The organism is Bosea vaviloviae (assembly GCF_001741865.1).
GTDB lineage: Bacteria > Pseudomonadota > Alphaproteobacteria > Rhizobiales > Beijerinckiaceae > Allobosea > Allobosea vaviloviae.
This window is the reverse complement of sequence record NZ_CP017147.1, coordinates 1,004,648-1,060,128: the sequence shown is the minus strand read 5'-3', so window position 1 is coordinate 1,060,128 and position 55,481 is coordinate 1,004,648. Positions and strand designations below refer to the sequence as shown.

The window sequence follows — 55,481 nt, the reverse complement described above, 5'->3', positions numbered from 1 at the left end:
ACGGCCTATGCCACCTTCGCCAATGGCGGGCAATCGGTGCTGCCCTATGTCATCCGCGAGGTGAAATCGGCCGCCGGCAAGGTGATCTATGCCCGCAAGGGCTCAGGTTTCGGCGCCGTGGTGCAGCCGCAGACGCTCTCGATGATGAACACCATGTTCCATGAGGTCATGATCAGCGGCAGCGGCACCAAGGCCAACATTCCCGGCTGGGAGGTCGGCGGCAAATCGGGCACGACGCAGGATTTCCGCGACGCCTGGTTCGTCGGCTTCACCGCCCGCCTCGTCACCGCCGTCTGGCTCGGCAATGACGACAACAGCCAGATGAAGCGGGTCGCCGGCGGCGGGCTGCCGGCCGAGATCTGGGGCAAGTACATGAAGGCCGCCCATGCCGGACTGCAGCCTGCGCCGCTGCCGGGCGGGCTCTGGCGCAGCGGGCCGAAATCGATCTTCGACAATGGCGCGCCGGTCGCGGCCGCCCGCCCGCCGGCCAATACGCAGACGGCCGACAGCGAACGCAGCTGGGTGCCGCCGGCGCCGCAGGAGAAGAACCTGCTGCAGAAGCTGTTCGGCGGCTAAGCCGGCTCGGTTGTTCGCTGGAACCTCCCCGTCATTCCGGGGCAGGCCGCAGGCCTGAGCCCGGAACCCAGAACCGCTGATGTCAAAGGGTTAAGGCGCTTCTGTCGCCGTGCCTTGTTCTGCTGAACCTGGGGTTATGGGTTCCGGGCTCGCTGCTGCGCAGCACCCCGGAATGACGGCGTGGGTCCGAGCAAAAGCGGCGGCCCCTCAGCCCTTGCTGGCGCGGATCGCCGTGCTCGCCTTGAACAGGACCAGCGCGGCGACACCCAGCGCCGACATCACCAGCGGCAGCGGCAGCGCCGTGCCTTGCAGGGCATGGCCGACGAGAAGCCCGACGCAGGCCGAAAGCAGCATCTGGCAGAGCCCGTTGAAGGACGAGGCGGCGCCGGCCCTGTCGGGGAACGGCATCATCGCCGAGGCTTGCGATTGCGGCATGGTCAGCCCGACGCCGCAGGCATAGAGCGCCATCGGCACGACCACGCCGAACGGCCCGCCGATACCGGCCGCGACACAGATCAGCATCACCACGCCACCACCGGCGAGACAGGCCACGCCGATCGCGATGACGCCGTCCAGCCCGCGCGAGCCGACGAGGCGCTGGGCGATGATGGTGCCACCGATGAAGCCGAGGACGCCGAAGCCGAAGGACAGGCCGTACTGCACCGGCGACAGGCCGTAGACGCCGATCAGCACGAAGGACGAGCCCGAAATGAAGGCGAAGAGCCCGGCATAGGCCAGCGCGGTCAAGCCGACATAGACGCGAAAGGCGCGGTTCTGCAGCAGCACGCCGAAGCCGCGGAAGATCGCGGGGATGGAGAGCGCGCCGGGCGTGCGCGCCCTGAGCGTCTCAGGCATGACGAGGATGATCGTCGCGGCGAGGCCGAGCGCGAAGACGAGCGAGGCGACGAAGGTCGAGCGCCAGCCGAAGGCGTCCTGCAGGACGCCGCCGAAGACCGGCGCGATGGCCGGCACCAGCCCCATGATCATGCCCATGCGCGCCATTTCGCGGCCGGCGCGCGGCCCCTCATAGAGATCGCGCACCATGGCGCGGCCGAGCACGATCGGGCCGGAGGCGCCGAAGGCCTGGACGGCACGTGCCGCCGTCAACGCTCCGATCGAAGGCGCGAGCGCACAGGCGAGCGTCGCCAGCAGGAACAGGGCCAGCCCCGCGAGCAGGATGGGCTTGCGACCGAGCCGGTCGGAAAGCGGACCCCAGATGATCTGACCGCCGGCATAGCCGAAGAGGAAGGAGGATAAGGTCGCCTGCGCGCCCGCGACATCCGTCTCCATCACCCGCACGATCTCGGGCAGCGACGGCAGGTAGAAATCGGTCGAGAGCGGCCCAAGCGCCGTCAGCATGGCGAGGACGGCGGTCATCGCCAGCGTATCGGGACGGAGTTTCATGGCAGCCGAGATGCTCGTGGAGGATCGCTGTTGTGGAGCGCGACGCTGGCGGGATCAAGCGGTTCGGCACGAACATAGCTGGAAACGTAATGCGAAATGCGCTACATCTGTCGCGCCTTGAACAGGATTTCGCCGATGCCCCGCGCCGCCCGCAAGGATCATCCGCTTTCGATGCGGCTGCCCGAAGCCGATATCTCGATCATCGACCGGGCGGCCAAACTGCGCGGGCGGTCGCGAACGCAGTTCGTACGCGACGCGGCGGTTCGCGCGGCGGAAGAGGCGATCATGGAGGATCGCCCGATCCGGATGAGTGCGGAGGGGTTTGCCGAGTTCGTCGCGATGTTGGACCGTCCCCCCGAGGTCGTACCTGCGATTGCCGAGCTGTTTCGACGGCGTGCGCCATGGGAACATGATGAATCCGGCGAAAGTCGCTGACATTGGTTTCCGCTCCGGAGCCTCTTTCAGAGCAGCACGATCTGTCGACATTCGACTGCGGCAAGCCGGCGCTCGACCAATGGCTGAGGCAGCGTGCCTTGTCGAACCATCACAAGGGCTTCACCGCAGTCATGGTGATTCAATCCGAGCGGCGCGTGATCGGCTATTACGGCCTGGCTCCCACGGCCATTACACCGACCGCATTGTCGCGCTCACTGCGGACCGGTCAACCGCCGGACCCGGTTCCATGCCTGCTGTTGGGCCAATTGGCGACCGACCGTCGCTGGAGTGGTCAAGGCATCGGAACAGGACTGCTCAAGCATGCATTCGGGCGCTGTGTTCAGGTTGCCGGACTGATCGGCGGCCGGGCTCTTCTGGTTCGAGCCATCGACGATGAGGCTCGGAGCTTCTGGCTTCGACGCGGCTTTGTGCCCTCGAACAGCGACCCGATGATGCTGGCTAGGTCGTTGCAGGATATCGCTGTGTCCGTGAGATCAGGCGCGCGCGCATGACGGCGAGCCTCAGCCAAAGCCGTGCAGCCCCGCGCCATGGCGCTTGAGCCAGATCTCCGCCTCTTCCGTGCGCGGGCAGAGCTTGTGGGTCAGGGCCCAGAAGCGGTGCGAATGGTTCATCTCCTTGAGATGGGCGACCTCATGGGCGGCGAGATAGTCGAGCACCAGCGGCGGCGCCAGGATCAGGCGCCAGGAGAAGTTCAGATGGCCCTTGGACGAGCACGAGCCCCAGCGGCTGGTGGTGTCGCGGATGGTGATCTTGCGCGCCGGGATGCCGAGCGTGGCCGTGTGCGTTCTGACGGCGCGCTCGAGATCATCGAGCGCGGCGCGGCGCAGGAAATCCTTGACGCGGCGAGGCACATGCACCGCCTCCCCCGCCACCGCGATGATCGCCGTGCCGTCCTTGTCGGTCGTGGCGTGGGTGACGCCGCGTACCTTCGACCAATGCACGATGCGGTGCGGCACGCCGCGATAGGGGATGCTCTGACCGGGCTCGAAAGGAACCGATAGCGGCCGCTTGGCGAGACGCGCCGCGATCCAGCCGCCATGCTTCTCGGCGAAAAGCCGCCCCGTCGCGAAATCGGCGCGTTCGGGCAAGGTCAGCGTGATCTCGCCTGTCGCCTGCGAGACACGCAAGGTCATGCGGCGCGCGCTCGCCCGCCGCTTGACCACGACCGGATAGGTCGTGCCGGCATGGGGAACCTCGACCTTGTCGGGATCGGGCTGCCGCTTGAACAGAGAGAGCCGCATCGCGCGCAATGGTGCCGGATTCGCAAGCTTTGCGGAAGAGGCGAAAACACTCTAAGGGCGGACGGTCGGTGAACAGGGTCACGCCGCCCGGCTTCTTGACGAGAGATTGAGGCTTTCGGCGCGGCGCCTGTGCGGCGCGAAGCGGACGCAGGCGTCGCGACATGAGCCCACCCAATTTGTATGGATGACAATGCCATGGCGTATTGATATGACTGTCCATACAGATTTTGGAAGACACCCGCATGACCCTGCAAATCCGCGACGATCGCGCCCGCGAACTCGCCCAGCAGCTCGCTCGCAAGCGCAAAGTGACGATGACCGAAGCCGTGATTCAAGCGCTCGAGGGCGAATTGCGCCGCGAGACTGAGAAAGAGCCGCTGGCCACTCGGCTGAAACGGATCGCGGCCGAACTCGCGGCCAAGGGCGAGCCGGGTGGCCGCGCCATGACGAAGGACGAAATCGACGCGATGTGGGGCCATTGATGTTCGTCGATACGTCGGTCATCGTCGCGATCCTGGCCGACGAGCCGGAGGCGGATGGCTTCGCCCTAAAGCTCTCGGCCGCGCCCCATCGCTACACCTCGGGGCTTGTCATTCTTGAAGCGGCGATGCGGCTGTCGAGCTTGCTCAGAGTCGATCCGATCGAGGCGGAAATCCGCATCCAGCAGGTTTTGGAGGAGGCCCGAATTTCAATCGTCCCGATCAATGGCAGCATCGCCAAAAAGGCTGCGGCCGCCTTCGCGGCGTTCGGCAAGGGCCGCGGCCATCCGGCCCAGCTCAATCTTGCCGACTGCATGTCCTATGCCTGCGCCCAAGCCTATCGCGTTCCCCTGCTGTTCAAGGGCAACGACTTCTCCCAGACCGACATTCAGGTGGCCTGAGAGACCGTTTCCGCCAAAAGATCAGCTCGCGATCTTCAGCGCCTTGCGGGCCTCGGCCGCGCTCGCATCGCGCCGAATCTTGGCCGCGTCCATGTCGAGGCTGACCATGAAGTCCGAGATGCGCGGGGCGATCTCGGAACGGAAGCGCGAGCCGTTGAAGACGCCGTAATGGCCGACGCCCTTCTGAAGGTAATGGACGCGCTTGTCGGCCGGGATATTGGCGCAGAGATCATGGGCGGCCTGGGTCTGGCCGACGCCGGAGATGTCGTCCTTCTCACCCTCGACCGTCATCAGCGCGACGCGGCGGATGGCCTTGAGATCGACCGGCTTGTCGCGATGCATCATCGTGCCCTTGGGCAAGGCATGCTCGACGAAGACGGTCTCGACGGTCTGAAGATAGAACTCGGCGGTCAGGTCCATCACCGCCATGTACTCATCGTAGAAGTCACGATGCTTCTCAGCGGAATCGCCATCGCCCCGAACCAGATGCTTGAACATGTCGTAATGGGCAGTGACGTGCCGATCGAGATTCATCGCCATGAAGCCCGAGAGCTGCAGGAAGCCGGGATAGACGGCGCGGAAGAAGCCCTGGTTCGGAAAGGGTACGGTGGTGATGCAGTTGTTGCGGAACCAGTCGATGCCGCGATCCATCGCGAGCTTGTTGACCTCGGTCGGCGAGCGGCGCGTATCGATCGGCCCGCCCATCAGCGTCATCGAACGCGGAGCGCACGGATCGTTCTCCGCTTCCATGCGGGCGATTGCGGCGAGCACCGGCACGGAAGGCTGGCAGACGGCCATGACGTGCGTGTCGTCGCCGAGCATCTGCAACATGGCGATGACGTAGTCGATATAATCATCGAGATCGAAGCGCCCGGCCGAGAGCGGCACATGGCGAGCATCGACCCAATCGGTGATGTAGACCTCATGGCCGGGCAGGAAGGCCTCGACCGTGCCGCGCAGCAGCGTGGCGTAGTGGCCCGACATCGGCGCGACCAGCAGCACCTTGGGCTGCGGCTTGCGGCGGCCCTCGATCTTGCGATCGAAATGGATCAGCTGGCAGAACGGCTTGTCCCAGACGATGCGCTCCTCGACCGCGACCTTGACGCCGTTGATCGTGGTCTCGGCCAGGCCAAAGGCCGGCTTGCCATAGCGACGCGTGCTGCGCTCGAACAATTCGCAGGAGGCGGCGATTGTGCGCCCAAACGGCGTGTAGCTCAGCGGATTGGCCGGGTTCTTGAAAGCGAGCTGCATCGCGTCGGAGAGGCCGCGCGCGGGGCTCACCATCATGTGCACGGCTTCGAAGGCATGGTAGGCAAACGACATGGCGGCCCCGTACATGCGAAATCGGTCTTTCGGTCGCGGCGACGATTCATGATGCGCCGCAACAGGGAACGCACCGTAAGTGGTATTTGTTCTCATACAACCCGGCTAAAGACTAAGATTTCGCTGCGATGCCGATCTGCCACAGGATATTGCTGACGATGCCGCACTGGCCCGCGTCCGGAACAAGGCCGTGACGCCCCCCGATTTCCTGGAGTCGGCGCTCGCCCGGTCGAGCCGGCATTTGCGTCTCGACACGCTGGTCAGGCTGCGCTGGCTCGCGATCTCGGGCCAGAGCCTGGCCGTGGCGGGCGTGCATTTCGGGCTCGGCTTCGTCTTGCCCTTCGGCTGGTGCTTCGCCGTCATCGCCGTCTCGGCCTGGCTCAATATCGCGCTGCGCATCCGCTTCCCGCTCAGCCACCGCCTGACGGCGGGCGCTGCGACCGCGTTGCTGGCCTTCGACATCATCCAGCTCGCCGCGCTGCTCTACCTCACCGGCGGGCTGCAGAACCCCTTCTCGATCCTGTTCCTCGCGCCGGTGATGATCTCGGCGACGGCGTTACCGCCGCAGCGCACCTTGCTGCTCGGCATGCTCGGCGTGGCGCTGGCGACAGGGCTCAGCTTCGCGCATCTGCCGCTGCCCTGGGCCGGCGAGGGCCGCCCGGTGCTGCCACCCTATTACCAGGCCGGAAACTGGATCGCGCTCGTGCTGGGCCTGGGGTTTACCGGCATCTATGCCTGGCGCGTCGCCAAGGAGGCGCGCGACCTCTCCGACGCGCTCACCGCCACCGAGCTCGTGCTAGCGCGCGAGCAGCATCTCTCGCAGCTCGACGGGCTCGCCGCCGCCGCCGCCCATGAGCTCGGCACGCCGCTCGCCACGATCGCGCTGGTGGCACGCGAGCTTTCGCGCCTGGCGCCGGCGGAAGGCGAAATGGCCGAGGACATCGCGCTGCTGCGCGAGCAGGTCGAGCGCTGCCGCGGCATCCTCGGCAAGCTCACCTCGCTGCAGGACGATGATGGCGGTCCTCTGGACGAGCTGTCGCTTCGCCTGCTGATCGAGGAGGCGGCCGGGCCGCAACGCCCCTTCGGCATGCCCTTCGAGATCGCGATGCAGGGCGAGAAGCCCGAACCCATCTGCCGCCGCAACCCCGGCATGATCTATGGCCTCGGCAACATCGTCGACAATGCGGTCGATTTCGCCCGGGCGGCCGTGACCATCACGGCGCGCTGGGACGACAACCAGGTCACGCTGATCATCGCCGATGACGGGCCGGGCTTTCCAGCGGACGTGCTGATGCGCGCAGGCGAACCTTACCTCACCCATGGGGCGGGCGAGAACCGCGCCGGCGGCGGGCTGGGCCTGGGCCTCTTCATCGCCAAGACGCTGCTCGAGCGCGGGGGGGCCGCGATCGAGTTCTCGAATCTGCCTGCGCCCGCGAGCGGCGCCTCGATCAGGATCAGTTGGCCCAGAGCTGTGTTCGAGGCCGGCCTGCGCCCGCAAGGGGCTACAAACTCGGGCGCTTCGGCCCTACATAGAGCTGGGTGACCGCCCCCTGCCGGATGCGCAGCGGCGGCAACCGCGCTACAATTCCGTCGGGACAGGCCCGGCGGAAGGAGAGTTCCGATGCAAGATGTGCCGAGCGAAGCCGCCCCGACCGAAACCGTGGCGGATATGTCCCTGCTGCTGGTCGACGACGACAAGCCGTTCCTGACCCGGCTGGCGCGCGCCATGGAGGGACGCGGCTATCTGGTGCGGACCGCCGAAAGCGTCTCGGCCGGGCTTGCCGCCGTCGAAGAAGCCGCCCCGGCCTTCGCCGTGATCGATCTGCGCCTCGCCGACGGCAACGGACTCGATGTGATCGCGCGGTTGAAGGAACGCAGGCCCGACGCACGCGGCATCGTGCTGACCGGCTATGGCAATATCGCGACCGCCGTCAGCGCCGTGAAGCTCGGCGCCTTCGACTTCCTCGCCAAGCCCGCCGATGCCGACGAGATCCATTCGGCCTTGGCCGCCTCGCGCAATGCCCGCCCGATGCCGCCGGAAAACCCGATGTCGGCCGACCGGGTGCGTTGGGAGCATATTCAGCGCGTCTATGAATTGTGCAGCCGCAATGTCTCTGAGACGGCGCGCCGTCTCGGCATGCACCGACGCACCTTGCAGCGCATCCTGGCGAAGCGCGCGCCGCGATAGCTTTCAAAGCTATCGCCTTCACGTCATTCCGGGCGGAGCCCCCGGGGCCGATCTTCGATCGGCCCAAGGATAAACTCCGTGGAGACCCGGAATGACGGCGTTTCGTTCTCGATCGTGGCCGGCCAGCAAAATGCCGCGCAGCCTCACACCGGCGGCGGGTTGATCTGCTTGAATCCGCCTTCGCGCCAATAGGGATAATGCGGGTAGGCCGGCGTCACCGCGCTCGCCGCATCGAGCCGCGCGACCTGCTCGCGCGTCAAACTCCAGCCGACGGCGCCGAGATTCTGGCGCAGTTGCTCCTCGTTACGCGCGCCGATGATGACGCTGGAGACGCTCGGGCGGCGCAGCAGCCAGTTCAGCGCGATCTGCGGCACGGTCTTGCCGGTCTCCTCGGCGAGCGCATCCAGCACATCGACGATGGCGTAGAGCCGCTCATCGTCGACCGGCGGGCCGAAATCGGCGCTTTCATGCAGGCGGCTGCCGGCGGGAAGCGGTTGGCCACGGCGGAGCTTGCCGGTCAGGCGACCCCAGCCGAGCGGGCTCCAGACCATCGCGCCGACCTTCTGATCGAGCCCGAGCGGCATCAATTCCCATTCATAGTCGCGCCCGACCAGCGAGTAATAGACCTGGTGGGCGACATAGCGCGGCCAGCCATGGCGGTCGGCGGCGGCGAGCGACTTCATCAATTGCCAGCCGGAGAAGTTGGAGGCGCCGACATAGAGCAGCTTGCCGGCCCGCATGAGCGCGTCGAGCGCGCTCAAGACCTCCTCGACCGGCGTGGCCGCGTCGAAAGCATGGAGCTGCAACAGGTCGATACGGTCGGTGCGCAGGCGCTTCAGCGCCGCCTCGACGCCCGCGACCAGGCGCAGACGCGAGGTGCCGGCCTGCAAGGGGCCATCGCCCAATGGCAGGCCGAGCTTGGTCGAGATCAGCGCCTGATTGCGCCGGCCCTCCAGCGCCTCGCCCAGGATCGTCTCCGACGCGCCGCTGGAATAGACATCGGCCGTGTCGAAGAGCGTGACGCCCGCCTCCAGGCAGATGTCGACGAGGCGCCTGGCCTGCGCGACGTCGGTGTCGCCCCAGGCGCTGAAGAGCGGCCCCTCGCCGCCAAAGGTGCCGCAGCCGAAGCTGAGGGCGGGGACTTTCAGGCCGGATGCGCCGAGCTGTCGATAATCCATGAGATTTCTCCTGTGATTCAGATGGTCGCGACGCGGGCGCTGCGCCGCTCGATGGCGAGGCTCCAGGCGGCGAGGCCAAGCGCCGCCAGCGGCACCAACGCGGCGATCGGCGCGATGCCGGCGAGGCCCGGGCCATGGCTGATGACGAAGCCGCCGAGCCAGGCGCCGAAGGCATTGCCGAGGTTGAAGGCGGCGATATTGAGGCTCGACGCCAGCCCCTGGCCTACGCCGCCGGCCTGCTGCAGCACCCGCATCTGCAGCGGCGCGACCGTGGCGAAGGCGGCCGCTCCCAGCGCAAAGGCCGCAACGACAGCGCCGATCTTGCTGTGGAGGGCGAAGCCGGCTGCGACCATCACCAGCGTCAGCAACAGCAGCGTGCCGATCAGGGCGGGCTGGAGGCTGCGGTCGGCCCAGCGGCCGCCGAGCAGATTGCCGACGACGAGGCCGGCCCCGAAAACCAGCAGGATCGGCGAGACCGCCTCCTGGCTATAGCCCGCGAGCTCGACCAGCAGCGGCTGGATATAGGTGAAGACCGCAAAGACGCCGCCGAAGCCGAGCACAGTGATCAGCAGGCCGAGCTGGACCTGCGGCCGGGCCAGCACCGCAAACTCCTCCGAGAGCGGCGCCAGCGGCGCCGTCTCGCGAGCCTTGGGCACGAAAAGCGCCAGGATGACGAAAGCCAGGATGCCGATCGCGGTCACCGCCCAGAAGGTCGCGCGCCAGCCATAGGCCAGGCCGAGCCAGGAGCCGAAGGGCACGCCGAGCAGCGTCGCCAGCGTCAACCCCGTGAACATCACGGCGATGGCCGAGGCCTTGCGCTCCGGCGCGACAAGCCCGGTCGCGACGACCGAGCCGACACCGAAGAAAGTGCCATGCGCCAGCGCCGTGACGATGCGCGCGGCCATCAGCCAGCCGAAGCTGGGGCTAAGTGCACAGGCGAGATTGCCGAGAGTGAAGATCGCCATCAGGACGAGCAGGGTCGTCTTGCGCGGCAGCCCGCGGGTCGCGACGGTCAGGATCGGCGCGCCGACGAAGACACCGAGCGCATAGCCGGTCATCAGCAGACCGGCTGCCGGGATCGAAATGCCGAGATCACCCGAGACCTGCAGCAGCAGGCCCATGATGACGAATTCGGTGACGCCGATACCGAAGGCGCCAACAGTGAGGGCATAGAGTGCGACGGGCATGACGGCTTTCCCAGGAATGGTCAGGAGGCAGGGATATGGCCGTTCGCACGCCTATGAATTAGATTGCCGTCAGGACATTGATTTGTGAGGTGAAGTCATCATGCCGCGGCCAGACATCAACCGCTCCGGCGAGATGGAGGTGTTCGCGCGGGTGGTTGAGCTCGGCGGCTTCTCGCCGGCGGCGCGCTCCCTGCGGATGACGCCCTCGGCGGTGAGCAAGCTGATGGCGCGGCTCGAGGCGCGGCTCGGCGTGCGCCTGATCATCCGCTCGACCCGCAAGCTCCAGCTCACCGAGGAGGGCGCGACCTTTCATGCCGGGGCGTTGCGCGTGCTGGCCGATCTCGACGAGGCCGAGCGCTCGGTCGCCGCCTGCCAGATTCCGCGCGGACGGTTGCGGGTGAATTCGAACGTGCCCTTCGGCCGGCATTACCTGCTGCCGCTCGCGCCGCGCTTCATGGCCGCCCATCCCGGCGTGCAGCTCGACATCACCATCACCGACCAGGTCATCGACCTGATGGACGAGCGCGCCGATGTCGCGATCCGGGTCGGGCCGATGCGCCCCTCGCAGCTCGTGGCGCGCAAGCTCGGCGCAGCCGCGATGGCGATCGTCGCCTCGCCCGACTATCTCACCCGCCACCCGGCGCCCAGGAGCGTCGCCGATCTCGCACGGCACGACCTGATCACCTTCAACTTCGCTCGCCATTGCGACGAATGGCTGTTCCGTCTCGACGGCAAGCGCCTCTCCTCCCGGCCCATGGCCGCGTCACGGTCGGCGACGGCGAAAGCGCGCGGCAACTCGCCCTGAACGGGCAGGGGCTGGCGCGGCTCTCCCTCTTCCATGTCGGCCACGACATCGCGGCCGGCCGGCTCGTGCCGGTGCTGGAGGATTTCAATCCCGGCGATGTCGAGGAGATCAACGCGGTCTATGTCGGCCATGGCGGCCGCTTGCCAGCCCGCGTGCGCGCCTTCATCGACTTCCTGGTCGAGACGGTGGACCTGACGGCACCGCCCGAGGCCTCAACGCAGGAGCGCGCCGGCGTCGCCGAGGCTGTCGCCACTTAGCCGGGACCGTCGTTGCGAGGAGCGCCAGCGACGAAGCAATCCAGGGGGATGTCGAGCGAGCCCTCCTGGATTGCTTCGCTGCGCTCGCAATGACGGTCTCGGCAGAACAGAAAGCGGCCTAAAGCCCTGGATCCTCCAGCAGTGCCAATCGTCCAGCCGCCAGCTTGGCGAAGGCGATGGTCAGCGCCTTGCGCCTGGCGCCGCTGAGCGGGTGGCGGGGCGCGTCGCGCAGCATCTCGCCGCCATAGGCGTCGGCGACGATCAGCCCGACGTCCTCGGGCAGGATCTCGCGCGGGAATTCCGGCGCGACCGCGAAGAGGAAGCCGTCGCAATAGTCGCGATAATCCGGCCATTTGCCGTCGACGCGGTAATCCTCGACCCCGGATTTGACCTCGACCACGAGCAATTCACCCGACGGCGAGAGCGCGACGATGTCGCCGCGCCGACCATTGGCGAAGGTCATCTCCTTGACGATGGCGTAGCCGCGCTCGCGCAGATGCCGGCCCGCGCCACGGCAGACGGCGCGGGTGATGTCGGGCCGCGTCGGTGGCGGGTTCAGGCGGGCGTCGGTCAGGGACATGGCCCCATGTTCCCTGTTTGTGCCCGGCGCGGCAAGTCGAAATTTCTTTCAGCAGGTGTGTTGGAGCCCGACTGCCACGCTGCCATCCTCGCCGAAGCGCGTCATGGTCGGGCTTGACCCGACCATCTCCTAAACCAGAGCACTCTGGTCATGAGATTCTCGGGGCCAAGTGTTGTCTTGAGAGATATCGCCCGAGAGTGACGCTCTACGATGGATCCGGGACGACCTGCGGTCGCCCAGGATGACGGCGCGCTCTGTCTTGAAACGTGAGGCGCGACGATCATCACCCTCTAGGCATTTGCTTCGACTTGCTTATGGTGCCGCCGCCTTGGACAGCTTTCTCGCCCCCCTCCTGATCCTGATCGCCGCGGCCGCCATGTCGGCCGTGCTTTGCGTCGCCTTGCGGCCGCTGCTCACGCGCTATGCGCTGGCGCGCCCCAATGCACGCTCCAGCCACAGCATCCCAACGCCGCAGGGCGGCGGGATCGCGGTCCTGGCCGGAGCTTTCCTGGCGCTCGGCCCCGGCCTTCTGCTCGGCCCACTCCCGGCCGGGGCGCAAAACGATCTCCTGCTGGTCGGCGCTGCTGCGATTCTGCTCGCCATCGTCGGCGCCTGGGACGATATCCGGCCGTTGCCGGCGAGCCTGCGGCTCGTGCTGCAAGCGGCCTGCGTCGGGCTCGTCGTCGTCTATGCTGCGCCGGGCCTGCGGCTGTTTCCCGGTCTCATGCCGCTTGTGCTGGAGCGAGCACTGGCGCTGCTGGCCGGCATCTGGTTCGTCAATCTCGTCAACTTCATGGACGGGATCGACTGGATCACCATCGCCGGCATCGTGCCCCTGACCGGCGCCCTGGCGCTGGCTGGACAGGCGGGCGCGCTCGATCTGGGCAGCGGCTGGCTGGCGGCGGCGCTCTGCGGCGGGCTGATCGGCTTCGCACCCTTCAACAAGCCCCGCGCCCGGCTCTTCCTCGGCGATGTCGGCTCGCTGCCGATCGGCCTGCTCACGGCCTATCTGCTCTACAGGCTCGCCGGAAGCGGCGCTTTTGCGGCGGCACTGATCCTGCCGCTCTACCATCTCTGCGACGCCACCCTGACACTGCTGCGCCGATTGGCGCGTGGCGAAAAAATCTGGGAGGCGCATCGCTCGCATCTCTACCAGCAGGCGACCACGAACGGCTTCAGCGTGCTCGGCATCGTCACGCGGATCGCCATCCTGAACCTGGTCCTGATCGCGCTGGCCGCGCTCAGCCTGCGTATCCCCGGCCTCTGGGGACAACTCGCCTGCCTTGCAGTGGCACTGCTGCTGACCGCGGCTCTGCTGCGCGCCTTTGCCCGCCCGAAGGCCACCCATGGCTGAGCCGCGTATCCTCGTGACCGGCGCGAGCGGCTTCGTCGGACCACATGTCGTCGCGGCGCTGCGCGATGCCGGCTATCGCCTGCGACTGACGCAGCGCCGCGCCACCGCGGCCCCACCCGGCATCGAAACCGTCGTAACGGGCGACATGAGCGCGCCCATCGACTGGCGAGCCGCGCTGGAAGGCGTCGACCATGTCGTGCATATGGCCGGGCTCGCCCATGCCGGCCCCGGCCTCGATGAGGCGCTCTACCGGCAGATCAACACGCAGGCGACGCTGGATCTCGCTGAAGCCGCCAGGCAAGCGGGCATCGCGCGCCTGATCTATCTCTCCTCGATCAAGGCGCTGAGCGGGGCTTTCGACGGACCGCCCTTACGCGACGACGACAGCCCGGCGCCCGACGACGCCTATGGCCGCTCCAAGCTCGCCGCCGAGCAAGGCCTGGCCGGGCTCGATCTCGACTGGGTGAGCCTGCGCCCGGTTCTGATCTACGGGCCGGGCGTGAAGGCCAATATGGCGGCGCTGCTCAGGCTCGCACGCCTGCCCTTGCCCCTGCCGCTCGGCGGGCTCAACGCGCCGCGCTCGCTGCTGGCGGTGGAGAACCTGGCTGAAGCGATCCTGTTCGCACTGACGCCGGCCTGCCCGTCCCGCAGGAGCTATATCGTCTCGGATCCCGAGCCGATCAGCGTCGCGGAGATCATCACGGCGATGCGGGCGGGCCTGGAGCGCAAACCCGGACTGATTCCCGTGCCCGCACGATGGCTCGGCCTTGCCGCCCGTCTTGCCGGCAAGCAGGACGCCTTCGCCAAGCTGAGCGGCGGGCTCATCGCCGCGCCGGACGCTCTGCTCAGGGCCGGTTGGCGGCCGCGGGTCGCGATACCGGCAGCTCTGGCCCGGCTTGCGGCTTCGCCCGCAGCCTGAAATCGGGGATCGCCTCGTCGAGGATGGCCTCGGCGGCGGCGCGCTCGTCATTCTTGATGCCGACTTCGAGCCGCGCCAGCCAGCCCTGCATGCGCGAACGCCCGGCGAAGATCGGCTTGGCCGCCATGACGCCGTCGAGCCCCGTCTCGGCCTTGGGCTCGTCGCGCGCGAACAGGATCTCGTTGAGGCGCTCGCCCGGCCTGACGCCGGTGACCGCGATCTCGATATCGATGCCGGGCTCATAGCCGGCCAGCCGGATCATCCGCTCGGCCAGGTCCATGATTTTGACGGGCTGGCCCATCTTGAGGATGTAGACGGCGGCGCGCTCGGCCTCGGGCTCGTCGCCGCGTGCATGCGAGGCGGCGGTCAGGACGAGATCGCAGGCCTCGCGGATCGTCATGAAATAGCGGATCATCTCCGGATCGGTCACCGTCACCGGACCGCCGCGCTCGATCTGCGCCTTGAATTTCGGCACCACCGAACCGACCGAGCCCAGCACATTGCCGAAGCGCACGGCGACCAGCCGCATGCCGGCGGCGGCGGCGACGAACTCGGCATCGCGCGACTGGACATACATCTCGGCGAAACGCTTGGTCGCGCCCAGCATCGAGACGGGCTCGATCGCCTTGTCGGTCGAGATCAGCACGAAGATCTTGGCGCCGGCCGCGATCGCGGCGTCCGTCACATTCACCGAGCCGAAGACGTTGGTCTTGATGCCTTCCGTCCAGTCGGCTTCCAGATAGGGCACATGCTTCAGCGCCGCCGCGTGGATGACGATGTCGGGCGCGAAGGCGGTGAAGAGCGGCGTGATGCGGGCGCGGTCGCGCACATCGGCCAGCGCGCCATTGACCACGGTCTGGTGGCCCTGGGCGATGAGCTCCTCGGTGATCTGGAAGAGCGCAGGCTCCGAGCTCTCGACGATCAGCAGTTCGGCGGCGCCGAAGGCGGCGCAACGCAGGCAGATCTCGGAACCGATCGAGCCGCCGCCGCCGGTGACCAGCACGCGCTTGCCCTTCAGGAAGGAGCCCAGGCGCTCGCGATCGATCGTGACCGTGGGGCGAACCAGCAGATCCTCGATCTCGAGCGGTGCGAGCTCGGTGTCGCGCATGCCCTCGCCCAGGCTGTCGACGCGCGAAATCGGCAAGGCGAGCTTGCGCGTGCGCGCCAGCCATTTATCGGGCTCGGCTTCGGGAACAAGCGCGCTCGCCGTTGCGACGATGCGGCGGAAAGGCTCGCCGCGCTCGGCGGCGTCCAACGCCACCGTCTCGATCTCCGCCAGCAGGCCCAGCACCGGAACACCGCGGATCGACTGGCCGAGATCATCCGCGCGCGGCGACAGGATGCCGGCCGGCCGCAGATTGCGCATGGTGCCGGCCTCCATGGCGCGGATCACCATCTCGACCTCGACGCCGCGCCCGAGCAGCAGCGCCGGCAGGGTCTGGCCGCGCTGCGCCAAGTGCTTGGAGCGGGAGTATTTGAAATAGCGATAGGCGAGCCTGGGGCCGCCGAGCAGCGCGTTCTGCACCAGCCAGTAGAGCGCGATGGTGATCTTGCCGAAGAAGAACGTGCCATAGAGGTTCGGCGCAACCAGGACATAGTCGGCCACGAGCAGGGTCAGGCTCAGGATCGAGACCGCCTTGACGATGTTCGACAGGTCCGGCAGCGAGGCGAAGCGCCATTTCGAGCGGTAGAGCGAGAAGAACCAGTAGACCAGCCCGGCATAGGCGACGAAGAACGGCAGGCCGCGCGGCAGCAGCCTGAGATGCTCGGCGAGCTGCCAGTTCTCGAAACGGATGACGAAGACGAGCCAGATCGCCAGCGCCGTGACCACGAGATCATGGACGATGACGGCGAGCTTCTTGAGATTCTGTTTGGAGAAAGAGGCCATGGCAGGCGGGGTATCCCGCTCCCCGGAGGGCTTGTCAACGCAAGCGGAGGCCGGAGCCGCTCAAGCGGCGCCGACCGGCGGCTCCAGCGCGGCCATGATGAAGTCGATCATCTCGTCGATGCTGGGCCCCGGCATGCGCGAGCATTGCGACATCAGCAGCGGGTGATGAAAGCGGATCATCGCCGTGCGGATGCAGCGGGTGGCCTCACCGGGATCGACCTTCCGGAACGCCCCGCTCTCGACGCCCTCAGTGACGACCTTGCACATCAAGGCGTCGAACCGGGCGATATGGCCCAGGATCGCGTCCCAGCTCTCCTCCATTGCCGCGCAGACCATCTCATGCATGCGCTGCTGGTCGGCATAGCGGGCCTGGTTGATGCGGTAGGAGGTCTGCAGCATGTCGCGCAGGCGGTCAGTCACCGGCCGGTCCTGAGCCGCGATCTCAGCCAGCGCCGCTTCGTGCTCGCCCTTGTAGCGCGCCAGCACCGCCTCGTTGATCGACTTCTTCGAATCGAAAAAGCGATAGACGTTGGCCGGGCTCATGCGCAGCGATTTGGCGATGTCGGCAACCGTCGTCTTCTGGTAGCCGATGTCGCGAAAGAAGCGCTCGGCCGTGTCGACGATGGTTTGCCTGGTATCGCGTTCAGGATGGCTCAACGCGGTTGTCCGATGTGCTGATTGGCAGGCAGTCTTCGGAATTTGTTGGTATGACGAATTTCATCATTCGTCAACTTCATGACAGACAAAGACTTTAGCCGATTTGTGCAAGGTGCCGATTGCACATTCTTGCCGCCGATCGCCCCCGGACAGCGGGCGATTGCACCCGGCTCAGGCGAATCCGGCCCTCTGCCGCGCCAGCGCCAAAAGCGCCTCGACATCGAGATGGGCCGCCAGATGGTCCGCCAGCCGGTCGAGCGTGGCATCGACATCGGCCTCGTAGGAGAATTCAGAGGCAACGCCGCCGACCGCCGCAAGCCAGGCCGTGCGGACCGGATCGGCCGAGAAGACGCCATGCAGATAGGTGCCGACGACGCGGCCATCCGGGCTCGCTGCACCGTCAGAGCGGGTACCGACGCGAAACGGCGCTCTTGCGGTGTCGGCGCCCTGCGTGCTGCCGAGATGGATCTCATAGGCGCGGCCGCTGGCACCGCTCGCCGCATGGGCGATATCGACCTCGCGCACGGTCTTCTCGCGATCGAGCACCGTTTCGACATCGAGCAGGCCCAGCCCCGCAGCTTCGCCGGCCGGCCCCTCCAGGCCGAGCGGATCGCGCACGACACGGCCCAGGATCTGATAGCCGCCGCACAGGCCCAGCACATGCCCACCACGCCGCCGATGCGCCAGGATGTCGATATCCCAGCCCTCGCTGCGCAGAACGGCGAGATCGCGCAGCGTCGTCTTGGAGCCGGCAAGGATAATCAGATCCGCGTCGCCCGGCAGCACCTCGCCACGCCGGACCAGGACGAGATCGACGCCGGGCTCGGACTTCAGCGGATCGAGATCATCGAAATTGGCGATGCCCGGCATCACTGGAACCGCGATCTTCAGGCCGGCGCCGGGCTTGCGCGCGCCCGAGCGCAGGTCGAGCCCGTCCTCCGCCGGCAGCCTCGCGGCTTCCGCGAACCAGGGCACGACACCCAGGCAGGGCCAGCCGGTCGCGGCCTGGATCGTCTCGACGCCGGCGCGAAACAGGCTGGCGTCGCCACGGAAGCGGTTGATGGCGAAGGCCCGGAGCATGGCGCGATCGGCCTCCTCCAGCACCGCATGCGTGCCAACGAGGCTGGCGATGACGCCGCCGCGATCGATGTCGCCGATCAGGATCGCAGGCACGCCGGCCGCACGGGCGAAGCCGAGATTGGCAATGTCGCGCGCGCGCAGATTGGTCTCGGCCGGCGAGCCCGCGCCTTCGACGATGACCAGATCGGCCCCAGCGCATAATCGCTCGAAGCTTTCCAGCACCTGAGGCAGGAAGTCGCCGCGCCTGGCATAGTCGCCAGACGCCAGATGGCCGGCGACACGCCCCTGCAGCACGATCTGGCTGCCGGTCTCGCTTTCGGGCTTGAGCAGCACCGGGTTCATGTCGACATGGGGCGCGATGCGGGCGGCGCGGGCCTGCAGGGCCTGGGCGCGGCCGATCTCGCCGCCCGGCGTCGCCGCCGCATTGTTGGACATGTTCTGCGGCTTGAATGGCGCGACCTTCAGCCCGCGATCGGTGAAGAGGCGGCAAAGCCCCGCGACGATCAGGGATTTCCCGACATTGGAGCCGGTGCCCAGGATCATGATTGCGGGGGTGCGCGCTAAGCTCATGCGCTGTGATTAGAGCATGCCCGCGCAAAGGGGGAGCCGGTTTTCGGCATCATGCCCGCACCGTCGCCGAGAGCTGCAGGCAGTAGCCGCAGCAGTCTCTGAAGACGCGGTGCAAAAAAGGGGGGTCACCGGTTCACGCCAATATCCCGCAACGTCAAAGGGGCGAAGCCGCCGCGGGCGCCCGTCGTGAACCGGCTTGGACAGATAAGCATTGATCGCTGACGAATGTCAACATTCATCACTCCATATTCCGCCGGGCCAATCCACGAATCCTCGCTTGACCATCCGGGATGCGCTGCGGCCCATGGCATGGTAGAGGCCCTGCCTGCTTTCGCCCAGAACAGCTTCGCTCGAGCCGGCCCGATGACGATGAACCCGATCTTCTCCGCCCTGCAGACCAGCGTTTTTGAGGTGATGTCGCGGCTCGCGCGCGAGACCGGCGCCGTCAATCTCGGCCAGGGCTTTCCCGATGACCCCGGCCCCGAGGATGTCCGGCGCAAGGCGGCCGATGCGGTCATCAATGGCTGGAACCAATATCCGCCGATGATGGGCCTGCCCGAGCTGCGCCAATCCGCCGCAACCCATTTCAAGCGCTGGCAGGGGCTCGATCTCGACCCCGACGCCGAGGTGATGGTGACCTCGGGCGCAACCGAGGCGATCGCCGGCGCGCTGATGGCCCTGATCACGCCGGGCGACGAAGTCGTGCTGTTCGAACCGATGTACGACGCCTATGTGCCGCTGGTGCGCCGCGCCGGGGGCATTCCAAAATTCGTGACGCTGACGCCGCCGGCCTTCGGGCTGAGCGAGGAGGCGCTCGCCAAGGCGTTCTCGCCGAAGACCCGCGTCGTGCTGTTCAACAACCCGCTGAACCCGACCGCGACGATCTTCAGCGAGGCCGATCTCGATCTGCTCGCCGCTTTCTGCGTCCGGTTCGATGCGGTCGCGATCTGCGACGAGGTCTGGGAGCATGTCGTCTTCGACGGCCACAGGCACAAGCCGATGCTGTCGCGGCCGGGCATGCGCGAGCGCACGGTGAAGATCTCCTCGGCCGGCAAGGTCTTCTCGCTGACCGGCTGGAAGGTCGGGATGGTGATGGCGGCGCCGAACCTGATGCGGGTGCTGGCCAAGGCGCATCAATACATCACCTTCACCACGCCGCCGAACCTGCAGGCCGCCGTCGCCTACGGACTCGGCAAGGATGATTCCTATTTCGAAGGCATGCGCGCCGATTTCCAGCGCTCGCGCGACCGTTTCGCCGCCGGCCTGACAGGGCTGGGCTTCAACGTCCTGCCCAGCGTCGGCACCTATTTCCTGAATGTCGACATCGGCGCGCTGGGGGAGAGCGACGATGTCGCCTTCTGCCAGCGCCTGGTCATGGAAAACGGTGTCGCGGCGATTCCGGTCAGCGCCTTCTATGCGGAAGGAGCGGTCAAGACCGTGGTGCGCTTCTGCTTCGCCAAGCATGATTCGACCCTGGACGCCGCGCTGGAGCGGCTGGCCGATTGGCGAAAAGCGGCCTGACGGCCACTTGCGGGGGGCGGAAGCCCCGCTCTCAAGCCTTGTTCAGCGCCTCGACCAGCGCGCCGGCCTTGATCAGGCGCGCCTCGAGATGTTTGGCATTGGCGGCGAAGCCGGCCGAGCGCATGGCCTCGATGGCGACGGCGATCTGCGTCAATGCCTGCCTGGCGAGAGCCGCGTCCTTGCGCCGTTCCGCAAGCCGCATCATCGGCAGCGCCTGATTGGCTGAACTCGTCGCCCAGAGCAGCGGCACGCTCTCGCGCCGACGCTCCTCAAGAGCTGCGGCGAAGACGGCGATCGCCTCCTCGAATACGACCGGATCGCGGTAGCGCTCGCCCATGGCGACAAGCACGCCGCCCATCTGGTCCTGCAGTTCGGCCCAGCGCAAAGGCTCCCGGGCGCGGTCAACCGCCTTGGCAACCCGGTTGAAACCGTTGAAGGCGCGCTCGAGCAGAGCGAGGTCGTTGCGGCGTCCGCCGAGCGCGGCGCGGGCGCGCGAGATCATGTGCTCGGCCTCAAGCCAGCGCGCCTCGTCGCGGTTGCGATCCCAGACGGCGAGGACCGTGGCGAGCGCCGTGACCGCTTCCTCCAGCAGCGCATCGTCCTCGCGCGATTCACCGATCGTGACGGCAAGCCGGCCGAAGCGGACCGTCAGCGCGTGCCAGAGGAGCGGCGCTTCGTCGCGGTGGAGGTGCTCCACCCCCGCCCGGCAGCGCGCAAGCGCCTCGACACGGAGATCTTCCATGCCGGCAATCTCGGCGAGAGCTTCAAGTGTGGCGGCGAGCGCGTCCTGCGCGCCAGCGAAAGCAACCGTGTCCTCCAGGCTGTCGAGCCCTTCGAGCAAACGGTGCAGCACGGTCACGGCGGCATCATAGCCGTCGCGCCCACCGAAATCCTCGCTGAGCCGCGCCAGCGCCTTCGCCTGGGCGAGCGCGACAGCACGGCTGCGGTCGACATCGGCGAGGCCGATCAGGGCGGACGCCTCGCCATAGCGGCCAGCGGCCTCGCGATAGGCCTCCGGCGTCGTTCGCAGGAAGCTGATTCCCGCGCGGTCGGCCCGATTCTCGCCGATCCGGAGCCGCTGCGCGACCGGCAGCGTCGAGAGATCGCTCGCGCCTCCAATCGAATGGAGTTCAGCTTGAGCAAGCGCCTTATCTGCGTCGGCGAAGCGTCCGTCTGCAAGCGCAGACGCCGCCTCGCTGCGCAGGCGACGGGTTTCCTTGTCGCCGAGCGGCGCGCCAAGCCGGCCGGCCAGAGCGAGGAAATCCACCGCCCTGCGCTCCAGCAGCGCCTCCCCGGGAGGCGCAGAGCCGGGACGGCGCAGCCAGTCGGCAACCATGGCCGGCAGCACCACCATCGGCAGGCCGTATCGCCCGGCGACGCGCGCCAGGAGCGGCGCGAGCTCCTCGGACTGACTAATGGCTGCCTCCCGTCCCGGCTTGGCGCTGGCGCCTTACTTGGCGACGTCTTACTTGGCCGCGATGACCGCGATCTCGACCGTGAACTGCGGCGCGGCGAGCTTGGCCTCGACCGTGGCGCGGCCCGGTGTCGCGCCCGCAACGATCCACTTGTCCCAGACACCGTTCATCTCGGCAAAGGTCGCCATGTCGGCCAGCCAGATGTTGACCATCAGCAGCTTCGTCTTGTCGGTCCCGGCCTCGGCCAGCAGCGAATCGATGATGCCGAGGATATCGGAGGTCTGTTCGGCGACGCTCTTGCCGGCCGCCTTGTCGGCAACCTGGCCGGCGAGATAGACGGTGTCGCCGTGAACGACGGCCTTGGACATGCGGGGGCCGACGCCGATGCGCTGAATGCTCATGCTCTTGTCTCCTGAAAAAGGGCGTTTGCTGGTAGCCCGAGCCGGAAGCTTTCGCAAACGCTAAGGCAGGCCGTCAGGCCAGCGTCGTCCAGCCGGCCCAGAGCGCGCCATAGCGCGCCGCCTTGCCGAGGAGCACGAGCCCGATGAAACGCCCAAGCGGATAGTTCAGCGTGCCCGCCACGAATGTCAGCGGATCACCCAGGACAGGCAGCCAGGCAAAGAGCAGGGACGGCCAGCCGAAGCGCGCGAACCCGCGCTGCGCCCTGGCGAGTTTGTCCGGGTCGGGCCGCAGCCTTGCCGGCAGGCGCTCGACGCCGCCATGGGCGATCAAGCGGCCGAGCCACCAGTTGGCGACAGAGCCTGCGGTGTTGGCGAGACTCGCGACCAGGAACAAAGCCAGCGGCGCGACGGATTTGGCCGCCAGCAGTCCGACAAAGACAATCTCCGACTGCGCCGGCAGCAGCGTCGCGGCAATGAAGGCCGCGCCCGCCATCAGACCGAGAGCGGAAAGATCGAGCTGCTCCAACACCGCCAAAAGTTCCTATCGCGCCGCGTTTTCTTCACGCGAACCGGTATCCACTTCGCTCGAAAACGCTCTACAGCATCGGATCGAATATCGTATTCGGTCCGATGCTGTAGCTCTTTGATTTTGCATCGGCTTCTTCCGAAAACCGCATTCCACTTTTCGGGCCGATGCTCTCGCTGGCCAGGGCATCAGTCCAGCATCCTGGCAAGCGCATTGACGGTGTTGGCGTTGCGCAGCGTGCCGATGCCGAGTTTTTTGGTCGTCAGATGCGAGAGCAGCTTCGTCTCGCTCGGTTTGCCGCCGAAATCGATCCATAAATCACCGTCCGCGAGGGCGAGCCCAATACCGGGCGTGGCGATCCTGCCGAGCCTGGACAAGGCGTCCGGGCCGAGTGGGCTTCGCATGACGCGGATGCCGATATCGGCGCTATTCCCTTCCGGGAAGGGATTTTGGGCGGCAAGCCGCCGCCAGGCCTGCGCCGTGCGCAGGATGATATCGACATGCTTGCCGAAACGCGTACGGAAAGCCGCTTCCAATCGGCTCTCAATTGCGGGGAGGGGCTCGTCCTCGCCCTCGAAGATCAGATTGCCGGTGGCGACCCAGCTGCGCGTATCGCCAAAGCCGAGCGCCGCCACCATAGCCTTCAGATCCGCCATCACCAGCCGCTTGCCGGGGCCGAGCACGATCGAGTGCAGAAGGGCGACATAGGTCGTCATGCCGGCTCTACAGCCGCCGCAGCGCCACTTGCTGGATGCGGTGGCTCGCGCCCTTGGTCAGGATCAGGCTGGCGCGCTGGCGGGTCGGCAGGATGTTTTCCTGCAGGTTCGGCAGGTTGATGCCGCTCCAGAGCTTCTCCGCGATCGAAAGCGCCTCGTCCTCGTCGATCTCGGCATATTTGCGGAAGAAGGAGCGCGGATCGCGGAAGGCGGTCTGGCGCAAGGTCATGAAGCGGTTGACGTACCAGCGATGCAGATCGTTCTCGTCGGCGTCGAGATAGACCGAGAAGTCGAAATAATCCGAGACGAAGGGGATGACTTTGCCGTCCTTGGGCATGCGGCTCGGCTGCAGGACGTTCAGGCCTTCCAGGATCAGGATGTCGGGCCGCTCGACCGTGACCTCCTCGCCCGGCATCACGTCATAGACCAGATGCGAATAGACCGGGGCGGAGACCGACGGCTTGCCGGCCTTGACGTCGGAGAGGAAGCGCAGGATCGCCGAGCCGTCATAGCTTTCGGGAAAGCCCTTGCGCTGCATCAGCCCGCGCCGCTCCAGCTCGGCATTGGGCAAAAGGAAGCCGTCAGTGGTGACGAGCTCGACCTTGGGCGTGTTGGGCCAGCGCGAGAGCAGCGCCTTCAACACGCGCGCCGTGGTCGACTTGCCGACGGCGACCGAGCCGGCGACGCCGATGATATAGGGAACCTTGACCTCGGCCTCGGCCATCAGGAAGCGCTGCGTCGCCTTGAACAGGCCTTGCGTGGCCGCGACATAAAGCGAGAGCAGGCGCGACAGCGGCAGGTAGATCGCCACGATCTCGTCCAGCGAGATCGGGTCGTTGATCGATTGCAGCTTGGTCAGGTCGTCAACCGACAGCGTCAGCGGCGTGTCGGCGCGCAAGTGCGCCCATTCATCGCGCGTGAAGCTGCGATAGGGCGAGCCCAGCTCGGGATCGGCCGGGGCAGGGATCAGACGCTGGTCCATGAGGCGACCCGCATTCCAGGCTTCGAGGTTCAACGCAGGACTAGCCTCGGCTTCTCAACGGGACCGCGCGGCCTTCTCCGCCAGACCGGAGCGCACCGTGCGGGCCTCAAGCTGGCTCAACACGTCCCGCAATGCAACATCGCGTGACAAAAGCACGACTAACAGATGATAGAGCAGATCGGCGCTTTCGGCGATCAGCTCGTCGCGATCGCCCTTCACGGCGGCGATGACGGCCTCCACCGCCTCCTCTCCGAGCTTTTTTGCAGCGCGTTCAGGCCCCGCCGCGATGAGCTTCGCCGTCCAGGATTCCTCGGGCGAGGCTTTCGCGCGCTCGGCGATGATGCGTTCGAGGTCCGCGAGGGTGAAAGCGCTCATCAGCTCAATCCAGCCGCATCGCCAGGCCCGCCGCCGCCATGTGGTCCTTGGCCTGCTGGATCGTGTAGGTGCCGAAATGGAAGATCGAGGCCGCGAGCACCGCGCTGGCATGGCCATCCCGCACGCCCGCCACGAGATCGTCGAGATCGCCGACGCCGCCCGAGGCGATCACGGGAACCGAGACGGCATCGGCGATGCGCTCGGTCAGGCCGAGGTCATAGCCCGATTTGGTGCCGTCGCGGTCCATCGAGGTGACGAGCAGTTCGCCGGCGCCGAGCGAGACGACCTCGCGGGCGAAGGCGACGGCCTCGAGCCCCGTGGCGTTGCGCCCGCCATGGGTGAAGATCTCCCAGCGGCCGGGCGAAACCTGCTTGGCGTCGATGGCGACGACGACGCATTGGCCGCCGAACTTTTCCGCCGCCTCCTTGACGAAACCGCGATTGGTCACGGCCGCCGTGTTGATCGAGACCTTGTCGGCCCCCGCCAGCAGCAGCGCCCGGATATCCTCGACCTTGCGCACGCCGCCGCCCACCGTCAGCGGCATGAAGCAGGCCTCGGCCGTGCGGGTGACGACATCGAACAGGATGCCGCGATCCTCATGGCTCGCCGTGATGTCGAGAAAACAGAGCTCATCGGCGCCCGCCGCGTCATAGGCCTTGGCGGCTTCGACCGGATCGCCGGCGTCGACGAGATCGAGAAACTTCACGCCCTTGACGACGCGGCCGTCCTTGACGTCGAGGCAGGGGATGATGCGGGTTTTCAGGGTCATCAGTGCTGCTGGGTCAAGGCGAAATCGGATAATCGAGCGCATATAGCGCCGCGGCCGCCCGGCACGCAAACACAGCCCGCAGGGGGCCCGGATTGATCGGTGGCGCGTTCCCTGCTCTCCTGCTCGCCATAAGCAAAAACCGAGGGGTTTCCACGATGATCACGACGGTATTCAAGTGCCTCACTGTCGGGCTTGGCCTCGCTGCCGGGCTCGGCCTGAGCGCAGCTGCGCTCGCCCAGGCCCCGGCGAGCCAGCTCGACGGCATCCAGAGCCGCGGCGCGCTGCAGGTCTGCACCACCGGCGACTACAAGCCGTTCACCCTCGCCAAGGACGGCAGCTATGAGGGCATCGACATCGAGCTGGCGAAATCGCTCGCCAAGGCGCTCGGCGTCGAGGCCAAGTTCGTCCAGACGAAATGGTCCGATCTCCTGACCGATATGGGGGCGGGAAAATGCGACGTCGCCATGGGCGGCATTTCGGTGACGCTCGACCGACAGAAGAAGGTCTTCTTCTCCGCGCCTTACCTCATCAACGGCAAGGCGCCGATCGTGCGCTGCGCCGACAAGGCGAAGTTCCAGACAATCGCCGACATCGACAAGCCGGAGACCCGTGTCGTGGTCAATCCCGGCGGCACCAATGAGCGTTTCGTGCGGGCGAACTTCAAGAAGGCCGACATCCGCGTCTACCCGGACAATGTCACCATCTTCGACGAGATCCTGGCCGGCCGGGCCGATCTGATGATCTCGGAATCGATCGAGACCAAGGTCCAGGAGAAGGCCAAGCCCGGCTTATGCGCTGTCAATCCCGACGAGCCGCTGCAATATGGCGAGATGGGCTACATGCTCCCGCGCGGCGACGCGACCTTCAAGGCCTTCGTCGACCAATGGCTGCATCTGGCCAAGGCGACAGGCGAATTCGCCGGGATCTACAACCAGTTCGTGAAGTGAGGGATCAAACCGGCAGCAGTCGGCGGCTCAGGCCGCCGCCTCGCTTCCGGCCTTCGCCACCCGCGCCAGCGCAGCGCTCGGGTCGATCCGCCCGTCATAGAGCGCCCGGCCCGTAATCGCGCCCTCCAGGATTGCCGCATCGGGCGCACAGAGCCGCTCGATGTCGGCCATGGAGGCAAGCCCGCCCGAGGCGATGACGGGGATCGTCAAGGCCTTCGCCAGCGCGATGGTGCCGTCCCAATTGATGCCCTGGAGCATGCCGTCGCGGGCGATGTCGGTGTAGACGATCGCCGCGACGCCGGCATCCTCGAAGCGGCGGCCGAGATCATCCGCCGCCAGCGCCGAGGTTTCGGCCCAGCCTTCGACTGCGACATAGCCGTCGCGCGCATCGATGCCGACCGCGACCTGGCCCGGAAAGGCCTTTGCCGCCGCTTTGACGAAGCCGGGATCGCGCACCGCGGCCGTGCCGATGATGACACGGCGCACGCCCTTCCTCAGCCAGCCCTCGACAGTCGCCATGTCGCGGATGCCACCGCCGAGCTGCACCGGGAAGGCGACGCGGGCGAGGATCGCCTCGACAGCCGCCGCATTCATCGGCTTGCCCGCGAAGGCGCCGTCGAGATCCACCACATGCAGCCAGTGGAAGCCCTGGGCCTCGAAGGCGGCTGCTTGAGCAGCCGGATCGTCATTGAAGACGGTGGCCTGGCCCATGTCGCCCTGTTTGAGGCGGACGCACTGGCCATCCTTGAGATCGATGGCGGGAAACAGAATCACGGCGTCCACCTGAGGAAATTGGCGATCAGCTTCAAGCCGAGCTTCTGGCTCTTCTCGGGGTGGAACTGCGTGCCGGCGACATTGCCACGCGCCACCATCGCGGTGACGGGGCCGCCATGCTCGGTCAGCGCCAGCACATCCTCAGACCGCGTGGGCGTCAGCGCATAAGAGTGCACGAAATAGGCGTGCAGCCCTTCCGGCCCGGTCTCGATGCCGTCGAGCAGCGCATGCTCGTCCTGCTTGTGCAGGGTGTTCCAGCCCATATGCGGGATCTTGAGGCTGTCATCATCGGGCACGATCAGTGCGACATCGCCTGGAATCCAGCCAAGGCCCTGCGTCACGGTGTATTCGAGCCCGCGCGAGGCCAGAAGCTGCATGCCGACGCAGATGCCCAGGAAAGGCCGCTGCTTCCGGCGGACGACCTCATCGAGGGTCTCGACCATGCCCGGCACGGCATCGAGCCCGCGCCGGCAATCGGCGAAGGCGCCGACACCAGGCAGCACGATGCGATCGGCCCGGCGCACCTCGGCGGTGTCGCTGGTGACGCGGATGGTCGAGGCAATGCCGGCCTCGCTCGCCGCACGCTCGAAAGCCTTGGCGGCCGAGTGCAGATTGCCCGAGCCGTAGTCGATGATGGTGACGAGCTGGCTCATCGGCCCCGCGCCTCCGGGAACAGGCCGATGATCGGCAGCGAGGCTGCGGGCTGCGGGCGTGCGGGTGCAACCGGGGCCGCGCGCGGCGGCACGACCTCGCCGGCCAGGGCACGCTCGAAATAGCGCCGCTCGGCCTCGGGCAGTCCCCGCGCCTCGACGACATCGGCCAGCCGCCAGCCCTGGCGCGCGAGCTTGCGGGCGATCAGGTTCTGGCCCTCGAAACCAAGAAACAGCGCCAGCGCCCAATGCGCCAGGAGCAACGCACCGGTGCTGAGGCCGAAGCGGCTCTGCACATAGAACAGCGCGCCCCAGATAAGCGCGAAAACGACGGTCGCCAGCCAGAGCCGGTTGAACAGCAGCCAGAACCCGCCCAGCACGAAGGCCGACCAGGTAAACGTCTCCGGCAGCAGGCGCGCCTGCTCGATCTCCTCGCGCGGACCGCCGGAGCCCGGCGGCGGGATCATCACGGTATAGAACGCCATCGTCGTCTCCTCAGAGAGCGCCCTTGGTCGAGGGCACGCGGCCGCCCTCGCGCGGATCGACCTCGAGCGCCTGCCGCAAGGCGCGCGCCAGGCCCTTGAAGCAGCTCTCGGCGATATGATGGGCGTTGTCGCCATAGAGCGTCTCGACATGCAGTGTGATGCCGGCATTCATCGCGAAAGCCTGGAAGAACTCGCGCACCAATTCGGTGTCGAAGCTGCCGATCTTCTCCGCCTTGAAAAGCGTGCGGAAGACGAGGAACGGCCGGCCGGAGACGTCGACCGCGACGCGGGTCAGCGTCTCGTCCATCGGCAGATGCACGTCGGCATAGCGGCGGATGCCCTTCTTGTCGCCGAGCGCTTGGCGAAGCGCCTCGCCCAATGCGATGCCGGCATCCTCGACCGAATGGTGATCGTCGATATGGGTGTCGCCCTTCACGGTGATGCTGGTGTCGATCAGCGAATGGCGGGCGAACAGGTCGAGCATATGGTCGAAGAAGCCGACGCCGGTCGCAATCTCGGCCTTGCCGGTGCCGTCGAGCACGAGCTTGACCGCGATGTCGGTCTCATTGGTGCGGCGCTTCACTTCGCCAGAACGCATGCCGGCCTCTGTTGTTTGTGGAATTTCGCGTTTGCGGAATTTCGCCCGCTTTAGCAGGCGGGCACGGCGAAGGCCATCGCGATCGGAGCACCGGCCGTCATGCTCGCCCTTGTGGCGAGCATCCACGTCTTGAACACCGACCTCGACGGGAAAGACGTGGATAGTCGGGACGAGCCCCACCATGACGGAAGGGGCTCATCTGGTCGCTGCCGGTTCAGCGTTTCGCTCGCTTGCTCTTGATACCGGGCTCCAGCCTGAACATGTTGGCGACACCCAATTGTCAAAAGCCGAAGCAAAATCGCAATGTCAGAAACCAGCAACGCCCCCGTGATGCACGCCACCACCATCCTGATGGTCCGCAAGGGCGGCAAGGTCGTGATCGGCGGCGACGGCCAGGTCTCGCTCGGCCAGACCATCATGAAGGGCAATGCAAAAAAAGTGCGCCGCCTCGCCAAGGGCGCGGTGATCGCGGGCTTCGCGGGAGCCACGGCCGACGCCTTCACGCTGTTCGAGCGATTGGAGACAAAGCTCGAGCAATACCCGACCCAATTGCTGCGCGCCTGCGTCGAGCTCGCCAAGGACTGGCGCACCGACCGCTATCTGCGCCGGCTGGAGGCGATGCTGCTCGTCGCCGACAAGGAGGTCTCGCTCCTGATCTCGGGCACCGGCGACGTGCTGGAACCGGAGACGAGCGAGCATGGCTCGGTGATGGCGATCGGCTCCGGCGGCAATTATGCGCTCTCGGCTGCGCGCGCGCTGATCGATATCGAATCGGATGCCGAGACGATCGTGCGCAAGGCGATGAAGATCGCCGGCGACATCTGCGTCTACACCAACCACAGCCTCGTCATCGAGACGCTGGACGCCGTCTGACGGCCTGATTTACGGACAGCAAATGACCTCCTTCTCTCCCCGCGAGATCGTCTCCGAACTCGACCGTTTCATCGTCGGCCAGAATGACGCCAAGCGCGCTGTCGCCATCGCGCTGCGCAATCGCTGGCGCCGGCAGCAGCTCGAAGGACCGCTGCGCGAGGAGGTTTCTCCCAAGAACATCCTGATGATCGGGCCGACCGGCTGCGGCAAGACCGAGATCGCGCGTCGCCTCGCCAAGCTCGCCGGCGCGCCCTTCCTCAAGGTCGAGGCGACCAAGTTCACCGAGGTCGGCTATGTCGGCCGCGATGTCGAATCGATCGTGCGCGATCTCGTCGAGGTCGCGATCGGGCTGGTGCGCGAGAGCCGGCGCAAGGACGTGCAGGCAAAAGCCCATATCGCCGCCGAGGAGCGCGTGCTCGACGCGCTGGTCGGCTCGACCGCGAGCCCCGCGACCCGCGACAGCTTCCGCCGCAAGCTGCGCGCCAACGAGCTCGACGAGAAGGAAATCGAGGTCGAGATCGCATCGGGCGGCAGCTCGGCCGCGCCGATGTTCGAGCTTCCCGGCATGCCCGGCGCCTCGATCGGCGCGATCAATCTCAGCGACATGTTCGGAAAGGCCTTCGGCCAGAAGGGCAAGCCGAGGCGCGTGCTGGTCAAGGACGCCTATGGCCCGCTCCTGACCGAGGAGAGCGACAAGCTGATCGACCAGGAGGCGATCGTCCAGGCCGCGATCCGCGAGGTCGAGAACAACGGCATCGTCTTCCTCGACGAGATCGACAAGATCTGCTCCCGCGAGGGCAAAAGCGGGGCCGACGTTTCGCGCGAGGGCGTGCAGCGCGACCTCCTGCCGCTGATCGAGGGCACGACGGTCGCGACCAAGCACGGTGCGGTGAAGAGCGACCACATCCTGTTCATCGCGTCGGGCGCCTTCCACGTCTCGCGACCCTCCGACCTCTTGCCGGAATTGCAGGGCCGCCTGCCGATCCGAGTCGAACTGCACCCGCTCGACGTCGAGGATTTCAAGCGCATCCTGACCGAGACGGAAGCGAGCCTGATCAAGCAGACGGTGGCGCTGATGGCGACCGAGGAGGTGACGGTGACCTTCACGCCGGACGCGATCGACGCGATCGCGCGCATCGCGGTGGATGTGAATTCGACGGTCGAGAACATCGGCGCGCGGCGGCTGCAGACCGTGATCGAGCGCATTCTCGACGAGATTTCCTTCACCGCGCCCGACCGCTCCGGCGACACGGTCACGATCGACGGAGCCTATGTCGAGGCGCGCATCGGCGATCTCGCGAAGAACGCCGATTTGAGCCGGTTCATCCTCTGATGCAGAAGCCGGCGGAGGACGCGCCGGAATCATCCCGCCTCGCCCGCGATTCCGCGGTCGTCGGCACGGCGACGATCCTGTCGCGCCTGCTCGGCTTCGCCCGCGACGTGCTGATCGCAAGGTTATTGGGCGCAGGCCCGGTGGCTGACGCCTTTCTCGCCGCGCTGCGCCTGCCCAATCTGGTGCGGCGCGTGCTCGGCGAAGGCGGGTTGAACGCGCCCTTCGTGCCGCTCTACCTCGCCATCAAGGCGGAGCGCGGCGGGGCGGCGGCCAGGCGGTTCACCGGTGAGGCGGTCGGACATCTCGGCCTGCTGTTGCTTGGCCTGGTCGTGCTCGGCGAAATCTTTGCGCCCTGGGTCGTGCTGGGCCTGGCCGGCGGCTTCGCGGAGGAGCCGCAGACGCTGGCGCTCGCCGCGCATTACACCAGGCTGATGCTGCCTTTCCTGCTGCTGACGACGCTGGCCGCCATGCTGGCGGCCGTGCTCAACGCGGAGAAGCGCTTCACGCTGGCCGCGCTCGCGCCCGCGCTGATGAACGCGCTTCTGGTCGGCTTCCTCATGGTCTCGCTGGGGCGCGGCCTGGAGGCCGAGCTTGCGGCGCAGTCGCAAGCTGCCTTGGTCAGCCTGACCGGGCTCGCCCATCTCGGCCTGATCCTGTTCGCCCTGCGCAAGATGGGGCTTGCGCGCCCGAGCCTGCGCTGGTCGCCTGAGATGGCACGGCTGGTCGCGACCGGCGGCGCGACCTTGCTGGCGGCCTCGACCGCGCAGCTCGTGCTGCTGGTGGCGACGCAGATCGCCTCCGCCGAGCCGGGCTCGGTCGCCGCGCTATATTATGCCGACCGTGTCTTTCAGCTGCCGCTCGGCTTCGTCGGCGTGGCGATGGGCACCGTCGTCTTGTCCGAAATGGCCGATTCGGCGAAGACGAGCGGGCCGGACGCCCGGCTCGGACAGGCGCTGGCGCTGGGCCTCGCGCTGGCGCTGCCGGCGGCGCTCGCGCTTTTCGTGTTGGCGGAACCGATCGTCTCCGTGCTGTTCGAGCATGGCCGCTTCGGCGCCGAGGATCGCGCCCGCACCGCCGCCGCGCTCGCGGGCTTTGCGCTCGGCCTGCCCTTCGCCGTCATCGCGAAAGTCTTCGGACAGGTCTATTTCGCCCGCCAGACGCCACGCCTGCCCCTGCTGGCGGGGTGTCTCGCCGTCCTCGTCGCGGCGCTGGGCGGCTATGCGTTGGCCGGAGACGGCAACGCCGCCCAGATGGCGGCCTGCGCGGCGAGCCTGGCTTTCCTGACGCAGGCAATGCTGCTTGGCATTGCGCTGCTGCGTGACGGAATCTGGCGCCCCAGCATTGCAAATCTGCGTCCCATCGTCGCCAGCCTCGCGGCCAGCGCCATCATGCTGGGCGTTCTGCTGGTTCTCTCCTCGCTGCTCGCCGCCAGGCTGGCGCCGCCGCAATCGACGCCCTGGCGGGTCGTGGCGCTGCTGGCTCTGTGCACTGGGGGAGCTCTCGCCTATGGCGCTGTCGGCTGGCTGCTGGGCGCCTTTGGCGCCTTCCCCTTGCCGCGCTACTTGCGCAAGCGGCGGGCATGAGCCAGAAGCCCCCCTCCTTTTCCTCGTTCGTGATCACGGAGCGCCCGATGGCGACCTTTCACCAGCGCGTCTTCTCGGGCATGCAGCCGACTTCGACGCTGCATCTCGGCAATTATTTGGGCGCGCTGACCAACTGGGTCGCGATGCAGCAGACGCATGAATGCATCTATTGCGTCGTCGACATGCACGCGATCACCATGTGGCAGGACCCCGCCGATCTGAAGCGGGCGATCCGCGAGGTCACCGCGGCTTATGTCGCGGCCGGCATCGACACCAAGAAAAGCATCATCTTCAACCAGAGCCAGGTCTCCGGCCATGCCGAGCTCGCCTGGATCTGCAATTGCGTCGCGCGGCTGGGCTGGATGAACCGCATGACCCAGTTCAAGGAGAAGGCCGGCAAGGATCGCGAGAACGCCTCGCTCGGTCTTTACGCCTATCCGAGCCTGATGGCGGCCGACATCCTGCTCTACAAGGCCACGCATGTGCCCGTCGGCGAGGACCAGAAGCAGCATCTCGAGCTGACACGCGACATCGCCCAGAAGTTCAACAACGACTTCGCGACTGAGATCGCGGAGCGGAATCTCGGCACTGGCGATCTCGGCTTCTTCCCGCTGCCCGAACCGATGACGCAGGGCCCGGCGCCGCGCGTGATGAGCCTGCGCGACGGCACCAAGAAGATGTCGAAATCCGATCCGTCCGACTATTCGCGGATCAACCTGACCGACGATGCCGAGACCATCGCCCAGAAGGTGCGCAAGGCCAAGACCGATGCGGAAGCGCTGCCCTCCGAGGAAAAGGGGCTGGAAGGCCGGCCCGAGGCCGAGAACCTCGTCGGCATCTATGCCGGGCTCGAAGGCGTCACCAAGGCGCAGGTGCTGAGCCAGTTCGGCGGCGGGCAGTTCTCCGGCTTCAAGGCGGCGCTGGTCGATCTCGCCGTCGCCAAGCTCGCGCCCATCGCCGGCGAAATGCGCCGTCTGCTCGCCGAACCCGCCCATATCGACGCGATTCTCGGCAATGGGGCGGAGCGCGCGCAAGCCATCGCCGCGCCGATCCTGGCCGACGTCAAGGACATAATCGGCTTCGTGCGGCGCTGAGTTTTCCGCTGCAACCTCGGTGGGCTTGCGCTGACGCTGCGGCGCGGTTCACCATGCCGGCTCCTGGCGCGCGATCGGTTCGGGACGACACATCCCGAAGCGTGAATCGTCCGCCTCTGTTTTGAGTGAGAGCCGGTCACACGCCTTGGATCGCAACGATCCGAGGCGTCCCAATTCTCGAAGCGGCGACAGGTCATCCCAATGGTCAAGCGACGACGGTCCTATGAAGCGGGCCATCGCCCGAAATTCCTCGCGGTGGTCGACGACAGCGCGGAATGCGCCAAGGCGGTGCGCTTCGCGGCGCGGCGCTGCGCCCGCGTCGGCGCCTCGATCGTGCTGCTCGGCGTGGTCACGCCGCCCGAGCACGAGACATGGCTCGGCGTCGGCGAGGTGATGCAGGCCGAAGCCGAGGCGCAGGCCGAGGCGCTGATCGACGCGGCGGCGAACGCCGTGCGGACGCTCGCCGGACTCGAGCCCGAAAAGGTCGTGCGCACCGGCGTGAAGGCCGACGAGGTGGTCAAGCTGATCGAAGCGGACGAGGACATCTCCCTGCTCGTGCTCGCCGCCGGCACCGGGCGCGACGGCCCGGGCCCTCTCGTCAGCGCGCTCGCCGGCAAATCCGCCGGCACCTTCCCGATCCCGGTCGCCATCGTGCCGGGCTTTCTGGAGGATGAGGAGATCGACGCGCTGGCGTGACGAGGGAAGGCGTGGATGGCCGGGACGAGCCCGACCATGACGAAGAGCGCGCTTCCTGCTGGAATGATTCCAACGCCGGGCCTATATCGGGAGCAGGAACGGCGGCCTTGACCCGCCGGCGCCGGAGGTTAGCCATGTTCATCCAGACCGAAGCAACACCCAATCCCGCCACGCTGAAATTCCTGCCCGGCCGCACCGTGATGCCGGACGGAACGCTCGAACTGCGTGATTCCGAGCAAGCCGAGCGCTCACCGCTGGCCCAGCGCCTGTTCGGCGTGAACGGCGTCTCCGGCGTCTTCCTCGGCTCCGATTTCATCACCGTGACCAAATCCGACGGCGAATGGCCCCATCTCAAGCCCGCCATCCTAGGTGCGATCATGGAGCATTTCATGTCGGGCGCGCCGGTGCTCGCGAACGGCTCGGAAGCGGATGTGATCGAAGAGGGCGAGTTCTTCGCACCCGAGGACGCCAAGACGGTCGAGACGATCAAGGATCTGCTCGAGACCCGGATTCGCCCGGCCGTGGCCGGCGATGGCGGCGACATCACCTTCCGCGGTTTCAAGGACGGCACGGTCTATCTCGCCATGAAGGGCTCCTGCTCGGGCTGCCCCTCCTCGACCGCGACGCTGAAGCACGGCATCCAGAACCTGCTGCGCCACTTCCTGCCGGATGTGCGCGAGGTCGAGGCGGTTTGACGGTTTCGGCTTGATCCGCACGCCATTTTGGCTTTGTTGGCAAATCAATCCGCGCCGTCATCCCGAGCGTAGCGAAGCGCAGATTCGGGATGGCGGCGCGTTTCGCCACTTTTGAAGACGGGCCTGGCAAGACACCGATGCGCATCCTCGCGATCGACACTGCGCTCGGCGCCTGTTCCGCCTGCGTGCTGGAAGCCGGCCAGGCTGAGCCGCTGGCGATCGAGCAAATCGCGATGGAGCGCGGCCATGCCGAGGCGCTGATGCCGCTGGTCGAGCGCGTCATGAAGGCGGTCGAGGGCGGCTTCGCCTCGCTCGACCGCGTCGCCGTCACCGTCGGTCCGGGCAGCTATACCGGCCTGCGTGTCGGCATCAGCGCAGCCCGCGCCATCGCGCTCGCGGCCGGCATCCCGGCGATTGGCGTCACCACGCTGGCCGCGACCGCAGCCCCCTTGATCGGGCGCGAATCCGGGCGGGTGATCGCAGCCGCACTCGATGCCAAACACGGCCAGGTCTGGTTCCAGGCTCTGAGTTCGCAAGGCAAGCCATTGGTCTCGCTGCGTCAGGTCAACCACCGCGACGCCGCCCGCGCCATCGGGGCGGGGCCCGTCAGCCTGGTCGGCTCGGCCGCGATGGCGGTCGCCAACGAGGCCTGGGCCATCGGGCTCGATGCCTTGGTGCTCGACGAGAGCAGGGCGCCCGACGTGACCTGGGTCGCGCGGCTCGGAATGATCGCCGATCCGCAGGATGCACCGCCGCGCCCGCTCTACCTCAAGGCGCCTGAAACGACGCCGCAGGATCGCGCCCGGCTGCCGCGGCGCTGAATCAGCACTTGCCAGCGGTTCAGTCTGTGCCATCAAGCGCCATGGACTGGCTGCGCAGATTGCTCCACCCCGAATCGGCCCCGGCCCGTACCGGCCGCCTCGACGTGCGCCATGCGCGCCATGTCGCGGCGCTGCACCACCAGGGCGGCTTCGCGCGCGGCTGGGAACCCGGCGAATGCGCCGCGTTGCTCGCCGATCCCGCGATCATCTCCGAAGGCGTCTTCGCGGGGAACGGCCCCCACCCCGCCGGCTTCGTGATCTCGCGCAAGGCGGCCGACGAGGCCGAGATCCTCAGCATCGTGGTGGGGCGCGCGCATCGCCGCGACGGGCTCGGGCGGGCACTGCTCCACGCCCATCTCGGCCAGCTCGCCGCGAGCGGCGTCCAGCATGTCTATCTGGAGGTCGAGGACGGCAATTTGCCGGCCGAACAGCTCTACCGCCATTTCGGTTTTCGTGAGGTTGGCCGGCGCAAGAACTACTACGCCAAGAGCGACGGCAGCCGCACCGGCGCGGTGACGATGCGGCTCGATCTCGCGTGACCGGGGCCGCCCGCGCATGACCGGACTTCGCCCCGGCGCGACCCTGAGGCTTACCGTGCTGGCCGCATGCGCGCTCCTGCTCCTGCCGGCGCAGCTCGTCGCGATGCGGCTCGGGCCCCGCCATGGCGCCACGATTCCGCGCCTGTTCCATCGTCTCACCTGCCGCTGCCTCGGCGTGCATCGCCGCGTCAGGGGCACACCGCCGCCGCCCGGAGCGGCGGGGCTGATCGTCGCCAGCCATGTCTCCTGGCTCGACATCGCGGTGATCGGGGCTTTGCGGCCCTTGTCCTTCGTGGCCAAGAGCGAGGTCGCGGGCTGGCCGGTGATCGGCTTCCTGGCAAGGCTGCAGCGCACCGTCTTCATCGACCGGATGCGCCGCGGCGCCACAGCCGATGTGGCAGCGGAAATGGGCGCGCGGCTCGCGGCCGGCGAATCGATCGTGCTCTTCGCGGAAGGGACGACGGGCGACGGTACGCGCATCCTGCCCTTGCGCTCCTCCCTGCTGGGGGCGGCGCATGAGGCGCTCGGCAAGGGTGGGGACCGCGACATCCCGGTCTATCCGCTGACGATCACCTATACCGGCTTCCACGGCCTGGCCGGCGGCCGGGCGGAGCGTACCGCGCTCGCCTGGTATGGCGATGAGGAACTGGCGCCGCATCTCAAGGCCGTGCTCGATGCGGGTACAATCGATGTCGAACTCGTCTGGGGTGCGCCGATCGCGATGGGCGCCCGGACCTCGCGCAAGGAAGCGACGCGACTGGCCGAGGCCGCGATCCGCCAGGCGCGGCGGGACGCTGTCACCGGGCGGCAGGGCGCCTGACCGGCGCTGGCGACGAGCCATCTGGCTCGGTTGTTGCTTTGCTGATCAGCGGCTCCCGGAGCATGGTCATTTCCTCGCGACGCAATCAGGAGTAAGGAGACGGTTTGGAGACCCGACCCGCCACGATGAAGAAAGTCCACATCAAGTCCTTCGGCTGCCAGATGAACGTCTATGACGGGCAGCGCATGGCCGATATCCTGAGCGAGCAAGGCTATGAGGAGACCGCGACGCCCGAAGGCGCGGACCTGATCCTGCTCAACACCTGCCATATCCGCGATCGCGCCGTGCAGAAGGTCTATACCGAGCTCGGCAAGCTGCGCGATCTGAAGGTCGCGCAGAAGGCCAACGGACAGCACACGAAGATCGTCGTGGCCGGCTGCGTCGCCCAAGCGGAAGGCGCGGAGATCCAGCGCCGCCAGCCGGCAGTCGATCTCGTCGTCGGCCCGCAGGCCTATCACCGCCTGCCAGCCCTGCTGGCGGAGGCCGCGAGCCGGCGCACCGTCGATACCGACCTGCCGATCGACGACAAATTCGGGTATTTGCCGGCGCCCACGCCCAAGGCGATCCGCCAGCGCGGTATCTCGGCCTTCGTCACCGTGCAGGAAGGCTGCGACAAGTTCTGCGCCTTCTGCGTCGTGCCCTATACGCGCGGCGCGGAATTCTCGCGGCCAGTCGCGCAGATCATGACCGAAATCGAGCGGTTGGCGGCCTCGGGCGTGCAGGACGTCACGCTGATCGGCCAGAACGTCAACGCCTATCACGGCGAAGGCCCTGGTCATGGCGAAGGCCCTGGTCATAGCCAAGGTCCTGGCGGTGCCGTCTGGGGCCTGGCGCGCCTGATGCAGCGTGTCGCCGAGGTGCCCGGCATCGGTCGCATCCGCTACACCACGAGCCATCCGCGCGACATGGCCGACGATCTGATCGCCGCCCATCGCGACCTGCCGCAACTGATGCCCTTCCTGCATTTGCCGGTGCAGGCGGGCTCCGACCGGATTCTGGCGGCGATGAACCGCAAGCATACCGCCGACGAGTACCGCCGCCTGATCGAGCGCATCCGGGCGGCTCGGCCCGACATCGCCTTGTCCTCGGACTTCATCGTCGGCTTTCCCGGCGAGAGCGACAGCGATTTCGAGGATACGCTGCGCCTCGTCGACGAGATCGGCTTCGCCTCGAGCTACTCCTTCAAATATTCGCCGCGCCCCGGCACGCCCGCCGCCGATCTCGGCGAGCAGGTCGCGCCCGAGGTGATGAGCGAGCGCCTGCTGCGCCTGCAGGAGCGCATCGAGCACCACCGCCAGGCTTTCAACCACGCCATGGTGGGGCGCACCGTCGAGGTGCTGCTGGAACGTGTGGGCCGCCACCCCGGACAGCTTGCGGGAAAAACCCCCTACCTTCAGGCTGTGCAGATCGAGACTGAGTCGAATCAGATCGGCGACCGGGTTCAGGTGGTGATCGAGCGGGCGGGGTCCAACTCACTGTTTGGCCGCAAGGCCGGGCCGGACGAGGTTCCGAGAAAGGGACTGGCGGCTTGAACGCGACCCGGTTCGACCCGATTTCTTTAGGGCAGGGCGACGCCTGTCATCAGACTGAGATTGTTGCGTTCGGTTATGTTGCAGGACGACGCGTTGCAAGACGGCTCATTGCAAGACGACCCGGCCTCACGCTCCTGTCCGGCCGGCCCACCCGCCAGGGAGACGACGCTATTGGCACAGGCTGACCAGGTGACCCCGAGACCGGAACGAGGCCCACGGCGCGAGACGACGCCGGCACGCGTCGAGACCCTGACGCGCGACGGATTGCCCGCCACCGAGGTCCTGCTCTCCTTCGACGACAATCGGCTGGCGAGCCTTGTCTTCGGCGATTACGACCAGAATCTAGCGCATCTGGAGCGGCGTCTCGGCGTCGTGATCAGCCCCAACGGCAACCACGCCACCATCAGGGGACCGCGCGAGACCGCCGAACAGGCCGGGCGCGTGCTGAAGACGCTTTATACGCGGGCCAAGGCCGGCGCTTCCGTCACCCTCGGTGAGGTCGATGGCGCGATCGAGGAGAGCAATGTGCAGCGCTCCTTCTTCCCGGCCGCCGACGCCGGCAAGGCCTCTTTCGACGCGATCGTGACGCGCAAGCGCGGACCGGTGCGCGCCCGCAACGCGGCGCAGGACGCCTATCTGCGCCAGCTCAAGCGCAACGAACTCGTCCTCGCCGAAGGCCCGGCCGGCACCGGCAAGACCTGGCTCGCCGTCGGCCATGCCGTCTCGCTGATCGAGCAGGGCGTGGTCGAGCGCATGGTGCTGTCGCGCCCGGCTGTCGAAGCCGGCGAGCGGCTCGGCTTCCTGCCCGGCGACATGCGCGAGAAGGTCGACCCTTACCTGCGGCCGATCTACGACGCGCTGAACGACTTCATGGAGGCCCGCCATGTCGAGCGCGCCCTGCAGACCGGCATGATCGAGATCGCGCCGCTCGCCTTCATGCGCGGACGCACGCTGACCAACGCCGTCGTGCTGCTCGACGAGGCCCAGAACGCGACCTCGGTCCAGATGAAGATGTTCCTGACCCGCCTCGGCGAGGGCTCGCGCATGATCATCACCGGCGACCCGACCCAGATCGACCTGCCGCCGGGCCAGCGCTCGGGCCTGATCGAGGCCGTCAAGCTGCTCTCGGGCGTCGAGGGCGTCGGCTATGCCAAGTTCGAGGAGGGCGACGTCGTCCGTCACGATCTCGTGCGCCGCATCGTCATGGCCTATGAGGGCGCGGCCCGGCGTGAGCGCGAGGAACGCGAGGAGCGGCTGCGCGCACTCGAGCCCCAGCCCCCGATCGAAAACGATACCGAAGGCCTGAAGCGCACCTTGTCGCGGGAGCGGCCGCGATGAACGACCGACCTCGCATGCGGCGCTCGGCGCCGCATGCTGACAGGCCCGCGCCGGAGTTGACCCTGGCGCTGAGGATCCAGGCGAAACGCTGGCGCGAGCTTGCCGATCTGCGCCAGCGCGTGGCGGATGCGACGCAGGCGGCGCTCGCCGTTGCGCCTGTCACGCCGCTCGAAGGCGCCGAGCTCAGCCTGCTGATGACCGATGACAAGCGCATCCGCGTGGTCAACCGCGACTGGCGCGGCTTCGACAAGCCGACCAATGTTCTCTCATTTCCGGCCGCGCCGCCCGAGCGGATCGCTGGCAGCCCGGTTCTCGGCGACATCGTCCTGGCCTATGAGACGATTGCCCGCGAGGCGCAGGACGAGGGCAAGGATTTCGGCGACCATGTCAGCCATCTTGTGATACACGGCCTGCTGCACCTGCTCGGCGAGGATCACGAAACACCAGCGCAAGCCGAACGGATGGAAGCGCTCGAGATCGCAGCGCTCGCCCGGCTCGGCATCGCCGACCCCTATGCGGACTCCGAGCCGCTCGCCCCAACCCTGGTTCTCTCCACAGCATCATGAGCGACGACAGTCGATCTACCCAGACGGACGCCACCAGTCGTGGCCTCTCCCATTGGCTTGGCCAGTTCCTCGAACGGCTCGGCATGCGCAGCGGCGCGACGATCCGCGAGGACATCACCGAAGCGCTGGCGCAGGACCGCGACAGCGGCCAATCGGCCGATCTGAGCGCGCAGGAGCGCGTGATGCTCTCCAATGTGCTCAGCCTGCGCGAACGACGCGTCGGCGACGTGATGGTGCCGCGCGCCGATATCATCGCCGTCCCCGCCGATGCCACGCTGGACGAATTGCTGGCGCTGTTTCGGACGGCGGGCCATTCGCGCCTGCCGGTCTTCGACGATTCGCTCGATGACCCGCGCGGCATGGTCCATATCCGCGACTTCCTGGAATTCATCGCCGAACAGGGCAAGGCCGAGCCGAGCCCAGGCCTGTCGGAGCCGGCGCTGCACAATCTCGGCGCGGTCGACCTCTCCACCACGCTGGCGAGTGCGAAGATCCTGCGCCCCGTGCTCTATGTCCCGCCCTCGATGCCGGCGGTCGACCTGCTCGTGAAGATGCAGGCGACACGCACGCATATCGCTCTCGTGATCGACGAGTATGGCGGAACGGACGGGCTGGTCTCGATGGAGGATCTCGTCGAGATCGTCGTCGGCGACATCGAGGACGAGCACGATCTCGACGAGGCTCCCGCGATCGCCGCCACGGGCCAGGACCGCTTCACCGCTGATGCGCGCGCGACGCTCAACGAACTCAAGGACGCGACCGGCATCGATCTCTCGGATACCGAAGTGGCCGAGGAGATCGACACGCTGGGTGGGCTGATCGTGACGCTGGCCGGCCGCGTACCGGCGCAGGGCGAGACGATCGAGGGGCCGGAAGGCCTGTCCTTCGAGATCATCGAGGCCGATCCGCGCCGAATCAAGCGGCTCAGCATTCTCCGGCGCAGCACGGCGGCCCCCGACACGGCGCCGCAGGCGGAAGCCGGCTGATGCGGCTCTCCGCGCTGGCCGACGGGATCATCCTCTCCTGGGGATGGCGCAAGCGCCTGATCGCGCTCGTTACGGGCGCCAGCGGCGCGCTTGCCCTGCCCCCGCTCGATCTCTGGCCGCTGATCGTCGTGCCCATGACCGTCGCCGTCTGGCTGATCGATGGAGCCGTCGGCGCCACTGCGTCGAGCCGCTTCAGGGCGGCTTTCGCGGCGGGCTGGTGGTGGGGTTTCGGCTTCTTCCTCGCCGGCCTCTGGTGGCTGGGCTCGGCCTTCCTGGTGGAGGCCGACAAATTCGCCTGGGCGATGCCGCTCGGCGTCGTCGCCCTGCCGGCCTTTCTCGCCCTGTTCCCGGCGCTGGCCTTCGGCTGCGCCCGGTTGCTCTGGCCGGCCGGAGCTGGACGCATCCTCATGCTCGCCGTCGCGCTGACCGTCAGCGAATGGCTGCGCGGCCATGTGCTGACCGGCTTTCCCTGGAACGTCTACGGCATGATGCTGGCCGGCCAGGGCTTCATCGCGCAATTCGCCGCGCTCGGCGGGCTCTATGGATTGACACTGCTGGCGGTCGCGATCGGCGCGGCGCCTGCGACGCTCGGCACGGCCGAGGCCGGCGCGAGGCGCTGGCGCGCGCCGATCCTCGCCGTCCTGACGCTCGCCGCTCTCATCGGCTTTGGCGCCTGGCACATTCCGAATGCGGCGGCGCCGGTGGTTGCCGGCGTGAAGCTGCGGTTGATGCAGCCGAACCTGGCGCAGGACGCCAAATTCAACGCCCATAACGGCGAGGCGATTCTGAACGAATATCTCACGCTCAGCGACCGGGCGACGAGCCCCTCGACGCTCGGCGTGCAGGACGTCACACATCTGATCTGGCCGGAATCGGCCTTTCCCTTCCTGCTCGGCCGCTCGCCCCAGGCGCTCCAGCGCATCGCCGCGGTCCTACCGCCGAACACGACGCTGATCACCGGCGCGGCGCGGGCAGGCGAGGCGCTGCCCGGCGAAAGCCGGCCGCCGATCTTCAATTCGGTGCAGGTCGTGAACGACGAAGGCGTGATCGTCTCGAGCTACGACAAGGTCCATCTCGTGCCCTTCGGCGAGTATCTGCCGCCGATCCTGGAACGCTTGATCCGCGGCGTCGGGCTGTCGGAATTCGTCTCGATTCCGGGCGGCTTCGCCGCAGGCACGCGGCACACCCCGCTCTCGATCCGCGGCCTGCCCGCGGTCGCACCGCTGCTCTGCTACGAGGCGATCTTCCCCGGCGAAGTCATGCCGCAGCAGGGTCCGCGCCCCGGCCTGATGCTCAACCTCACCAATGACGGCTGGTTCGGCCAGACCAGCGGACCTTACCAGCACCTGGCCCAGGCGAGGATGCGCGCCATCGAGGAAGGGCTGCCGCTGGTCCGCGTCGCCAATACCGGAATCTCGGCGGTGATCGATGGTTATGGCCGCATCACAGCCAGCTTGCCCTTGGGCACACAGGGTGTTCTCGATGCAAACTTGCCGCAAGCGGCTCCCGTTACGCTCTATGCGCAATTCGGAGATGCCGCTTTAGTGGGGCTAATTGCGCTGTTCTTGCTGCTTGCGCGGGTTCGACCGGGCTGATCATCCCATCTGGAACTTTTTTCCTGCGAAAGGGATGGCTGTTCCCGCGGGAAGCATATAAATTGCTAAAATAAATTCATGCCTGCCGGATGATGATTTCCAAGAAAACTGACCCAAGGGTGGTCGATTCATGATCAAAAAAGTGCCCAACCCGATCGACCGCCATGTCGGAAGCCGTGTCCGGATGCGCCGAATGCTTGCTGGAGTCAGCCAGGAGAGGCTCGGCGAGGGTCTCGGACTGACCTTCCAGCAGGTCCAAAAGTACGAAAAAGGCTCGAACCGCATCAGCGCCAGCCGCTTGCAGCAGATCGCCAAGATGCTGGACGTGCCGGTCTCCTTCTTCTTCGACGGAGCCCCGACCGGCGACATGCCGGCGGGCGGCTTCTCCGACGCCGCCTCATCGGCCTATGTCTCCGACTTCATGGCGACCAGCGAAGGCGTACAGCTGACCAAGGCCTTCGTACGCATCAAGAGCGGGCGGGTGCGACGGCGCATCGTCGATCTCGTCGAGGCGCTGGCGGAAGAAGACAGCGGAATCGCGTGATCTAGCTCTGTTTTTGTTCGTCCTGACGAACAAGGCTCCCGAAAAACGGATTTCCGGCTTGACGGCGAACGCGCCCGCTGCAAAGAGGGTGCCCGTTTTCGTCGGCCGATCGTGTCGTCACGCCGGTCACTCGCCAACCCCATCCGAAGGGTTATCTGACCGTGTCACGCCAGAACTACCTGTTCACCAGCGAATCCGTCGGTGAAGGCCATCCCGACAAGATCTGCGACCGGATTTCCGACGAGGTCGTCGACCTGTTCTTCAAGGAAGCGGCGAAAGCCGGCATGGACTCGGCCCAGGTGCGCGTTGCCTGCGAGACCCTGGCGACCACCAACCGCGTCGTCATCGCCGGCGAGGTCCGCACCTCGCTCGACGAGAAGGCGATGAAGAGCAAGGTCAAGTCGGCCGCGCGCAAGGCGATCAAGGCGATCGGCTACGAGCAGGACGGCTTCCACTGGAAGAAGTGCAAGATCGACGTGCTGCTGCACGCCCAGTCGGCCGACATCGCTCAGGGCGTCGACGCCACCGGCAACAAGGATGAAGGCGCCGGCGACCAGGGCATCATGTTCGGCTATGCCTGCCGCGAGACGCCCGAGCTGATGCCGGCGCCGATCTACTACGCCCACAAGATCCTCGAAGTGCTGGCCAAGGCCCGCCACGCCAAGGAAGGCTCCGCCGCCAAGCTCGGTCCCGACGCCAAGAGCCAGGTCACGGTCAAATACGAGAACGGCAAGCCGGTCGGCGTCACCCAGATCGTGCTCTCGACCCAGCATATCGACGAGAGCCTGACCTCGGCCGACGTCCGCAAGATCGTCGAGCCCTATATCCGCGAGACGCTGCCCGAAGGCTGGATCTCCAAGGAGACCGTCTGGCACGTCAACCCGACCGGCAAGTTCGTCATCGGCGGCCCCGATGGCGACGCCGGCCTGACCGGCCGCAAGATCATCGTCGACACCTATGGTGGAGCCGCTCCCCATGGCGGCGGCGCTTTCTCGGGCAAGGATCCGACCAAGGTCGACCGTTCGGCCGCCTATGCCGCGCGCTATCTGGCCAAGAACGTCGTCGCCGCCAAGCTCGCAGAGCGCTGCACGATCCAGCTCTCCTACGCCATTGGCGTCGCCAAGCCGCTCTCGATCTATGTCGACCTGCACGGCACCGGCAAGGTCGACGAGGCGAAGCTGGAGACTGTTCTGGGCGAGGTCATGGACCTGACCCCGCGCGGCATCCGCACGCATCTCGCATTGAACAAGCCGATCTATGCCAAATCCGCCGCTTACGGCCATTTCGGCCGCAAGGCCGGCCGCGACGGCAGCTTCTCCTGGGAGAAGACCGATCTTGTCGATGCGCTGAAGAAGGCCGTCGCCTGAGCGACGGTTTCGACTGAATTGCATCAGGCCGGAGCCTTGGCTCCGGCCTTTTTCTTTGCCCAGAATCCGCTAGAGCAGGCTGCAAGGCCGTGGAAACACGTCGTCATTCCGGATCTGCGCGGCTTCGCCGCCTGTCTGGGATGACAGCGTGTTCCTTTGAAAAACAATTCAATATCAAAGACATGAGCATGACAGACGACTTCGATCCTGACCGCGCCTTCTTCGGCCGTCGCAAAGGCAAGGCCCTGCGCGAAGGCCAGAATGCGATGATCGAGGGCGTATTGCCGCGCCTGCGCCTGCCCGATGGCGCGATCACCGATCTGGCGGCGCTGTTTCCGCAGCCCATGACGGCGGTTCGGCTCGAGATCGGCTTCGGCGGCGGCGAGCATCTGCTGTCGCGGATGCGCGAGAGCCCGCAGATCGGCTTCATTGGCGTCGAGCCCTTCATCAATGGGATGGCGAAGTTCCTCGCCATCGTCGAGCGGGAAGGGCTGACCAATATCCGGCTCTGGGACGGCGACGCTGCACTGATGCTGCCGCGCCTGCCGGAAGGCTCGCTCGATGCGATCGACCTGCTCTATCCCGATCCCTGGCCGAAGCGGCGCCAGCGCAAGCGGCGTTTCGTCTCCGAACGCACACTTGGCTTGTTCGCCCGCTGTCTGCGCCCGGGCGGTCGCTTCCGCTTCGCCAGCGACATCGACGATTATGTCGGCTGGACGCTGGCACGGCTCGCCCGCTCGCCCGATTTCGACTGGACGGATGAGCGCGCCGATGATTGGCGCAAGCCTTACCCCGGCTGGATCCGCACGCGCTACGAGGCGAAGGCCGTCGCGGCGGGCCGCGTGCCGAGCTACCTCACGGCTGTGCGTCGCGCATCCTGAGGAAGCCGAGCACGCGCTGGGCGGTCGTCGTGTTCAAGGTGCGGAAGCTCTGACGGGCGCGCTCGATCGCGACCTCCGACTTGCCGAGATCCTTGCGCAGGCCGATCAGCGCGCGCGTGGTCTCCCAGGACCAGCCGAGAGCCCGGCCGACCAGGAGCACGGCGTCACGGTCCGTGCCCAGGATGATCTGCTCGGTCGCCGGCAGACCAAGCTGCGCCAGCGCCGCAACGGCGCACATCGCATGCTCCAAGGCGCCTGCAGCAGCGAATTCGACCAGCTTGGCCTCGTCGAGCTGGCCGGCTTCGTGGAGCCGGTTGATCTCGATCAGGGCCGCGTTGATCTTGGCGTACCCGTCACTCATCTGCGCCTCGGCGACGATCGCCTGGGCACCGCGCTCGACGGCCATGTCGACCGCGCCGGCAAGCGAGGGCTCCAGCGTCGCCGTGAGGCGACGCCGCGCCGAATTCTTGGCGGCGACCAGAAGCTGATCGAGCAATTCGGCCGGAATGTCGCTTCGCGAGCCCAAAGTCGCCTGGAGCGCATCGTCCTGGACGGCCCGCATCACCAGCACGCCCATGCCATGGCGTGAGAAGCGCGCGGTCTGGTTTGCCGCCACCGCATGGGTGACGACGCGGCCACCGCGCAGAATCAGGAAATCCGTGACCGGCTCGCCGAGATCGGGCCGCTCGGTGATGGCGAGCATGTGATCGCGGCCCTTGGCGGCCGAGACAGCGACCAGATCCTGGTCGGTGAGACGTTTCGAGGCGATCAGCACCGGCCTGGCGACGGCGATCTCGTCGAGCGCGAGTTGGCGCACGACGCCGCTCGGCGCATTGGGAATGGGAGCGAGCCGCTCCGACAATTCGATACGGGCCCGGACCTCGATGGCGCGCGAAAGCCGGCCGATCACCACGTCGAAAATGCTGACCTGGTCCTCTTCCATACCGGCGGCGGTGCTGAGAAAGAGGTCAGTCAGGCGGGCCAGAATCTGAGTGCGGTCGTCAGTCGACCCACGCGTCATCGTCGCTTCAAGATCGCGCAACAGCGCACTCACCGAACTCATGCAGCATCCTCACGCAACGTCTGCGGCCGCACTATCGGGGAGAAGAATGACCAGCCGGTTAGCGCGAACGGAGAAAGCGCGACTTCCAGGATCGATCGATCCAGACCCGCAATCGATCCAGACCTTGCATGCATTGGCGAGCCGGACTAAATAGCGTCTAACAGCTCTGGTTTCGGTATCAGCCGATGATCAAGAGCGGGCCTGCCGGCCCGCTCTTTTTTATTGGCTGAAGCCCTGCCGGGGCCAGAGCATGATGCCGCGCCGAAGACCCGCATTAGCAATAGAGCGGAAACCGGTTTTCGGGCGACGTCATGGTCCAGTGATTTGGTTTGGAGCCGGATGACATTCAGCTCCATGCAGGCGGCCAAGGTATGAACGAGACCACAGCAAGCACCGAACAGGAGGCACGCCTCGTCGTCGAAAGCGGCGTGGCGGCGCGCGTGGCGGCCATTGTCGAGCCGGCGATCGCCGATCTCGGCTACAGGCTGGTGCGCGTGCGCGTCACCGGCCAGAACGGCTGCACGGTCCAGATCATGGCCGAGCGGCCCGACGGCACCATGAATGTCGAGGGCTGCGAGGCCGTCAGCCAGGCCGTCTCGCCGGCGCTCGACGTTGATGATCCCGTGCAGGTCGCCTATCATCTTGAGGTGTCTTCGCCGGGAATCGACCGGCCGCTGGTGCGGGCGAGCGATTTCGAGCGCTGGGCCGGGCACCTCGCCAAGATCGATACTGAAGCCGTCGTCGCCGGCCGCAAGCGCTTCCGCGGCATCTTGCGCGGCGTGGCTGGCGGCAATGCCCTGCTCGCTCGCGACGATGCGAAATCGGAAGAGGAGCGCGACGTCGCCATTCCGATGTCGCTGATCGCCGAGGCCCGCCTCGTGCTGACCGACGCGCTCGTGACGGAATCGCTGCGCCGCGGCAAATCGGGCCTGCCGCCCGAGATGCCGCCGGCCGAAGAGATCGCCAGCCCGAAGAAGGGCATGGGAAAATCGCTGGGACCGCGCCCGGGCAAGAAGCCCGGACAGGCTCCGCAGGACACAACGGAAGAGGAGTGAGCGCCATGGTCGTCAGCGCCAACAGGCTCGAACTGCTGCAGATCGCCGACGCGGTCGCCCGCGAGAAATCGATCGACCGGCAGATCGTCGTCGATGCGATGCAGGATGCCATCGCCAAGGCCGCGCGCTCGCGCTACGGCGCCGAGACCGACGTTCATGCCGAGATCAACACCAAGACCGGCGAGCTGCGCCTCGCCCGCCATCTCCAGGTCGTCGACCTCGTCGAGAACGGCGCGACCGAAATCACCGTCGACGAGGCCAAGCGCCATAATCCGGCAGCCCAGGTCGGCGACGTCATCGCCGATCCGCTGCCGCCCTTCGATTTCGGCCGCATCGCCGCGCAGTCGGCCAAGCAGGTCATCGTGCAGAAGGTGCGCGAGGCCGAGCGCGACCGTCAGTATGACGAATACAAGGATCGCATCGGCGAGATCGTCAACGGCGCGGTCAAGCGCGTCGAATACGGCAATGTCTTCGTCGATCTCGGCCGTGGCGAGGCGATCATCCGCCGCGACGAGATGATCCCGCGCGAGACCTTCAAGGTCGGCGACCGGGCCCGCGCTTATGTCTACGACGTGCGCCGCGAGCCGCGCGGCCCGCAGATCTTCCTGTCGCGCACCCATCCGCAGTTCATGGCCAAGCTCTTCGGCCAGGAAGTGCCGGAGATCTATGACGGCATCGTCGAGGTCAAGGCCGTCGCTCGCGACCCCGGTTCCCGCGCCAAGATCGCCGTGATCAGCCGCGATTCCTCGATCGACCCGGTCGGCGCCTGCGTCGGCATGCGCGGCTCGCGCGTCCAGGCCGTCGTCGGCGAGCTCCAGGGCGAGAAGATCGACATCATCCCGTGGTCGCCCGATATCGCGACCTTCGTCGTCAACGCCCTGCAGCCGGCGGAAGTCGCCAAGGTCGTGCTCGACGAGGAGGCCGACAAGATCGAGGTCGTGGTGCCCGACGAGCAGCTCTCGCTCGCCATCGGCCGCCGCGGCCAGAACGTCCGCCTCGCCTCGCAGCTCACCGGCTGGGACATCGACATCCTGACCGAGGCCGAGGAATCGGAGCGCCGCCAGAAGGAGTTCCTGCAGCGCACCGAGATTTTCATGAATGCGCTGAACGTCGACGAGACGGTCGGCCAGCTCCTGGCTTCGGAAGGCTTCCGCACGGTCGAGGAGGTCGCCTATGTCGAGCCCTCCGAGCTCGCCGCGATCGAAGGCTTCGACGAGGACACCGCCGCCGAGATCCAGGCGCGCGCGCAGGAGTATCTCGCCACGATCGAAGCCGAGTTCGACGAGAAGCGCCGCGCGCTCGGTGTCGAGGACGACTTGCGCGAGGTCGAAGGCATCACTACCTCCATGATGGTTGCGCTGGGCGAGAACGACGTGAAGAACGTCGAGGACCTCGCTGGCTGCGCCACCGATGATCTGGTTGGCTGGACCGAGCGCAAGGATGGCGAAACCACCCGCCATGCCGGCTATCTCGACGGCTATGATCTGTCCCGCCAGGATGCCGAGGCCATGATCATGGCCGCGCGTGTCAAGGCCGGCTGGATCGAGGCCGCTGCCGAAGAGACCGAAGCCGACGCCGCCGAAGAATCGGCCGAGGCCTGAGCGGATTACGCAGATGCAACGGGCTGTCTCGATGAGCGAGACGCGGAAAGACGGCCCGGAGCGCAGCTGCGTCGTGAGCCGGGCGGTGAAATCGCCCGACGACCTGATCCGCTTCGTGGTCGGGCCCGACGGGGTCCTGACGCCAGACCTCCGGCGCAAGCTGCCGGGGCGAGGCGTCTGGACGAGCCTGAGCGCCAAGACCGTCAGCGAGGCGGTGAAGCGCAAGGCCTTCGAGCGATCGCTCAAGGCGAAGATCACCGTGCCGGCCGATCTGGTCGCGATGATCGATAGCCTGATGCTGCGCGATGCGCTGCAGGCTCTGGCGATGGCCAACAAGGCCGGGCTGGTCTCGAGCGGCTTCGCCAAGGTCGAGGCCGTGATCGGATCTGGTCGCTGCGCAGCGGTGATCGAAGCCAGCGACGGCGCCGAGGATGGCCGCCGCAAGATCGGACAAGCCCTGAAGCGGGCTGAGATTGCCCGCGAAAGCGCGGGTTTGAAGGTACGAAAGACACCTGTCGTCGCAATTTTTGCGGCGACGGATTTGGAATTGGCGTTGGGGCGGGCACATGTGATACATGCGGCGCTTGCTCCGGGTCCGGCGGCCGAGGGTTTCCTCTTCCGCTGGCGTCGGCTCGTCCGCTACAGGACGGACGATGTCGGTGCGACGGAGCCTGACCACCCGGCGCACTCCGACCCCTTAGACGAACAAACGACCGAACCGGCAGGACCGAACGCGGAATGAGCGATACCAAGACCCCGGGCGATAAGACCTTGACGGTCAGCCCCCCGAAGACCCTGACGTTGAAGCGTCCTGTCGAACAGAGCACTGTCCGGCAGAGCTTCTCGCATGGGCGCTCGAAGCAGGTCGTCGTCGAGGTCAAGCGACGCGCAGCCGGCCCCGAGGTCAAGGAGGCGCCGATCGCGCGCGCCCCTCAGCCTCAGGTCCAGCAGGCTGCGCCGCGCCCGGTTCCTCCGGCGCCTACACCCATCACACGACCGGCCGGCAGCATGCTGCTGCGCACGCTCTCGGAAGACGAGAAGGACGCCCGCCAGCGCGCGCTCTCCGACTCGCGCGACCGTGAAGCGGAAGCGCGCCGCATCGCCGAGGACGAAGCGCGCCAGCGCGCCGTCGTGATCGAACGCGAGCGCCAGGAGCGCGAAGCCGCCCTTGCCCGCCAGCGCGAGGAAGAAGAGCGTCGCCGCCAGGAAGACGATCACAAGCGCCGCGCCGAAAGCGCTGCTCGCCAGCGCATGCATGACGAGCAGCAGGCTCCGCGTCCGGCATCCCCCCAGCCGCCGCGTGACGCCGCGCCCGCTCCGCAAGGCGATAGCCCGGCGGCTTCGCCGGCAGCCCCGGCGCCTGCTTACGCCCAGGCGCCCCGTCCGGCTCCTTCCGGTCCGCGTCCCGATTTCGCCCCGCGTACACCGATGCGCGATATCGGTGCTCGCCCGCCCCGTCTGGACTCGCGCCCGCCGCGCCTCGACACCCCGCGCCCGCCGCGCCCGGTCGATACGACTGCACCGGCCGAGCCAGCCATCACCCGGCCCACGCGCCAGGCGCCCTCCACGGCAGCGCCGCGCAGCCGTCCCGATGACGCTGAGGCGCGTCCCGCGTTCCGTCGTCCCGGCGGCTTTGCCGGCGGTCCGCCGCGTGGCGCACCCGTGCCCGCGCCAAAGACTCCCAAGGTCGGCGAGAAGCCGCGTGGCCGCCTGACGCTGTCGACCGCGACCGGCGGCGACGACGAGCGCACGCGCTCGGTCGCGGCCTTCCGTCGTCGTGTCCAGCGCATGACCGGGCACCGCGCCTCGGACGTCGCCAAGGAGCGCGTGATGCGCGAGGTGATCGTTCCCGAGACGATCACCATCCAGGAACTCGCCAACCGCATGACCGAGCGTGGCGTCGATGTCATCCGCCTGCTGATGAAGCAGGGCGCGATGCACAAGATCACCGATGTGATCGACGCGGACACGGCCCAGCTCGTGGCCGAGGAAATGGGTCACACCGTCAAGCGCGTCGCCGATTCCGACGTCGAAGGCGGCCTGTTCGACATAGCCGATCCCGAGGACACGCTTCTCCCGCGTCCGGCCGTCGTCACCATCATGGGCCATGTCGACCACGGCAAGACCTCGTTGCTCGACGCGATCCGTCAGACGCATGTCGTCACCGGCGAAGCCGGCGGCATCACCCAGCATATTGGCGCCTATCAGGTGAAGACGCCGTCGGGCGCACAGGTCACCTTCATCGACACGCCCGGCCACGCCGCCTTCACGGCGATGCGCGCCCGTGGCGCCAAGGTCACCGACGTCGTCGTGCTCGTGGTCGCGGCCGATGACGGCGTCATGCCGCAGACGGTCGAGGCGATCAATCACGCCAAGGCGGCCGGCGTGCCGCTGATCGTGGCGATCAACAAGATCGACAAGGCCGATGCCAGCCCCGAGCGGGTCCGCTCGGAGCTGCTGCAATACGAGATCCAGGTCGAGACGCTCGGCGGCGAGACGCTGGAGATCGAGGTCTCGGCCAAGACCGGCAAGAACCTCGACAAGCTGCTCGAAGCCATCGCGCTGCAAGCCGAACTGCTCGACCTGAAGGCCAATCCCGACCGGCCGGCCGAAGGCACCGTGATCGAGGCCAAGCTCGACCGCGGCCGTGGCCCGGTCGCGACCGTGCTTGTCCAGCGCGGCACGCTGCGCACCGGCGACATCGTCGTGGCGGGTTCGGAATGGGGCCGCGTGCGCGCCCTGATCGGCGACACCGGGGCTCATATCAAGGAAGCCCCCCCCTCGCTTCCCGTCGAGGTGCTCGGCTTCAACGGCACACCCGAGGCCGGCGACCGCGTTGCGGTGGTCGAATCCGAGGCGCGCGCCCGCGAGATCACCGATTACCGTGAGCGCCAGAAGCGCGACCGCATCGCCGCGCGCGGCGGCGGCTCGGCGGCGGGCCGTTCGCTCGCCGACATGATGCGCGACCTCAAGGAAGGCGCTGGCCGCAAAGAATTCCCGCTCGTCGTCAAGGGCGACGTGCAGGGTTCGGTCGAAGCCATTGTGGGAACACTGGAAAAAGTCGGCAACGACGAGGTGCGCGCCCGTGTGCTGCAGTCGGGCGTCGGCGGCATCACCGAATCCGACATCACGCTGGCCCAGGCTTCGGGCGCTGCCGTGATCGGCTTCAACGTGCGCGCCCATAAGGAAGCGCGCGAGGCGGCCGAACGGGCCGGCGTCGAGATCCGCTACTACAACATCATCTACAACCTCGTGGATGATGTTAAGGCGGCGATGTCGGGCCTGCTTGCTCCGACGCTCCGCGAAACCATGCTCGGCAATGCGCAGATCCTCGAGATCTTCGCTGTCTCGAAGGTCGGCAAGATCGCCGGCTGCCGCGTCACCGACGGCACGATCGAGCGCGGCGCCAATGTCCGCCTGATCCGCGACAATGTCGTGGTTCACGAGGGCAAGCTCGCCCAGCTCAAGCGCTTCAAGGACGACGCCAAGGAAGTCGTGGCCGGCCAGGAATGCGGCATGTCCTTCGAGAACTACCAGGACATGCGCCCGGGCGACGTCATCGAGTGCTACCGCGTCGAAGAGATCAAGCGGACGCTGTAAAAGCAGCCGCTTCCCCAAGGAAGCGCGTCATGGCCGGGCTTGACCCGGCCATCTCGTGACGAAAAGAGCGCCGTCCAGCGCCTCATCCTTCAAGAGATGGCCGGGTCAAGCCCGGCCATGACGTTTAATCCGGTCCGATCCCGGAGAACGAGAACCATGGCAAGACCAGCAAAACCGTCCGGCCCCTCGCAGCGGCAGTTGCGCATCGGCGAACTGATCCGCCACGCCATCGCCGAGTTGCTCGCGCGCGGCGACATCCATGACGATGTCCTCGCCAAGCACGTCATCACCGTGCCCGAGGTGCGCCTTTCAACCGATCTGAAGCTCGCGACCTGCTACATCATGCCGCTCGGCGGTGGTGACGTGAAGCCGGTGCTCAAGGCGCTGACCGCCCATAAGCGCTATATCCGCGGCGAGATCGCCCATCGGGTGAACCTAAAATACGCGCCCGATGTCCGCTTCCTGCAGGATGAGAGCTTCGCCGAGGCCGAGCGCGTCGATGCGCTGCTTTATTCCGACAAGGTGCGCCGGGACATCCTGAAGCAGCCGCTACGGATCCAACAGGACCACCCGAACCAGGACGAGGGAGGGCAGGACGATGAGTGAGGTCGCCGCTGCCGAAGACGCCGCCCTGCCGGCGCAGGACGAAGGTCGCAGCTTTACGCCGCGCCCGAAGAAGCGCGACGTGCATGGCTGGGTCGTGCTCGACAAGCCCGTCGGCATGACCTCGACCCATGCCGTCAGCGTGGTGAAGCGCGCTTTCTCGGCCAAGAAGGCCGGCCATGCCGGCACGCTCGATCCGCTCGCCTCGGGCCTGCTGCCGATCGCACTCGGCGAGGCGACCAAGACCGTTCCCTTCGTCATGGACGGGCGCAAGGCCTATCAGTTCACCGTCGCCTGGGGCTCACAGACCGACACCGACGATACCGAGGGCAAGGTCATCGCCACTTCGGAAACCCGTCCGGAGGAAGCCGCGATCACCGCGCTGCTGCCGCGCTTCACCGGCACGATCCAGCAGGTGCCGCCGAAATACTCCGCCATCAAGATCGCCGGCGAGCGTGCCTATGATCTCGCCCGCGAGGGCGAGGAGGTGACGCTGCAGGCACGCCCCGTCGAGATCGACGCGCTGCGCATCGTCAGCCACAGCGCCGAGACCACGACCTTCGAGGCCGAATGCGGCAAGGGCACCTATGTGCGGGCGATCGCACGCGATCTCGGCCTGGCGCTCGGCTGCCTGGGGCATGTCGCCCATCTCCGGCGCACCCGTGTCGGCCCGTTCAGCGTCGCGGATGCTGCCAGTGTCGAGAGCCTGCGCGAGAGCCCGGAGGCGGCGACCGCCGCGCTCCTGCCGGTGAAGACCGCGCTGTCGCTGATCCCCGAGATCGTCGTCCATCGCGACGCGGCGCTGCGCCTGAAGCGCGGCCAGAGCGTGCTGCTGCGCGGGCGCGACGCACCGGTCGAAGCGCAGGCCGTCTACGCGACCTCGGGCGGCGTGCTGATCGCGACCGGCTCGATCGACAATGGCGAGCTGGTGCCGCACCGCGTCTTCAACCTGTAATTTCCGGTCATTTTCTGACAACATTGCATGTCTGGCGGCGTTGCATGTCTGGCGGCGTTTGTGGTCTCGAACTGGTCTTGCTGCGCTCTAGAGCCGTTTTCGATCCAACTGGATCGCAAACGGCTCTAGCTCTTTGTTTTGACGCGTTTTCTTCACGCGAACCGGTGCCCACTTCGCTGGAAAACGTTCTGCTCTGAATCCCGATTGCATCGGCCGAGCGGCCAAAATAGATTGGAGCGGGCAGACCTGTTAGAGACCATAGAGCCGGCGCTGCGCGACCAGATGCGGCCCGACGTCAGGGGATGAAAACCATGATCGCGATCGCTCGCCGCCTCAGCATCGCCGCCGCGGCCATTGTCGCGCTTGTCGGCGGACTCTCCGGTATCGCCTCCGCGCAGACGGAGCTGACTTTCTGGACCTGGCGTCAGGAGGATCGCGCGGCGTATCAAACGTTCTTCCAGGCCTTCGAAAAGGCCAATCCCGGCATCAAGGTCAGATTCGAGGGCTTCGAGCCCGCCAACTACCAGACCATCCTGTCGACGGCGCTGGCGGGAGGGCGCGGGCCCGATGTGATGCAGGTGCGGGCCTATGGCAATCTCGAGAGCATCGCCAGGCCCGGTTATCTCATGGCGCTCGACA

General features: G+C 66.9%; 56 protein-coding genes and 1 pseudogene (2 of these 57 running past the window's edge). 36 read left to right on the top strand and 21 right to left on the bottom strand.

Annotated features, from left to right (window positions below):
- Positions 1-576, top strand: the 3' portion of a protein-coding gene (locus BHK69_RS05020; protein ID WP_069689148.1) for a transglycosylase domain-containing protein. Its footprint begins 1,584 nt before the window's first position; 576 of the gene's 2,160 nt are visible here — the last part of the coding sequence; its start codon lies off the left edge, out of view; its stop codon occupies positions 574-576.
- A gap of 207 nt (positions 577-783) precedes the next feature.
- Here BHK69_RS05020 and BHK69_RS05015 read toward each other — a convergent pair whose 3' ends face one another.
- On the bottom strand, positions 784-1,980 hold the full coding sequence (locus BHK69_RS05015) for a multidrug effflux MFS transporter (RefSeq protein ID WP_069689147.1): 1,197 nt from the start codon (positions 1,978-1,980) through the stop codon (positions 784-786).
- A 135-nt stretch (positions 1,981-2,115) separates the two neighbouring features.
- On the opposite strand from BHK69_RS05015, the gene BHK69_RS05010 reads away from it, so the two are divergent.
- Both BHK69_RS05010 and BHK69_RS05005 read left to right on the top strand, forming a co-directional pair.
- Positions 2,116-2,415 (top strand): type II toxin-antitoxin system TacA family antitoxin, encoded by a 300-nt coding sequence (locus BHK69_RS05010; protein ID WP_069693383.1) that lies wholly within the window; start codon positions 2,116-2,118, stop codon positions 2,413-2,415.
- A gap of 2 nt (positions 2,416-2,417) precedes the next feature.
- Positions 2,418-2,927, top strand: a complete 510-nt coding sequence (locus BHK69_RS05005) for a GNAT family N-acetyltransferase (protein ID WP_069689146.1) — start codon at positions 2,418-2,420, stop codon at positions 2,925-2,927.
- 9 nt (positions 2,928-2,936) lie between these two features.
- Here BHK69_RS05005 and BHK69_RS05000 read toward each other — a convergent pair whose 3' ends face one another.
- The gene (locus tag BHK69_RS05000) at positions 2,937-3,677 is read right to left on the bottom strand and encodes a M48 family metallopeptidase (protein ID WP_069689145.1); all 741 of its coding nucleotides are present in this window, start codon (positions 3,675-3,677) and stop codon (positions 2,937-2,939) included.
- A gap of 242 nt (positions 3,678-3,919) precedes the next feature.
- On the opposite strand from BHK69_RS05000, the gene BHK69_RS04995 reads away from it, so the two are divergent.
- Entirely contained in the window at positions 3,920-4,159 is a 240-nt protein-coding gene (locus tag BHK69_RS04995; RefSeq protein WP_069689144.1) for a type II toxin-antitoxin system VapB family antitoxin, read from the top strand.
- Positions 4,159-4,557, top strand: a complete 399-nt coding sequence (locus BHK69_RS04990) for a type II toxin-antitoxin system VapC family toxin (RefSeq protein ID WP_069689143.1) — start codon at positions 4,159-4,161, stop codon at positions 4,555-4,557. The genes BHK69_RS04995 and BHK69_RS04990 overlap by 1 nt, the downstream gene beginning before the upstream one ends.
- A 21-nt stretch (positions 4,558-4,578) precedes the next feature.
- On the opposite strand, the gene BHK69_RS04985 is transcribed toward BHK69_RS04990, so the two are convergent.
- Entirely contained in the window at positions 4,579-5,880 is a 1,302-nt protein-coding gene (locus BHK69_RS04985) for a polyhydroxyalkanoate depolymerase (RefSeq protein ID WP_083269793.1), read from the bottom strand.
- Positions 5,881-6,070: 190 nt separating this feature from the next.
- On the opposite strand from BHK69_RS04985, the gene BHK69_RS04980 reads away from it, so the two are divergent.
- Positions 6,071-7,423, top strand: coding sequence for an ActS/PrrB/RegB family redox-sensitive histidine kinase (locus BHK69_RS04980; RefSeq protein ID WP_244548400.1), 1,353 nt, complete (start codon positions 6,071-6,073; stop codon positions 7,421-7,423).
- 78 nt (positions 7,424-7,501) lie between these two features.
- On the top strand, positions 7,502-8,068 hold the full coding sequence (locus BHK69_RS04975) for an ActR/PrrA/RegA family redox response regulator transcription factor (RefSeq protein WP_069689141.1): 567 nt from the start codon (positions 7,502-7,504) through the stop codon (positions 8,066-8,068).
- Positions 8,069-8,211: 143 nt separating this feature from the next.
- On the opposite strand, the gene BHK69_RS04970 is transcribed toward BHK69_RS04975, so the two are convergent.
- Together BHK69_RS04970 and BHK69_RS04965 are read right to left on the bottom strand one after the other, a co-directional pair.
- Complete coding sequence (locus BHK69_RS04970) at positions 8,212-9,246, bottom strand: aldo/keto reductase (RefSeq protein WP_069689140.1); 1,035 nt, start codon at positions 9,244-9,246, stop codon at positions 8,212-8,214.
- A 17-nt stretch (positions 9,247-9,263) separates the two neighbouring features.
- Positions 9,264-10,433 (bottom strand): MFS transporter, encoded by a 1,170-nt coding sequence (locus BHK69_RS04965; protein WP_069689139.1) that lies wholly within the window; start codon positions 10,431-10,433, stop codon positions 9,264-9,266.
- Between the two features lie 100 nt (positions 10,434-10,533).
- On the opposite strand from BHK69_RS04965, the pseudogene BHK69_RS04960 reads away from it, so the two are divergent.
- Positions 10,534-11,495, top strand: a pseudogene (locus BHK69_RS04960) (LysR family transcriptional regulator).
- A 118-nt stretch (positions 11,496-11,613) separates the two neighbouring features.
- On the opposite strand, the gene BHK69_RS04955 reads toward BHK69_RS04960, so the two are convergent.
- Positions 11,614-12,075, bottom strand: a complete 462-nt coding sequence (locus tag BHK69_RS04955; protein ID WP_069689138.1) for an MmcB family DNA repair protein — start codon at positions 12,073-12,075, stop codon at positions 11,614-11,616.
- A gap of 328 nt (positions 12,076-12,403) precedes the next feature.
- Here BHK69_RS04955 and BHK69_RS04950 point away from each other — a divergent pair, with 328 nt between their 5' ends.
- Together BHK69_RS04950 and BHK69_RS04945 are read left to right on the top strand one after the other, a co-directional pair.
- Entirely contained in the window at positions 12,404-13,429 is a 1,026-nt protein-coding gene (locus BHK69_RS04950; RefSeq protein ID WP_244548399.1) for an MraY family glycosyltransferase, read from the top strand.
- Positions 13,422-14,348 carry an NAD-dependent epimerase/dehydratase family protein gene (locus BHK69_RS04945; protein WP_069689137.1) on the top strand — a complete coding sequence of 309 codons (927 nt, stop codon included), beginning with the start codon at positions 13,422-13,424 and terminating at the stop codon, positions 14,346-14,348. The genes BHK69_RS04950 and BHK69_RS04945 overlap by 8 nt, the downstream gene beginning before the upstream one ends.
- On the opposite strand, the gene BHK69_RS04940 is transcribed toward BHK69_RS04945, so the two are convergent.
- From BHK69_RS04940 to BHK69_RS04930, 3 genes are all read right to left on the bottom strand, one after another.
- A complete protein-coding gene (locus BHK69_RS04940; protein ID WP_069689136.1) occupies positions 14,275-16,236 on the bottom strand; it encodes a nucleoside-diphosphate sugar epimerase/dehydratase in 1,962 nt (653 codons plus the stop codon). The two genes, BHK69_RS04945 and BHK69_RS04940, sit on opposite strands and share 74 nt — an antisense overlap.
- A gap of 60 nt (positions 16,237-16,296) precedes the next feature.
- Positions 16,297-16,893, bottom strand: coding sequence for a TetR/AcrR family transcriptional regulator (locus BHK69_RS04935; RefSeq protein ID WP_069689135.1), 597 nt, complete (start codon positions 16,891-16,893; stop codon positions 16,297-16,299).
- A 171-nt stretch (positions 16,894-17,064) separates the two neighbouring features.
- Positions 17,065-18,543 carry a cobyric acid synthase gene (locus BHK69_RS04930; protein WP_069689134.1) on the bottom strand — a complete coding sequence of 493 codons (1,479 nt, stop codon included), beginning with the start codon at positions 18,541-18,543 and terminating at the stop codon, positions 17,065-17,067.
- 369 nt (positions 18,544-18,912) lie between these two features.
- On the opposite strand from BHK69_RS04930, the gene BHK69_RS04925 reads away from it, so the two are divergent.
- Complete coding sequence (locus BHK69_RS04925) at positions 18,913-20,064, top strand: aminotransferase (RefSeq protein WP_069693381.1); 1,152 nt, start codon at positions 18,913-18,915, stop codon at positions 20,062-20,064.
- Positions 20,065-20,095: 31 nt separating this feature from the next.
- Here BHK69_RS04925 and BHK69_RS04920 read toward each other — a convergent pair whose 3' ends face one another.
- The 7 genes from BHK69_RS04920 to hisF all read right to left on the bottom strand — a co-directional run bounded on the left by BHK69_RS04920 (position 20,096) and on the right by hisF (position 25,248).
- Complete coding sequence (locus tag BHK69_RS04920; RefSeq protein ID WP_069689133.1) at positions 20,096-21,418, bottom strand: hypothetical protein; 1,323 nt, start codon at positions 21,416-21,418, stop codon at positions 20,096-20,098.
- Between the two features lie 111 nt (positions 21,419-21,529).
- Positions 21,530-21,880, bottom strand: coding sequence for a RidA family protein (locus BHK69_RS04915; RefSeq protein ID WP_069689132.1), 351 nt, complete (start codon positions 21,878-21,880; stop codon positions 21,530-21,532).
- Between the two features lie 73 nt (positions 21,881-21,953).
- Positions 21,954-22,409 carry a YqaA family protein gene (locus tag BHK69_RS04910; RefSeq protein ID WP_244548398.1) on the bottom strand — a complete coding sequence of 152 codons (456 nt, stop codon included), beginning with the start codon at positions 22,407-22,409 and terminating at the stop codon, positions 21,954-21,956.
- Between the two features lie 185 nt (positions 22,410-22,594).
- A complete protein-coding gene (locus BHK69_RS04905) occupies positions 22,595-23,122 on the bottom strand; it encodes a DUF1697 domain-containing protein (protein ID WP_069689131.1) in 528 nt (175 codons plus the stop codon).
- A 7-nt stretch (positions 23,123-23,129) separates the two neighbouring features.
- Complete coding sequence (coaA, locus tag BHK69_RS04900) at positions 23,130-24,104, bottom strand: type I pantothenate kinase (protein ID WP_069693379.1); 975 nt, start codon at positions 24,102-24,104, stop codon at positions 23,130-23,132.
- Positions 24,105-24,158: 54 nt separating this feature from the next.
- A complete protein-coding gene (locus BHK69_RS04895) occupies positions 24,159-24,479 on the bottom strand; it encodes a phosphoribosyl-ATP diphosphatase (RefSeq protein WP_069689130.1) in 321 nt (106 codons plus the stop codon).
- A 4-nt stretch (positions 24,480-24,483) separates the two neighbouring features.
- Positions 24,484-25,248 carry an imidazole glycerol phosphate synthase subunit HisF gene (hisF, locus tag BHK69_RS04890; RefSeq protein WP_069689129.1) on the bottom strand — a complete coding sequence of 255 codons (765 nt, stop codon included), beginning with the start codon at positions 25,246-25,248 and terminating at the stop codon, positions 24,484-24,486.
- Positions 25,249-25,403: 155 nt separating this feature from the next.
- Here hisF and BHK69_RS04885 point away from each other — a divergent pair, with 155 nt between their 5' ends.
- Positions 25,404-26,195, top strand: coding sequence for a transporter substrate-binding domain-containing protein (locus BHK69_RS04885; RefSeq protein WP_069689128.1), 792 nt, complete (start codon positions 25,404-25,406; stop codon positions 26,193-26,195).
- A 27-nt stretch (positions 26,196-26,222) separates the two neighbouring features.
- Here BHK69_RS04885 and hisA read toward each other — a convergent pair whose 3' ends face one another.
- The 4 genes from hisA to hisB are packed head-to-tail and all read right to left on the bottom strand — an operon-like array spanning position 26,223 to position 28,702.
- Positions 26,223-26,978: a 1-(5-phosphoribosyl)-5-[(5-phosphoribosylamino)methylideneamino]imidazole-4-carboxamide isomerase gene (gene hisA / locus BHK69_RS04880; protein WP_148663320.1), complete on the bottom strand. Its 756-nt coding sequence runs from the start codon at positions 26,976-26,978 to the stop codon at positions 26,223-26,225.
- Positions 26,966-27,622: an imidazole glycerol phosphate synthase subunit HisH gene (gene hisH / locus BHK69_RS04875; protein WP_069689127.1), complete on the bottom strand. Its 657-nt coding sequence runs from the start codon at positions 27,620-27,622 to the stop codon at positions 26,966-26,968. The genes hisA and hisH overlap by 13 nt, the downstream gene beginning before the upstream one ends.
- Positions 27,619-28,104 carry a DUF2628 domain-containing protein gene (locus BHK69_RS04870; RefSeq protein WP_069689126.1) on the bottom strand — a complete coding sequence of 162 codons (486 nt, stop codon included), beginning with the start codon at positions 28,102-28,104 and terminating at the stop codon, positions 27,619-27,621. Before BHK69_RS04870 ends, hisH begins: the two co-directional genes overlap by 4 nt.
- Positions 28,105-28,114: 10 nt before the next feature.
- Positions 28,115-28,702, bottom strand: coding sequence for an imidazoleglycerol-phosphate dehydratase HisB (gene hisB / locus BHK69_RS04865; RefSeq protein ID WP_069689125.1), 588 nt, complete (start codon positions 28,700-28,702; stop codon positions 28,115-28,117).
- 303 nt (positions 28,703-29,005) lie between these two features.
- Between hisB and hslV the strand changes: the two genes are divergently transcribed.
- The 17 genes from hslV (at position 29,006) to trmB (ending at position 45,965) form a co-directional block, all read left to right on the top strand.
- Complete coding sequence (hslV, locus tag BHK69_RS04860) at positions 29,006-29,575, top strand: ATP-dependent protease subunit HslV (protein ID WP_069689124.1); 570 nt, start codon at positions 29,006-29,008, stop codon at positions 29,573-29,575.
- Between the two features lie 22 nt (positions 29,576-29,597).
- Positions 29,598-30,908 carry an ATP-dependent protease ATPase subunit HslU gene (gene hslU, locus BHK69_RS04855; protein ID WP_069689123.1) on the top strand — a complete coding sequence of 437 codons (1,311 nt, stop codon included), beginning with the start codon at positions 29,598-29,600 and terminating at the stop codon, positions 30,906-30,908.
- On the top strand, positions 30,908-32,491 hold the full coding sequence (gene murJ, locus BHK69_RS04850; RefSeq protein WP_069689122.1) for a murein biosynthesis integral membrane protein MurJ: 1,584 nt from the start codon (positions 30,908-30,910) through the stop codon (positions 32,489-32,491). The genes hslU and murJ overlap by 1 nt, the downstream gene beginning before the upstream one ends.
- Positions 32,492-32,538: 47 nt before the next feature.
- Positions 32,539-33,585 (top strand): tryptophan--tRNA ligase, encoded by a 1,047-nt coding sequence (trpS, locus tag BHK69_RS04845; protein ID WP_069693377.1) that lies wholly within the window; start codon positions 32,539-32,541, stop codon positions 33,583-33,585.
- 201 nt (positions 33,586-33,786) lie between these two features.
- Complete coding sequence (locus BHK69_RS04840) at positions 33,787-34,281, top strand: universal stress protein (RefSeq protein ID WP_069689121.1); 495 nt, start codon at positions 33,787-33,789, stop codon at positions 34,279-34,281.
- A gap of 134 nt (positions 34,282-34,415) precedes the next feature.
- Positions 34,416-34,976, top strand: coding sequence for a NifU family protein (locus tag BHK69_RS04835; protein WP_069689120.1), 561 nt, complete (start codon positions 34,416-34,418; stop codon positions 34,974-34,976).
- Positions 34,977-35,065: 89 nt separating this feature from the next.
- Positions 35,066-35,797, top strand: coding sequence for a tRNA (adenosine(37)-N6)-threonylcarbamoyltransferase complex dimerization subunit type 1 TsaB (tsaB, locus tag BHK69_RS04830; RefSeq protein WP_342029745.1), 732 nt, complete (start codon positions 35,066-35,068; stop codon positions 35,795-35,797).
- A 41-nt stretch (positions 35,798-35,838) separates the two neighbouring features.
- Positions 35,839-36,336 carry a GNAT family N-acetyltransferase gene (locus BHK69_RS04825; protein ID WP_069689119.1) on the top strand — a complete coding sequence of 166 codons (498 nt, stop codon included), beginning with the start codon at positions 35,839-35,841 and terminating at the stop codon, positions 36,334-36,336.
- Between the two features lie 16 nt (positions 36,337-36,352).
- Complete coding sequence (locus tag BHK69_RS04820) at positions 36,353-37,156, top strand: lysophospholipid acyltransferase family protein (protein ID WP_069689118.1); 804 nt, start codon at positions 36,353-36,355, stop codon at positions 37,154-37,156.
- A gap of 125 nt (positions 37,157-37,281) precedes the next feature.
- Positions 37,282-38,688, top strand: coding sequence for a tRNA (N6-isopentenyl adenosine(37)-C2)-methylthiotransferase MiaB (gene miaB, locus BHK69_RS04815; protein WP_069689117.1), 1,407 nt, complete (start codon positions 37,282-37,284; stop codon positions 38,686-38,688).
- A 249-nt stretch (positions 38,689-38,937) separates the two neighbouring features.
- Positions 38,938-40,026: a PhoH family protein gene (locus BHK69_RS04810; protein ID WP_244548505.1), complete on the top strand. Its 1,089-nt coding sequence runs from the start codon at positions 38,938-38,940 to the stop codon at positions 40,024-40,026.
- Entirely contained in the window at positions 40,023-40,592 is a 570-nt protein-coding gene (ybeY, locus tag BHK69_RS04805) for an rRNA maturation RNase YbeY (protein ID WP_244548397.1), read from the top strand. The genes BHK69_RS04810 and ybeY overlap by 4 nt, the downstream gene beginning before the upstream one ends.
- Complete coding sequence (locus BHK69_RS04800; protein WP_069689115.1) at positions 40,589-41,578, top strand: hemolysin family protein; 990 nt, start codon at positions 40,589-40,591, stop codon at positions 41,576-41,578. The genes ybeY and BHK69_RS04800 overlap by 4 nt, the downstream gene beginning before the upstream one ends.
- Complete coding sequence (lnt, locus tag BHK69_RS04795) at positions 41,578-43,173, top strand: apolipoprotein N-acyltransferase (RefSeq protein ID WP_069689114.1); 1,596 nt, start codon at positions 41,578-41,580, stop codon at positions 43,171-43,173. Before BHK69_RS04800 ends, lnt begins: the two co-directional genes overlap by 1 nt.
- A gap of 130 nt (positions 43,174-43,303) precedes the next feature.
- On the top strand, positions 43,304-43,717 hold the full coding sequence (locus tag BHK69_RS04790) for a helix-turn-helix domain-containing protein (protein ID WP_069689113.1): 414 nt from the start codon (positions 43,304-43,306) through the stop codon (positions 43,715-43,717).
- A 161-nt stretch (positions 43,718-43,878) separates the two neighbouring features.
- A complete protein-coding gene (gene metK / locus BHK69_RS04785) occupies positions 43,879-45,084 on the top strand; it encodes a methionine adenosyltransferase (protein WP_069689112.1) in 1,206 nt (401 codons plus the stop codon).
- A gap of 188 nt (positions 45,085-45,272) precedes the next feature.
- Entirely contained in the window at positions 45,273-45,965 is a 693-nt protein-coding gene (gene trmB, locus BHK69_RS04780) for a tRNA (guanine(46)-N(7))-methyltransferase TrmB (RefSeq protein ID WP_069693375.1), read from the top strand.
- Here the strand turns inward: trmB and BHK69_RS04775 are convergent.
- Complete coding sequence (locus BHK69_RS04775; RefSeq protein ID WP_069689111.1) at positions 45,940-47,028, bottom strand: DUF2336 domain-containing protein; 1,089 nt, start codon at positions 47,026-47,028, stop codon at positions 45,940-45,942. The genes trmB and BHK69_RS04775 overlap by 26 nt on opposite strands.
- A 371-nt stretch (positions 47,029-47,399) precedes the next feature.
- Here BHK69_RS04775 and rimP point away from each other — a divergent pair, with 371 nt between their 5' ends.
- From rimP to BHK69_RS04740, 7 genes are all read left to right on the top strand, one after another.
- Positions 47,400-48,083, top strand: a complete 684-nt coding sequence (rimP, locus tag BHK69_RS04770) for a ribosome maturation factor RimP (RefSeq protein ID WP_069689110.1) — start codon at positions 47,400-47,402, stop codon at positions 48,081-48,083.
- 5 nt (positions 48,084-48,088) lie between these two features.
- Positions 48,089-49,684, top strand: coding sequence for a transcription termination factor NusA (gene nusA, locus BHK69_RS04765; RefSeq protein ID WP_069689109.1), 1,596 nt, complete (start codon positions 48,089-48,091; stop codon positions 49,682-49,684).
- Between the two features lie 13 nt (positions 49,685-49,697).
- Positions 49,698-50,426 (top strand): RNA-binding protein, encoded by a 729-nt coding sequence (locus BHK69_RS04760; RefSeq protein WP_083269123.1) that lies wholly within the window; start codon positions 49,698-49,700, stop codon positions 50,424-50,426.
- Positions 50,423-53,284 (top strand): translation initiation factor IF-2, encoded by a 2,862-nt coding sequence (infB, locus tag BHK69_RS04755; protein WP_069689107.1) that lies wholly within the window; start codon positions 50,423-50,425, stop codon positions 53,282-53,284. The genes BHK69_RS04760 and infB overlap by 4 nt, the downstream gene beginning before the upstream one ends.
- A gap of 156 nt (positions 53,285-53,440) precedes the next feature.
- Positions 53,441-53,890, top strand: a complete 450-nt coding sequence (rbfA, locus tag BHK69_RS04750) for a 30S ribosome-binding factor RbfA (protein ID WP_069689106.1) — start codon at positions 53,441-53,443, stop codon at positions 53,888-53,890.
- The gene (gene truB, locus BHK69_RS04745) at positions 53,883-54,842 is read left to right on the top strand and encodes a tRNA pseudouridine(55) synthase TruB (protein WP_069689105.1); all 960 of its coding nucleotides are present in this window, start codon (positions 53,883-53,885) and stop codon (positions 54,840-54,842) included. The genes rbfA and truB overlap by 8 nt, the downstream gene beginning before the upstream one ends.
- A 311-nt stretch (positions 54,843-55,153) precedes the next feature.
- Positions 55,154-55,481, top strand: the 5' end (the start) of a protein-coding gene (locus tag BHK69_RS04740; protein WP_069689104.1) for an extracellular solute-binding protein. 929 nt of this gene lie beyond the right edge of the window; the window shows 328 of its 1,257 coding nt (coding positions 1-328); the start codon lies at positions 55,154-55,156; its stop codon lies off the right edge, out of view.

Excerpts from the sequence above, each read along its gene's own strand:
- BHK69_RS05015 (WP_069689147.1), bottom strand. The coding sequence starts at position 1,980 with ATGAAACTCCGTCCCGATACGCTGGCGATGACCGCCGTCCTCGCCATG.
- BHK69_RS05010 (WP_069693383.1), top strand. The coding sequence starts at position 2,116 with ATGCCCCGCGCCGCCCGCAAGGATCATCCGCTTTCGATGCGGCTGCCC.
- BHK69_RS05000 (WP_069689145.1), bottom strand. The coding sequence starts at position 3,677 with ATGCGGCTCTCTCTGTTCAAGCGGCAGCCCGATCCCGACAAGGTCGAG.
- BHK69_RS04995 (WP_069689144.1), top strand. The coding sequence starts at position 3,920 with ATGACCCTGCAAATCCGCGACGATCGCGCCCGCGAACTCGCCCAGCAG.
- BHK69_RS04990 (WP_069689143.1), top strand. The coding sequence starts at position 4,159 with ATGTTCGTCGATACGTCGGTCATCGTCGCGATCCTGGCCGACGAGCCG.
- BHK69_RS04985 (WP_083269793.1), bottom strand. The coding sequence starts at position 5,880 with ATGTCGTTTGCCTACCATGCCTTCGAAGCCGTGCACATGATGGTGAGC.
- BHK69_RS04975 (WP_069689141.1), top strand. The coding sequence starts at position 7,502 with ATGCAAGATGTGCCGAGCGAAGCCGCCCCGACCGAAACCGTGGCGGAT.
- BHK69_RS04970 (WP_069689140.1), bottom strand. The coding sequence starts at position 9,246 with ATGGATTATCGACAGCTCGGCGCATCCGGCCTGAAAGTCCCCGCCCTC.
- BHK69_RS04965 (WP_069689139.1), bottom strand. The coding sequence starts at position 10,433 with ATGCCCGTCGCACTCTATGCCCTCACTGTTGGCGCCTTCGGTATCGGC.
- BHK69_RS04955 (WP_069689138.1), bottom strand. The coding sequence starts at position 12,075 with ATGTCCCTGACCGACGCCCGCCTGAACCCGCCACCGACGCGGCCCGAC.
- BHK69_RS04945 (WP_069689137.1), top strand. The coding sequence starts at position 13,422 with ATGGCTGAGCCGCGTATCCTCGTGACCGGCGCGAGCGGCTTCGTCGGA.
- BHK69_RS04940 (WP_069689136.1), bottom strand. The coding sequence starts at position 16,236 with ATGGCCTCTTTCTCCAAACAGAATCTCAAGAAGCTCGCCGTCATCGTC.
- BHK69_RS04930 (WP_069689134.1), bottom strand. The coding sequence starts at position 18,543 with ATGAGCTTAGCGCGCACCCCCGCAATCATGATCCTGGGCACCGGCTCC.
- BHK69_RS04925 (WP_069693381.1), top strand. The coding sequence starts at position 18,913 with ATGAACCCGATCTTCTCCGCCCTGCAGACCAGCGTTTTTGAGGTGATG.
- BHK69_RS04920 (WP_069689133.1), bottom strand. The coding sequence starts at position 21,418 with ATGGTGGTGCTGCCGGCCATGGTTGCCGACTGGCTGCGCCGTCCCGGC.
- BHK69_RS04915 (WP_069689132.1), bottom strand. The coding sequence starts at position 21,880 with ATGAGCATTCAGCGCATCGGCGTCGGCCCCCGCATGTCCAAGGCCGTC.
- BHK69_RS04905 (WP_069689131.1), bottom strand. The coding sequence starts at position 23,122 with ATGACGACCTATGTCGCCCTTCTGCACTCGATCGTGCTCGGCCCCGGC.
- coaA (WP_069693379.1), bottom strand. The coding sequence starts at position 24,104 with ATGGACCAGCGTCTGATCCCTGCCCCGGCCGATCCCGAGCTGGGCTCG.
- BHK69_RS04895 (WP_069689130.1), bottom strand. The coding sequence starts at position 24,479 with ATGAGCGCTTTCACCCTCGCGGACCTCGAACGCATCATCGCCGAGCGC.
- hisF (WP_069689129.1), bottom strand. The coding sequence starts at position 25,248 with ATGACCCTGAAAACCCGCATCATCCCCTGCCTCGACGTCAAGGACGGC.
- BHK69_RS04885 (WP_069689128.1), top strand. The coding sequence starts at position 25,404 with ATGATCACGACGGTATTCAAGTGCCTCACTGTCGGGCTTGGCCTCGCT.
- hisH (WP_069689127.1), bottom strand. The coding sequence starts at position 27,622 with ATGAGCCAGCTCGTCACCATCATCGACTACGGCTCGGGCAATCTGCAC.
- BHK69_RS04870 (WP_069689126.1), bottom strand. The coding sequence starts at position 28,104 with ATGGCGTTCTATACCGTGATGATCCCGCCGCCGGGCTCCGGCGGTCCG.
- hisB (WP_069689125.1), bottom strand. The coding sequence starts at position 28,702 with ATGCGTTCTGGCGAAGTGAAGCGCCGCACCAATGAGACCGACATCGCG.
- hslV (WP_069689124.1), top strand. The coding sequence starts at position 29,006 with ATGTCAGAAACCAGCAACGCCCCCGTGATGCACGCCACCACCATCCTG.
- hslU (WP_069689123.1), top strand. The coding sequence starts at position 29,598 with ATGACCTCCTTCTCTCCCCGCGAGATCGTCTCCGAACTCGACCGTTTC.
- murJ (WP_069689122.1), top strand. The coding sequence starts at position 30,908 with ATGCAGAAGCCGGCGGAGGACGCGCCGGAATCATCCCGCCTCGCCCGC.
- trpS (WP_069693377.1), top strand. The coding sequence starts at position 32,539 with ATGGCGACCTTTCACCAGCGCGTCTTCTCGGGCATGCAGCCGACTTCG.
- BHK69_RS04840 (WP_069689121.1), top strand. The coding sequence starts at position 33,787 with ATGGTCAAGCGACGACGGTCCTATGAAGCGGGCCATCGCCCGAAATTC.
- BHK69_RS04835 (WP_069689120.1), top strand. The coding sequence starts at position 34,416 with ATGTTCATCCAGACCGAAGCAACACCCAATCCCGCCACGCTGAAATTC.
- tsaB (WP_342029745.1), top strand. The coding sequence starts at position 35,066 with ATGGCGGCGCGTTTCGCCACTTTTGAAGACGGGCCTGGCAAGACACCG.
- BHK69_RS04825 (WP_069689119.1), top strand. The coding sequence starts at position 35,839 with ATGGACTGGCTGCGCAGATTGCTCCACCCCGAATCGGCCCCGGCCCGT.
- BHK69_RS04820 (WP_069689118.1), top strand. The coding sequence starts at position 36,353 with ATGACCGGACTTCGCCCCGGCGCGACCCTGAGGCTTACCGTGCTGGCC.
- miaB (WP_069689117.1), top strand. The coding sequence starts at position 37,282 with ATGAAGAAAGTCCACATCAAGTCCTTCGGCTGCCAGATGAACGTCTAT.
- ybeY (WP_244548397.1), top strand. The coding sequence starts at position 40,023 with ATGAACGACCGACCTCGCATGCGGCGCTCGGCGCCGCATGCTGACAGG.
- BHK69_RS04800 (WP_069689115.1), top strand. The coding sequence starts at position 40,589 with ATGAGCGACGACAGTCGATCTACCCAGACGGACGCCACCAGTCGTGGC.
- lnt (WP_069689114.1), top strand. The coding sequence starts at position 41,578 with ATGCGGCTCTCCGCGCTGGCCGACGGGATCATCCTCTCCTGGGGATGG.
- BHK69_RS04790 (WP_069689113.1), top strand. The coding sequence starts at position 43,304 with ATGATCAAAAAAGTGCCCAACCCGATCGACCGCCATGTCGGAAGCCGT.
- trmB (WP_069693375.1), top strand. The coding sequence starts at position 45,273 with ATGACAGACGACTTCGATCCTGACCGCGCCTTCTTCGGCCGTCGCAAA.
- BHK69_RS04775 (WP_069689111.1), bottom strand. The coding sequence starts at position 47,028 with ATGAGTTCGGTGAGTGCGCTGTTGCGCGATCTTGAAGCGACGATGACG.
- rimP (WP_069689110.1), top strand. The coding sequence starts at position 47,400 with ATGAACGAGACCACAGCAAGCACCGAACAGGAGGCACGCCTCGTCGTC.
- nusA (WP_069689109.1), top strand. The coding sequence starts at position 48,089 with ATGGTCGTCAGCGCCAACAGGCTCGAACTGCTGCAGATCGCCGACGCG.
- BHK69_RS04760 (WP_083269123.1), top strand. The coding sequence starts at position 49,698 with ATGCAACGGGCTGTCTCGATGAGCGAGACGCGGAAAGACGGCCCGGAG.
- infB (WP_069689107.1), top strand. The coding sequence starts at position 50,423 with ATGAGCGATACCAAGACCCCGGGCGATAAGACCTTGACGGTCAGCCCC.
- rbfA (WP_069689106.1), top strand. The coding sequence starts at position 53,441 with ATGGCAAGACCAGCAAAACCGTCCGGCCCCTCGCAGCGGCAGTTGCGC.
- truB (WP_069689105.1), top strand. The coding sequence starts at position 53,883 with ATGAGTGAGGTCGCCGCTGCCGAAGACGCCGCCCTGCCGGCGCAGGAC.